Here is a 57,671-nt window from a genome sequence, read left to right as displayed (position 1 = left end):
CGGACGTCCGATCGGCCGCGACGTGTGAAAGTGGCGGACCTGGCCGGCGATCCCGATCAGCAGATCGGCCAGGTCGATGCCCAGCGCACCGGTGACCGCGGCGATCATCTCGCTCGACGGCTCCTTGCGGCCGCGCTCGATCTCGGACAGGTACTGCACCGAGATGCCGGCCCGTTCGGCCACGTCGACCAGGCGGTCGCCGCGCTCCTCTCTGGCCTCGCGCAGCTTCCGGCCCAGAGCCTCGCGCCACAACGGCTCGGGAGCGCGGTTGAAGTCCAGGATCTCCGCCATGACGTCATGGTGACAGCAGCCGGGTGGCCCGCGGCAGCCGTTCTGCTGTGGGCGGAACACGAACTGTGTTCGAGATGTGCACGGTGCGTGTGGTGGCGGGCGGAAGGGTGTTCCACGACCTCCGGGTCATTCGCATTTGTCAGTTGAAAGGAACACCCGTGTCCCAGCAGACCTACCAGCCGCCCGTGCCGCCGCACAACGCCGTGCAGCAGCAGCCCCGCAACGGCTTGGGCATCACCGGGTTCGTGCTCGGCTTGACAGGTCTGGTGTTTTCGCCGATCCCGTTCGTCGGGATGATCGCCTGGCCGTTGGTCGTCCTCGGCCTGATCTTCTCCATCGTCGGTGTCGTCCGCGTGAAGAAGGGCAAGGCCACCAACAAGTGGCTTTCGATCATCGGCATCATCACCTCAGTCGTGGGCCTCGTCGTCTGCGTCGTGTGGGTCGCCGTGATCGGCTCCGCGGTCAACGAGGTCAACGAGGAGGTCAACAAGGTCGCCAAGGTGAAGTACGAGGTGACCGGTGACGCCAAGAACGTCGACGTGACCTACGGCGAGACACTCAACCCCAAGGAAGAGACCGCGGCGACGCTGCCGTGGTCGAAGGAGACCGAGAACAAGGGTCTGGTCAAGGGCGGCATGCTCACCGTGACCGCGGGCGAGGACGGTGGCACGGTGACGTGCAAGATCACCGTCGACGGCCAGGTCGTGTCGACGAAGACGGACAAGGGTCCGTTCGCGTCGGTGGTCTGCACCGGAGTCTGACGCTCAGTCCTCAGTGGACAGTGCGAGCAGTGCGCCCAGCTTGACGCTCGTGACGAGGTCCGGCCGGTCAGCCAACCGGTCGGCCTCGGCGCGTGCGCCGGCACCGCAAGAACCGGTGGCGTCGAGCGCGTCGGCGAGGAGGTGCAACGTGATGGTCTGCTCCGAGTCGACGGCCAGCTCCCGGAACACCTCGAGGCTGTCCCGCAACGCGGAAACCGCCTCCTGGGTGCCGATCCGGGCGGCGGCGAGGCCGCGGGCGGTCGCCGCCACCAGTGGCCGCTCGTCGATGTCGCTGGCGAGCTGCCCGCTCTCCTCGAAGCACCGCACGGCGCCGTCGCGGTGCCCGAGCCTGGCTTCGACCAACCCGAGGTCGTACAACGTGTTGGCCAGCGCGGACCGTTCGCCGAGGGCGCGGAAGAGCGTCACCGCGTCCGTTCCCGCGGTGCGGGCGCCGGAGAGCTCACCGGTCAGCAGCCGGACCCAGGCCACCTCGCTCAGTGCGAGCGCGATCTGCCGGTCCTCGTTCAGCTCGCGTGCCAGCGCCAGTGCCCGCTCACTGTGTGCCAGCGCTTCGGTCAGCCGGCCGAGCCTGCCCAGCGTGATCGAGGCCGACCGGCGGGCGGCGGCTTCGCCGAAACCGTCACCCTCGGCGCGGAACAGCTCGATCGCGCGCTCGGCGTCGGGCAGTGACCGTTCAGCTTCTCCCGTCAGCGCGAGGAAGTGGGCGTAGTTGCTCAACGCGCAGGCCAGCGCGTGCAGGTCACCCAGCCGTTCGAACTCCTTGCAGCACCGCTCGAACCGGACGGCGACCTGGTCGTGGTGGCCGCGATGCGCGTCGATCAGGGTGAGCACGAACTCGGCCCTGGCAGCCGTGCGCTCGTCGGAGCCGCGCAGGACTTCGTGCAGCGTGCGCATTTCCGCCCACTCGCTCCTGCTCCACAGCTTCACGTCGAGGCGTTCGGCGAGCAGCGCGGCCTCGCGGTGCCAGCCGCGGGCGCAGGCCATCCGCACGAGGTGGATCAGGTTCGACTGCTCGGCGGTGAACCACGCGACCGGGTCGTCGATCAGGTCGTGCACCCCAACCGCCGGTGCGGCGACGACGTCGTTCAGCCTGGACAGCGTGAACGTCCGCGGCATCCGCCTGGCAGCCGCGTCGGCGAACGCCAGCGCGGCGTCGACCACGCGGCGGCAGGCGCCCAGCCGGTCGGACTCGGTGTCCTCGGTCTCGGCGCGCTCGGCGCCGAACACGCGCAGCAGGTCGTGCATGCGGTAGCGGGGCTCCCCGGCCGCGTCGGAGCCGGCCGGGTCGAGCAGGCTGGCTTCCACGAGCTCCTCGAGCACGCCGTCCGCGTCCGCGGCGTCCAGCAGGACTGCGACCACCCAGCCGGGCACGCTGTGCGGGCCCAGCAGGCTCATCCGGCGGAACGCCTTGCGCCCCAACGGGGTCAGCGCGTCGTAGCTTACCGCCAGGCTCGCCCTGACCTGCAGGTCGCTGATCGCGAGCTCGTCCAGCCGGTGCCGTTCGTCGCCCAGCCGCCTGGCCAGGTACCGCAGGCTGAGCTGCGGCCTGGTGGCGAGCCGGGTGGCCGCGATCCGCAACGCCAGGGGCAGGTTGCCGCACATCGCCGCCACCCGGCTCGCCGCGACCGGTTCCGCGCCGACGCGCGCGGGCCCGGCCACCCGTTCCAGGAAGTGCCGCGCTTCGTCGTCGGTGAACGGCAGCACCGCAAACCGCTGCACCCCGGCCAGGCCGCTCAGCCTGGTCCGGCTGCTCACCAGGACCGCGCAGCCGGGCGTGCCGGGCAGCAGCGGCCGCACCTGGTGCGGGCTCGCGGCGTCGTCGAGCACGACGAGCACCCGGCGGTCGGCCAGCCGGGCGCGGAACAGCGCGGCGCGTTCCTCCGGGTCGTCGGGGATCGACGCCCCGGACGCCCCGGTCGCGCGCAGCAGCCCGGCGAGCGTGTCGTGCGCCTGCTTGGGTTCGCGCGTGGCGCCGGTGAGACGGGTGAACAACTGCCCGTCGGGGAACTCGCTGCGCAGCTGGTGGGCGACGCGCATGGCGAGAGCGGTCTTCCCCACGCCCGGCTTGCCGGTCAGCACGACGACGGGAACGGTGGAAGTGCTGGCGCGCAAGACGTTCGTGAGTTCGTCGAGCATCGGTGCCCGGCCGGAGAAGTCGGCGACGTCCGGCGGCAGCTGGCAGATCGGGAACCCGGTGCGCAGCGCCGCCGAGAGGCGTGGTGGCTCACCGCGCAGGATCTTCTCGTGCAGCTGCCGCAGTTCGGGGCCCGGCTCGACGCCGAGCGCGTCGACCAGGGTGGCTCGTGCCGTCCGGTAGACCGCGAGCGCGTCGGCCTGCCTGCCCGCCTCGCACAGCGCGGTCATCAGCTGGCCGCACAACCGTTCCCTGGTCGGATGTTCGGCGACCGCCGCCTGCAGTTCGCCGACCAGCTCACCACCACGCCCGGTCGCGAGCTCGGCGGCGAAGCACTCCTCGACGAGGTTCAGCCTGGTCGCCTCCAGCTCGGTGATCTCCGCTTCCAGCCCCGGCACGCTGAGGTCGGGCAACGGCCGGTCCCGCCACTGCGCCAGCGCGGCGCGGAAGTGCTCGGCCGCCGCGGCCGGATCGCCGCCGCGGACGGCCAGCCTGCCTGCCTCCGCTTCACGGCGGAACCGCAGCAGGTCCAGCGCGTCCGGGGGCAGGTACAGGCAGAACTGGCCGTCGAAATGGTCGATTCGCACGCCGTCGAGCCGGTCCCGCAGCCGGGAGATGTAAGTGTGCAAATTGGACAGATGCGATTTCGGCGGTGCGCCGTCCCACACCGTGTCGACCAGGCGGCCGACCGAGATCGGGTTTCCGGCGTGGAAGAGCAGAACCGCGAGGAGGGTGCGTAGCCTGGCACCGCCGACCGTGATGGGCACACCGTCGCTGGTGGTCACGGTCAACGGGCCGAGCACTCCGAATTTCACCGCCGAGACCTTAGGGCAGGCCTCGGTGCCTGGTAACCATTTCCACGGTGTTCCAGAGATTAATTCACTTGATCTGATCTACACCAATGACTCGACCTTCTTCTGGCGCAACCGAACCACGACCGCCACCGCCAGCAACACGACGAGCACGCCGTAGGCGACCGCCGCGAACGGGCTCGTCACCAACGCGCTGAGCGAGCCTTCGCTGATCTGCAGCGTGCGCCGGACCTGTTCCTCCGCCATCGGCCCGAGAATCAGCCCGACCACGAGCGGCGCGACCGGATAACCGTGCCGCCGCATGAAGAACCCGGCCACACCGATCACCAGCAACACGATCAGGTCGTCCACGACGAAGTTCACGGCGTAGGTGCCCAGCGCCGCGAACAGCAGGATGCCCGCGTACAGGTACGGCCGCGGAATCTGCAGCACCTTCACCCACATCTTCACCAGCGGCAGGTTCAGCACGAGCAGCATCACGTTGCCGATGTAGAGCGACGCGATCAGCGCCCACACCATCGCCGAGTTGTTGGTGAACAGCAACGGTCCCGGCTGGATGCCGTAGCTCTGGAACGCCGCCACGATCACCGCGGCGGTCGCCGACGTCGGCAGGCCCAGCGTCAGCAACGGCACCAGAACGCCTGCCGCGGCAGCGTTGTTGGCCGCCTCAGGACCCGCCACGCCCTCGATGGCCCCGTGCCCGAACTCCTCCGGCCGCTTCGACAGCTTCTTCTCGGCCGCGTAGGACAGGAACGTCGACACGTCCGCGCCACCGGCCGGCACGGTGCCGATCGGGAACCCGATGAACGTGCCGCGCAGCCACGGTTTCCAAGAGCGCGCCCAGAACGAGCGGGTCATCCACCTGCCACCGACGGGGATCACCTCGATCGGCCCGTGCCGCAGCCGTGACGCCACGTACAGCGCCTCGCCGACCGCGAACACACCGACCGCCACCACGACCACGTCGATGCCGTCGGCCAGCGTGGAGACCCCGAGCGTGAACCGCTGCTGTCCCGACAGGGTGTCCGTGCCGATCAGGCCGATGAAGAGCCCGAGGCCCAACGAGGCCAAGCCGCGCACGGGCGACGACCCGAGCAGTGCCGCGACGGTCGTGAACGCGACCACCATCAGCGCCACGTAGTCGGCAGGACCCAGGGTCACGGCGATGTCGGCGATCGCCGGCGCCAGCAGCGTCAGCAACACGGTGGCGATCGTGCCCGCCACGAACGACCCGATCGCCGCCGTCGCGAGTGCCGCCGCGCCTCGTCCGGCGCGCGCCATCTTGTTGCCTTCCAAGGCTGTCACGATCGACGCCGACTCACCCGGCGTGTTCAGCAGGATCGACGTCGTCGACCCGCCGTACATGCCGCCGTAGTAGATGCCCGCGAAGATGATCAGCGCCGCCGTGGGATCGAGCGAGTACGTCAACGGCAGCAGCAACGCCACCGTCATCGCCGGTCCGATGCCCGGCAGCACGCCGACGGCCGTGCCGAGCGTGACGCCCAGCAGCGCGTACAGCAGGTAGGCGGGCTGCGCGGCGGTGGCGAAACCCTCCAGCAGAGCGGTGATGCTATCCATCGAGGAACGGCACCCCTTCGAAGATCCCGGCGGGCAGCGACAGGCCCAGACCCCACGCGAACACCACCTGCACGACCAGCGCCAGCACCACCGCGATCGGCAGCGCACGCCACCACACCGCGCCGAGCGTCCACGCCGCCCCGAAGAACAGCACGGCCGCCGCGACCGGCCAGCCGACCAGGCCGATCAGCACCAGGTGTGCCACCAGCACGGCCACCAGCTTGCCCACGGTGACCCAGTCGGTGCGGACGCCGGAGTCGACGTCCTCGCCCTCCTCCGCCTGGCCGAGCCTGCCGCGGGCGGTGGCGACGATCGCCGCCACCCCCGTCACGACGAGCAGAGCCCCTACGGCGTAAGGAAAAGCACGCGGCCCGACCGCGTTGTCCGCACGCGCGGCGATCGTGGTCGCGTCGACGAGGGTGAAGATCCCGATCGCCGCGACCAGACCGCCGAACGCGTACTCTTCGACCTTCTCGGAGGTTTTTCCCGAGATCACTTCACGAGCCCGATGTTCTGCAGCGCGGGACGGATGCGGCCGATCTCCTTGTTGAGGAACGTGGAGAACTCGCTGCCGGTCAGGAACGTGTCGGTCCAGCCCTTCTTCGTGAGCTCGGCCTTCCACTGCTCGCTCGCGTGCATGTCGGTCACGAGCTTGGTGAGCCGGTTCTTGGCCTCCGGCGAGATCCCGCCCGGTGCCACGACCCCGCGCCAGTTCGTGAGCTCGACACCGAGGTTCTGCTCCTTGAAGGTCGGCACCTTCAGCGTCTGGTCCTGGTTGGGCCCGGACGTGCCGAGCGCGCGCAGCTTGCCCGCCTTGATCTGCTCGCGGTACTCGCCGATGCCGGAGATGCCTGCGTCGACCTTCTTGCCCAGCAACGCGGCCAGCGACTCGCCACCGCCCGAGTACGGCACGTAGTTCAGCTTGGCCGGGTCGATGTCCTTCGCCTTCAGCAACATCCCGGCGAGGATGTGGTCGGTGCCGCCGGCCGAGCCGCCGGTGATCGACACGCCCTTGCCCTTCTCCTGCACGGCGGCCAGGAGTTCTTCCGTCGTCTTGTACGGCGAGTCCGCCGGCACGACGAGCACCTCGTCCTCGGCGGTCAGCCGGGCGATGGGCGTCGTCTCCTCCAGCCGTGCCTTCGAGGAGTTCGTCTCGACCGCGCCGACCATGACCAGGCCGGTGATCATCAGGTACGAGTCGGACTTCTCGTTGGACAGCTTCTGCAGGCCGACCGTGCCTCCCGCGCCGCCGACGTTGCTGACCTGGACGGATCCGGCCAGCTTCGCTCCGGACACCGCCGCCTGCATGGCGCGCGCGGTCTGGTCCCAGCCGCCGCCGGGGTCGGCAGGAGCCATGATCTCCAGCTTGCCGATGGTGTCACCACCGCCGGAGCTCTTCGCCGCCTGACCGCATCCCGCGAGCACCAGTCCGACCGCGGCGACCGCTGCCGCACGTCTCCAGCCTGCACTCATCGAGCCCACTCCTCAGCTTCGTTGCCGGTGTTGGGCGGGAACGGTAGGTAGCGGCGCGGTGAGAAGCCGAGCATCGGTCGTAAAAGACGTATTGGTCGTTTTGTTCGTGACCTGTTTCACAGGGATTGAGCAAGAATGCACTCCATGTTTCGCCGGTCCGTCTCGCTGGGCGTGTCGCTGCTGGTGTTGCAGGTGGTCATCGTGCTGATGACGACCTGTGCCGCCGGGCTGCTCGCGGCCAAGTTGCAGAGCGATCGGATCCGCGAGGCGTACAAGGACCGGATGCTGTCGGTCGCGGAGAGCGTGGCCCAGCTGCCCACGGTCGTGCAGGCCTTCGACTCGCCGGACCCGGCCGCGATCATCCAGCCGTTGGCGGAACTCATCCGCAAGGCGTCACAGGTGACGTACGTCGTCGTCACCGACCGCAACGGCGTCCGGTACGCGCACCCCGATCCCAGCCGCATCGGCGAGCGCGTCTCGACCGACCCGACCGCCGCGCTGTCCGGCGAGGTGTTCGTCGGCACCGAGACCGGCACGCTCGGCACGTCGTTGCGGGCGAAGGTGCCGGTGCGGGCGGCCGACGGGCGGATCATCGGCATGGCCTCGGTGGGCATCCTGGAGAGCCAGCTGTCCGACGACCTGGCGGAGGACCTGCCGGAGCTGATCGGCTGGCTGGCCGCCGCCGCGCTGGTCGGGGTGCTCGGGGCGGCCCTGATCACGCAACTGGTCCGGCGCCGCACGTTCCGGCTCGAACCCGCCGAGATCGCGCAGCTGCTGGAAACCAGGGACGCCATGCTGCACGGCATCCGCGAAGGCGTGGTCGCCGTTGACGATCAGGAGAAGCTGGCGCTGGTCAACGACGAGGCGATGCGCCTGCTGGGGTTGACCGGCGATCCGAGCGGACAGCCGGCGGCGGAGGTTCTCGACGACGGACTGCTGGGCCTGGCGCGCGGCGACGACGACGTGGCGGACCGGCTCGTCCTTGCGGGAGAACGGGTCCTGGTCGCGAACAGGATGACGGCGAAGACACACGGCCGTGCCGTCGGTGTCGTGCTGACGTTGCGCGACCGCACCGAACTGCACGACGCGTTGCGCGAGCTGGACGGCCAGCGCACCGTCACCGAGGTGTTGCGCGCGCAGGCCCACGAGTTCTCGAACCACCTGCACGTCATCGGCGGGTTGCTGGAGCTGGACCGGCCGGCCGACGCCGTCGCCTACATCGAACGCGTCGGCGGAGCGGGTTCGATCACCGCGGACATCATCGACGGCGCGAACGCGGACCCGGCGCTGGCGGCCTTGCTGCTCGCGAAGTCCTCGACCGCGCACGAGCGCGGTGTGGAGCTGCGGCTGGATCCGGAGAGCGCGGTCGACATCCGCGCGGGCGACGACGCGCTGACCGTGCTGGGCAACCTCGTGGACAACGCGGTGGACGCCGTGGAGACCGGTGGCATCGTGCGCGTGCTGGTCCGCTCGTCCGATCGAGGCGTGCGGATGGTCGTGGACGACGACGGGCCGGGAGTGGCGGAGTCGCAACGCGGCCGGATCTTCGACCTGGGCGTCAGTTCCAAGGACGCCGACCGGGGGATAGGACTCGCATTGGTGTCGAGGGTGGTCACCCGGCGCAGCGGCCGGGTGGCGATCACCGACTCGGAGCTCGGCGGCGCGTCGTTCGACGTGTGGCTGCCGGAAACGGGGAACCGATGAGCGTGCGGACCCTGGTCGTCGACGACGACTTCGCCGTGGCGGCGATCCACCGCGGCTTCCTGGAGGCCCTGCCCGAGTTCGAGGTCGTCGGGGAGGCGCACCGCGGCGGCGAGGCGTTGCGGGCGGTGGAGGCGTTGCGGCCCGATCTCGTGCTGCTCGACATCCACCTCCCGGACATGTCGGGACTGGAGGTGCTCGCCCGGTTGCGCGCTCGCAGCGGCCCGCCGGTCGACGTCATCGCGGTCACGGCCGCGCGGGAACGGGAAACCGTGCGGCAGGCCATGTCCAGGGGAGTGGACAACTACCTCGTGAAACCGTTCACCCGCACGGCCTTCCTCGACCGGATGCGGGAGTACCTCGCCCAGCGCATCGAGGTGCAGCGGCTCGGGCAGGTGCTGGACCAGGACGAGGTCGACCAGCTGCTGCACAACCGCCCGCGCACGCCGTCGATGCCCAAGGGGCTGTCGGCGGTGACGCTGCGCCTCGTCACGGATGCGTTGCGGGACAGCGAGAACGACCTCTCGGCGCAGGAGGTCGGCGAACGGGCCGGGTTGTCGCGCGTGAGTGCGCGCCGTTACCTGGAGCACCTCGTGACGATCGGCAAGGCCGAGGTCCAACCGAGGTACGGCATGGCGAACCGGCCCGCGCACGGCTACCGGCTGACCTGAGCGTCCCAGTCGATGCGGTAGTTCTGGTCCCTCGTGAACGCCCGCTGCCCCACCGTCTTCATCACCAACGGCATCAGCAGCCGGGTGATTGGGCCGATGCCGCGCTTGTTGCTGTTGGTGCGGGCCGCGCGGGCCGCGATCGCTTCCACCCGTGGGCGGCGCAGGCGCTCGTAGGTGGCGAAAGCCGTTGGGACGTCCCGGATGTCGCGCAGGCACCTGGCCAGTTGCACGGCGGACTCAGCCGCGAGTGAGGCGCCCTGGCCGGAGCTGGCGCTGGGCGCGTGGGCCGAGTCGCCGACGAGCACCATGCGGTCGCGGTGCCAGCGCGGGACGCTCGGCATGATCTCCAGCGGCAGGCCGCCGATCACCGTTTCGCTGTGCGCCAGCAGTTGTTTCGCCGGCATGTCGTCCCCGTAGGCCTCGCGCAGCCGTGCCATCCAGGTGCTGCTCGGGACGGCGGCGATCTCGGCAGCCGTCATCGGTTCCGCGACGGCGAGGTTGTTGAACCAGGCGATGGTGCCGTCCGGCTGGGCCCAGTAGCCGAGGAACGAGCTGCCGAAGACGAAGTACATCGTCTCCGGATCGCACCGCACGCCGCTGTTCACGGCGTGCGAACCGAATCCCAGCAGGCCGACGTACTCGGGGCCGGGCGCGGCCGGGTCGATGATCGTGCGGACCGTCGAGCGGATGCCGTCGGCACCCACCAGCAGATCGCCCGATTCGGTGCTGCCGTCGGAAAACGTCGCGACGACACCGTCCTCGCGGGTCTGCACGTCCACCAGGCGCTTGCCGTGCTCGACCTTGATCTGTTGTGCCGTCGCGAGATCACGCAGGCGGCGGTACAGATCGGCCCGCCACACCACCCGGCTTGGCTCACCCTCGACGCTGCCGAGCACACGGCCTCTGTTGTCCGCCATGACCATGCGGCGAACCGGCTCGCCGAAATCGGAGTCCAACCCGACGATCCGCAACGCCGCCAGGCCGTTGGGCGCCACGCTGAGGACCCCGCCGACGTCGTCCGCGGTGCCGTCGTACGCCTCGAACACGACCGAGTCGATGCCCGCCTTGCGCAGAGCGAGTGCCGTCGCAGGTCCCGCGATCCCGCCCCCGATGACCAACGCCTTCATCGTTCCCTCCCGAAGATCTCGTGCCACTTGTCCTGGTACTCGGTTTTCGCCAGTTCCCCCGTGAGCTTCTCGACCAGCCGGAGTTCGGCCTCCAGCAACGAGATCCGGTACTCCTCCTCGACGAGGAAGATCCACTCGACCCCGTCGCCGGTCGCCTGACCGACCATCGCGCGCGTGTTCTCGATGTCCTTCGCGAGTGCTGCGGAGCGGGCGCGGAGCAACTCCACGGCCTCCGCCGGATCCAGCACCGAGATCAACGACAGCGCCACGCCGAACTGCGGGTACTCGTGCACCGGGTCGCGGACGAGCTCGCGCATCCAGTCGTACAGCTCGGCACGGCCTTCGTCGGTCAGCGCGTAGATCGTGCGTTCGGGCCGCTGGGTGTCCTTGACGGTCTCCTGCTCGGCGACGAATCCGGCCTTCCGCAGCTGCTCGACGACCATGTAGAGCGAGCCGCGGTTGAACTTGATGTTGCGGTCCTTGCCCGTCTCCTTGAGCTGTTTGCCCAGTTCGTACGGGTGCTGCGGACCCAGCACGAGGTGGGCCAGCACGGCCAGGGCCAGCGGGTTCGACACCTTGCGGCGCAACTCGACCTCCTTGGTTGAAGTCAACTATCCGACTCTGACTAGTCGATGTCAACTATAAGCTTGATTGGTCTATACCTCGTATTGACCGGGACGTGTCCCGGTTCCATGCTTGATGCCACAGGCCGCCTCCCTGCAGGAGGTTCGGCATGCGCAGATTCTCCGGAAAGATCCTCCCCCTGCTGGCGGCCCTCGTGACCATCGCGGGCCTCGTCGCGCTCGTCGATCCGGCACCGTCGCAGGCCGCCGGGCACGAGGACTGCCGCCCGGACGGCCTCTACCGCACGCCCGGCGTCGACACCCCGTACTGCACCGCCTACGACACCGCCGGCCGTGAACTGCTGGGGGCCGGTCACTCCCGCCGGGTGATCGGGTACTTCACCAGCTGGCGCACGGGGAAGAACGGCGCGCCCGCGTACCTCGCGAGCAACATCCCGTGGAGCAAGGTCACGCACCTCAACTACGCGTTCGCGCACATCGGTACGGACAATCGGATCTCCGTCGGGCCCGCGGGCGCGAACAACGCGTCGACCGGCATGGAGTGGCCGGGGGTGCCGGGTGCGGAGATGGATCCGTCGTTGTCCTACAAGGGACACTTCAACCTGCTGACCAAGTACAAGAAGCAGAACCCGGCCGTGAAGACGCTGATCTCGATCGGTGGCTGGGCCGAGTCGGGCGGGATCCTCAACCCGGACGGGTCGCGCACCGCCACTGGTGGGTTCTACAAGCTCGCCCAGTCGCAGGCGTCGATCGACACGTTCGCCGACTCGGTCGTGGCCTTCCTGCGGCAGTACGGGTTCAACGGCGCGGACATCGACTACGAGTACGCGACCTCGAACAACTACGCCGGAAACCCCGACGACTTCTGGATCTCCAACGCCAACCGCGGCACGTTGTGGACCGGCTACGAGAACCTGATGCGGACGTTGCGCGACAAGCTCGACCGGGCCGGTGCCGCCGACGGCAGGCACTACCTGCTCACGGCAGCGGTTCCGGCGTCCGGATGGTTGTTGCGCGGCCAGGAGGTCTACGGCGTCACGCGATACCTCGACTACGTGAACATCATGAGCTACGACCTGCACGGCGCGTGGAACCACTTCGTGGGCCCGAACGCCGCGTTGTACGACAACGGCCAGGACGCCGAGCTGGCGCACTGGCAGGTGTACACGACACCGCAGTACGACGGGCAGGGCTACCTCAACACCGACTGGGCCTACCACTACTTCCGCGGCGCGATGCCGCCCGGCCGCATCAACATCGGCGTCGGCTTCTACACCCGCGGCTGGCGAGGCGTCACCGGTGGCACGAACGGGTTGTGGGGCCGCGCGGCCCTGCCGGACCAGGCGAAGTGCCCGCCCGGCACCGGCTCGTCCGTCGGCTCGACCGTCCCTTGTGGAAACGGTGCGATCGGGATCGACAACCTGTGGCACGACGAGCTGAACGGCATGGAGGTGCCGTCGGGCGTGAACCCCATGTGGCACGCCATGAACCTGCAGAACGGCATCACACCGGACTACCTCACCAAGTACGGCCTCGACCCGGTCAACGACCCGGACGACCGGCTCACCGGAACCTACACCCGCAACTACAACAGCACGATGGTGACACCGTGGCTGTGGAACAGCTCCAAGGGCGTGTTCCTGTCCACTGAGGACGATGTGTCGATCGCGGCCAAGGCGAGCTACGTGGCGAGCAAGGGCATCGGCGGCATCATGATCTGGGAGCTGGCGGGTGACTACGCCTACGACAGCGCCAAGAGCCAGTATTACATCGGCGACACGCTGCTGTCGAAGATCAATGACGGTTTGCGAGGCGCGGCACCTTACGGCGCGTCGAAGGCTGGTCGCACGATGCCGTCCACCGTTCTGAACGTCAGCGTGAGCGTGAGCGGGTTCGCGTTGGGCGACAACAACTACCCGATCAACCCGACGATGCGCATCACCAACGGCTCCACCACGACGATCCCCGGTGGCACGCGCATCGAGTTCGACTACGGCACCAGCGCGCCGGGCAGCATGACCGACCAGTCCGGCTTCGGGCTCTCCGTCGCGACGAGAGGCCACAGCGGCTCCAACGCCGGTGGCCTGCGCGGCGACTTCCAGCACGTCGTCGTGACGTTGCCGAGCTGGCAGACCATCGCGCCGAACGCGTCGGTCGATCTCCGGCTGAACTACTACATGCCGATCGCCTCGCCATCGAACTTCACGTTCACCTTCGGCGGCACCAGTTACGTCATCGCCGGAGACCTCCCACGTGGTGGTGGCACTCCGCCGACGACGACTACTTCGACCACAACCACTACAACCACAACTACTACGTCCAACCCAGGTGGCAGTGCCTGGGCGCCCAACACCTACTACGCCACGGGCGCGCAGGTGACGTACGGCGGAGCGACCTACCGCTGCCGTCAGGCGCACACCTCGCTGACCGGCTGGGAACCGCCGAACGTCCCGGCGCTGTGGGAACGCGTCTGATCCGTTCCGTTCTTCGGGTTGTCTGCACGGCTCAACCCGTCGCAGGGAGCGCCCCCTTGTCAGCCTCGGCCGGCAAGGGGGCGTTGTGCGTGAATCAACTTGGCCTGCGCACGGCATCGGCCGCACCGGTGCGCGTGACACAACGCGTTCGCCGTACTTGGCTTTCCCGCTCGTGATCGGCTCGCCAGTCTCAAGTTTGGTCGAGGTTGTGCCTGCCGCCGGACCGGACATCTCGTTCATTCCCAGAGGCGGGAATCCGCGCCTGTGGCATGATCGATCGCATGAGAACTGGGGGCAGGATTCTCGTGGTGCTGGCCGCGCTCGCCGGTCTGGCCGGGTGCGGCGCGCGTCCTGACGTGCGGCCGTTGCCGGAACCGGCCGGAGCACAGCCGGTCTCGCTGGCCACGCCGACGTCGGGCGAGCCGTCGTGTGCCACGGGGCTGCGGTTCATTTCGGGCTACACCGACGCGGCGATGGGCCTGCGCGTGATGTCCGTCGAGGTGGTCAACTGCGGCACGCAACCGGTCGAGCTGAACGGCTACCCGCAGGTCAAGCTGCTCGACGAGCACTGGCAGCCGCTGGCCGTCGAGATCATCAACGGCTCGGGCGGCATCGCCGTCGTCGGCGGGTTCGACGACGCGCCGCAGCCGATCGTGGTGCAGCCGGGGGAGAGCGCGAAGAGCGCGTTCATGTGGCGCAACACCTACACGTCGGACGAGCCGCCGCAGGTGGGCAGCCACGTCGACATCGCGGCCGCGCCGGGCGGTGCGGTGCAGTCGTTGCTGCCGGTTTCCCCGCAGAGGGACATCCACATCGACCTCGGCAGCACCGGCCGGATGGGCGTCAGGGCCTGGTACCGGTGATGGTGGAGCTGCGGCGCGCGACCCCGGCGGACGCTCCGGCGATCGCCGGGATCTGGTATTCCGGCTGGTGCGACGCGCACCTCGGCAACGTGCCGCAGCAGCTCGTCGACGCGCGGCCGGAGGAGTCGTTCGAGCCACGGGCGTTGGAGCACGTCCGGCACACCACCGTCGCGACCGTGAACGGTGAGGTGGCCGGGTTCGTGATGGTCGTCGGAGACGAGGTCGAGCAGGTCTACGTCTCCGCCTCCCACCGCGGATCCGGTGTCGCGTCCGCGCTTCTGCGGGCCGCCGAACAGGACGTCGCCGCTGGTGGGCACGCCGTCGCGTGGCTGGCGGTGGTGGCGGGGAACACGCGCGCCCGGCGGTTCTACGAACGCCAGGGCTGGACCGACGAGGGCCTGTTCGACCACCAGGCACCCCATCCGGACGGTCCCATCCCGGTGCCTGCCCACCGCTACACCAAGCCGGTGTGATCGTGTCCGCCGCGTTAATTCTTCCGGCGACGCGGCTTCGGCGTGTTCTCATGACGTCATGTCGACCACCGCGCTCCTGAGCTTCACGTTCGTCGCGCTGCTCACCGTCGTCACCCCGGGCCTGGAAACGCTGCTGGTGCTGCGGACGGCCCTGCTGGTGGGCCGCCGTGCCGCCATGGGCGTCGTGGTCGGCAGCACGCTGGGCTGCCTGGTGTGGGCAACCGCGGGCCTGGTCGGCCTGACCGCGCTCCTGCAGGCCTCCGAACTGGCCTACAACATCGTCCGCTGGCTCGGTGCCGCCTACCTGATCTACCTGGGCGTGAAGGCGTTGTGGAACTCCCGCCGCCCGGCCGAGCTCGACGAACCCGCCCCGGTGCCGTCCGTGCGCGCGGCCGTCCGGGTCGGGCTTCTCACGAACCTGCTCAACCCCAAGCCGGGCGTCTTCTACATCTCGTTGCTGCCGCAGTTCCTCCCGGTCGGGCAGCCGGCGTGGGGCGGGGTCCTGGTGGCGATCCACCTGGGCATCGGCCTGTTGTGGTTCCCGATCCTCATCACCGCCGCCGGTCGCGCCCGCGCTTTCCTGCTGCGCCAGCGAAATCTGCTCGACCGCCTCTCCGCCTCCGCCCTCATCGCGTTCGGCGTGAAGACGGCCGCGGACGCCCGCTGACCGGTCAGGTGCCGGTGGCCGAGCGGTGCCAGGCGGCGAGCGACATCCGGTTCGGCAGCCCCAGCTTCACGCGGATGTTGACCACGTGCCGGTCCGCCGTGCGCGGTGAGATGAACAGGCGCGCGCCGATCTGCTTCGACGTGAGACCCTCCGCGACCAGGCCGGCGATCGTGAACTCCTGCCTGGTCAGCCCGCCGGGCAACGCGGGCTTGGCCGGGCGTCGCTCGGAGTCCGGCACCGGTTCGAGCGCGAACGCCATCGCCTGCTCGTACCGCAGGTCGGCGCCCAGTGTCGTGATCACCGGGTAGTCGTCGCCGAGCGCGCGGCGGACGGCGCGATCGGTGCGTTCGAGCAGCTTGTGGAACGGGCTCATGTTCGCGAACGAGATCCGCGAGATCCGTTCCTGCGTGCGCAGCGCACCGAGCAGCCGTGCCGCACGGTCGTACGCCCCCAGTTCGGCGCACGCGCAGGCGAGCAGCCACAGGTTGAACGCGGGACCCCAGGTGTCGCCGAGCGTCAGCTGGATCCGCAACGACTCCACCGCCAGCGGATGCACCTGGGCAGGGTCGCCGTGCAGCAGCTCGTAGAGGGGCTGGTGCCACCGTCCCCAGGCCTGCGACCAGTCGCTCTCCGCCAGCCTGAGCAGACCGGTCGTGGCCTTCTCCGCGGCCTCGGCGTCCAGCAGGAAGCACGACGCCATCGCGTGCATCAGCTCGGTGATGTACGCATCGCCCGGTGATGCGTATTGACGGCACAACTCGACGACGTGCGCGTACAACGGCACACAGTCCGGTGAGCCCTCCACGAAGAAGAGATGCGTGGCCTCGACGATCACCAGGTGTATGTCGGTCACCGGCCGTCGGGGCAACGCGCGGGCCTCGTTCATCAACGGAAGTGCCGCCGCCATGTCGCCCTGCACCTGCGCGAGGTACGCGGAATGCGCCAGCAACGAGGTGCGCAGCGGCGGTGTGGTGATCACCTCACGTGCCGCCGCGAGCAGGTCGCGTGCCTGGCCGAGCATGCCGGTGAACGTCGTGAAACGGGTGCGCTGCACGTTCATCGCCATGACAGCGCCGGCTTCGGCCAGGTCCGGGGTCTTGAGCGCGTGCCAGATCGCGGCGCGGACGTTCGGCCACTCCTCCCGCAGCCGTGCCATCCACAGCGCCTCGTCAGGCGAGAACCACGACCGTGTCGCCTCGTCCACGAACGCGCTGTAGTGCAACGCGTGCCGTCGCAACAGCTCGTCGGCGTCCGTGAGCTGACGCGCGCCGAACCGCGCCACCGTGGTGAGCAACCGGTAGCGCGTGCGCTGGGTCGCCGGACTGGTCGTCGCCACCACGATCGACTTGCGGACCAGTGCTGACAACGGTTCCAGCACCTTCCCGCCGGCCACCGCCTCGGCCGCGGCTTCGTCGAAGTCCGCCGGGAACACCGACAGCGCCGCCCACAGCTGCCGTTCCTCGTCCGTGCAGTGGCGCGCCGACCATTCGAGCACCTGCTCCAGGGTCGCGTCGCCCGTGAGCTGCTCGCGGACCTCGGCAGGCCACGCGGCCGCCAGTTCGATCGAGAGCGGCAGTCCGTCCAGTGCTGGGACGGGCGAGCCGTCGGCCGCCGCCCGTTCCAGGAACAACTCGACGGCGTCGTCGTCCATCGGCGGCACCCGCAGCACGTGTTCGCCGTAGACGCCGAGCGGCTCGCGCGAGGTCGTGAGGATTGTGAGTCCCTCGCAGTCCCGCAACAGGTGGTGCACGAGATGCCGCACCGGCTCCAGCAGGTGCTCGCAGTTGTCGAGGACGAGCATCAAGTGCTTGTCGTACAACGACTCCACGAGCCGCCCGAGACCCGCGTCCGGCGAGTTGTCGACGATCCGCAGCTCGGCGGCGACCGCGCGCGCCAGCAACGCGGGCTCCTCGAGATCCCCGAGCGGCACGACCCAGACCCCGTGCTGGAACACCTCGGCCCGTGCCACGGCACGGCCGATCTCCAGGGCAACACGCGTCTTGCCGACACCGCCGGTGCCCGCCAGCGTGACCAGCCGGGCCCGGCCGAGCAGTGCCCCGGTTTCGGCGAGCACCGCCCGTCGGCCGATGAACGTCGTGGTCTGGGCAGGCAGATTGCCCCGCACGGTCATCGGCGCATCTTCGCTCAGTGGCGCGCGGACGTGACCACGAGGATCACCTCACCACCCTTTCGGACTAGCCGGTTCGACCATGCGTGGTCACGCGTCCACGGGGACGGATGATCATCTTGGTCGCGAGACGAAGTCCTTGGCGTGCGTTGAGGTGCGGGAGGTAGGCGCGGCTGACCGCGTTCGCGATGCGGGGCAGTGCCGCCGAGTCCGGGTAGGCCATGAACATCGGACGGTAGGACGGCTGGAACTTCGCCTTGAACGCGAACAGCGAGCGGAACCCGTACACCGGCTCGAGCACCTGCCCGGTGAAGTCGAGGACGCGCTGCAGCGCCCTGGGTCGCTCACCGCGATCCAGGCGGGCCAGCGGCGCGCCGGACAGGCTCAGGAACCGGGCGCCCTCTGTCTGAAGTTGTTGTGCGGCAGAAGCGATCAGGAACTCCATCGAGCCGCGGAAGCCGTGCGTGCGGCGGCGCATGAAGTCGAGCGTGTAGCCGACGACCTCGCCGTTCTGGTACACCGGCAGCCAGCTCGTGATGCCGTGCACCGTGCGGTCAGCATCGACCGCCAGCAGGCAGCGGACACCCTCGCCGGTCAGCTCCTCCAGCCCGCCCAGCGTGAAGCCCATCTCCGGCAGACCCTTGTCCGCCACCCACTCCGCCGAGATCGACCGGATCTGGTCGGTGATCGCGAACGGCGCGTCGGCGTAGGTGCACCACTCGGCGGTGATGCCGGCCTTCGCGGCCTTGTTGAACGCCGTGCGGATGTCCTGCCACTTCTTGCCGGTGAAGCTCAGCTCGTCCAGCTCGATCACGGTGTCCTCGGCGACCTGCACCGCCGACCACCCGAGACCCTCCACCGCCTCTCTCGTCTCCGCTCCCACGCTGTACAGGCACGGCGTCCAGCCGTTGCGGGCGCAGAACTCCGCGAACCCGCGCACGGCCTCGACCCGTGCCGGACCGATCGGATCGCCGACCGTCAGCGCGATCGTCGCCACGATCCGGTACGCGATGGCCGTCTCGCCGTCGGGCGTGAACCAGTACTGGTTGCCGCGCCACGTCGTCATGTACGACAACGACGAACCGCCGTAGCGTCGCATCAGCTCACGGGCGTGCTCCGCCTCCTTCTCGCACGACGACGGCCACGCCTGCCACGACGCCATCAGCAGACCCGCCAGCACGATCAGCCAGAACACCACGCCGGTGTACTCGTACAGCAGCGAGCCGGCGAACCCCTCCGCGGAGTACTGCAGCGGCACCAGGTCGAGGTACCCCGGCGGCAGGAACCGCGTCGGCAGGTCCGCGAGCAGCTCGACGAAGCCCGGCTCCGGCGTGAACTGGTCGCGGACCAGATACCCGCCGAAGACGTACAGCGCCGACAGCAACGCCACGCTGCCGAGCGTGAACCGCCAGAACTTCCTGACGGCGTGCCGAGGCAGCCGCACGGCGAAGTGCTTGCGCGTCAGCAACAACACGACGGCGATCGCGAGCGGCGCCAGCATCGTGATGCCGAAGGAGAACGTCATCTCCAAGGCGCCGGCGTCCGGAATCCGCGCCGTGTCCACGACGTACCACCCGATGAACGCGGCGTACGCCACGTTGCACACCAGCGCCGACCACCACGCGAACCGCCGTCCGCGCCGCAGCCCTTCCGCCAGCACGAGCAGCAGCAACGCGGGCAGCAGCGACATCACGAGTGCGGGGAACCGGCCGTACGACAACTGGATCAGCATCGTCCGGCACTGCTCGACCGCGTCCGAGGCGCACACCTCGTCGACGTAGTCCTGCGACGGCTGAGTGACCGCCACGACATCCGTGAACCACGCCAGCGGACCGTTGGGGTACGGCGACATCATCGCCACCACCGGCCCGAGCGCCGACGCCGCGAGCAGCAGCGCCACCAGCACCCGCGTCTCCTGGAACGAGCGCGGCCTGTGCACCGCCCTGCTCTTCAGGAACACAGCCCCGATCACCAGCCCGGCCACGCCACCGGACAGCCGGAGCAGATCTTCCAGCCAACCTGAGTACAGGGTAAGCACCAGCACCGACAAGATCGTCAGCAGGCGCACCCGACGCCTCCACAGGGGAGGCATCCGGAACGTCAGCGCGAGCGCGAGCCCCACCCCGCCGATCGACGGCCCCGCCGCGGCACCGCCCACCAGCGAGTCGAGCCAGGACCAGTGGACGTCCCGGCCGATCAGCACCACCCCGAGCCCCAGGAACGAGCCGATCACGTGCGAGGAAAGGAAGATCGCCGCCGTGCGCAACCCTCCGAGCGAACGCTCGGCCAACGGACCGAAGACCAGCAACAGAACCGTGGTGGCCACGTACCCCAGCAGGTCCATGGCCCACAGGGCCGAGCTGAAGACGGTCCACAACGGACTGTCGGTGCCGAACCCGACCAGCGCGAGCAGCTCGTCGTCAATGCCGGCGATCGCACCGGTGAGTGCCCCGACGGTCCAGAAGACGACCAGGAAGACGCACGTCAGGGGCGCTGTGCGAAAGAGCAGGGCGATCATCTGGCCAGCCCTGTCCGCCCAGCGAGCCAGGGGAGCGACCCGAAGAAGCCCTCTCGCGCCATGTTCCAGTCGTGTCCGTTCGGCAGTTCTTTCCACAGCACGTCCATCCCGGCTTTGCGGCAGGCCTCGAACACCTCTGCGTCCGCCGTGCGGTACGTGGCGTCGTCGCGGCCCGCGACGATGGTGCCCGCGGTCTGCGGGAAACGCTGGCGCGCGAGGACGTCCATCGGGTTGACCCGGAGGAACGCCGCCTCGTCGCCGCCGAACGCCGCCTTCACCGTCTCCTGCCGCGTGCCGAGCGTGGGCTCGCGTTGAGGAGCGAGGGCGACGAAGTTTCCGTACACGTCCGGCGCGCGCACGGCGAGCTGCACCGCGCACGTGCCTCCTTGGGAGAAGCCCGCGATGGTCCACGCCTCGCGGCGCTCGTCGACGGTCAGCCGTTGCTTGATCCACGCGGGCACGTCGTGGGCCAGGTAGGTCTCCGACTGGCCCAGCTTCGAATCCAGGCACAGCGGGTTCGCCGTCGGTGCGCCGAGCTGGTCGGCCACCACGACGATCGGCGCGAGCCCGTCGTGCGCGCGGGCGAACGCGTCGAGGTTGTCGGCGACCCTGCCGCCGTCGAACCAGTCGCGCGGGTGGCCGGGCTGACCTGCCAGCAGCACGACGACCGGCAGCTTCGGGCGTGGCGTCGTCGCGTAGGCGGGCGGGAGGTAGATCCACGCCGGCCGTGCGGGGAACGCGCCGGGGATCGGTGCCTCGGTGACGGTGCCCTTGTCCGGCAGGTCGGCAGGCCTCGTCCAGACGTCGGCGAGCTTCTTGCCCGCGGGCACCTCGACCACCGTGGACGGGGGAGGAGCGGCCTCATCGATGTCGACGCGGTTGTTCCGGAAGACGTCCAGCACCGAGCGCATGTTGGGGTACTGGCCGAAGTGCGCGTTCGTCGCGACCATCGCGCTCGTGGCGACGCCCAGCGCCAGCAAGACGTTCAGCACACGGACGTACCATCGCCCCGTGCGCAGCCGTACGGCCGCTAGCGACAGCGCCGCCAGCGCGGCTCCCGCCCAGATCGTCAGGATCAGCGGCAACGGCTCCGGCCAGGGTTTCCACACGTGGTCGACCACGTAGGTCAGCCCGGACACGACCACCGCGCACGCCAGCACGACGATCGGAAGCACCCTGGTCCACCAGGTCCGGGTCTTCCTGATCGCGAGGTAGGTCAGGGCGACGGCGGCAGCGACCGTAGCGGCGGTGGGGATCGGCCCGTTTACCAGGGACAGATCCAGAGGGCTGAGCACGCCTCAAGTTCATCAGCAGATCTTCAGGTTCACATCGGAGATTGGTCTTGATTCAGAGGTGTGAACATCAGCCTTAAGAATGACAACGCATCAGTCACCTGGTGCGTCGCGCCAGGCGTTGGTCAGCACCCGCAGTGCGTCGGGGTGTTCGGAAATCTCCGCAGCACTGGACAAATCGGACTCCGCCATGCCCAGTTCCCGCAGCGACGTCGCCGCGCCGAACCTGGTGGCCGTGTCGCGTATCCGTTTGGCCAGATCCGCGGGCGCCGTGTGGCTGAGCAGGGCCGTGTGCGTCGCGGCGTGCGGCAAACCGAACGAACCGCCTAGAACGTGCGCCAGCTTGTGGTGCAGCCCCATGGGAACGCTGGCGAGACACGTGCCCGCGAGCCACGCCGAGTGCAGCAGCTCCGTCCGGGCATCCACAGTGGAGGGATTTCCGCCCAAAGCGTGCAAAATGCCCTCGATCGCCTTCGTGGCGATGGCGTCGATCAACGGGTTTTCGTTGCCACGCGCGGCGACGGCGTGCGCGAGAGCGTTGAGCGCGCTTGTCACCGTGACGTCCAACGGCAGGTCCAGCGTCAGATCGACGTCGTAGATCACCGTGTCGGGCTGGATCGCCGGGTCGCGCCGCGTCTTCTTGAGCCCTGACGCCGTCTCCCCGAGCACCGGCGTGACCTCGGACCCCGCGTAGGTGGTCGGGATGATGATCTGCGGCACGCCCGCGCGCACCGAGAGCGCCTTCGACAGCCCCGTGCTCGATCCGCCGCCGACCGACACCACGCCATCAGCACCGTGTTCGTGCAACAACGCGAGCGCGCGCTCAGTGACCTCGACCGGCGTGTGCATCGTCGCGCCGGTGAACCGCGCCGCGAGCAACGAACCGAGCTCGGCCGCCACCCTGTCGCCGCCGTGCCGGGCGATCAGCAGAACCCTCGTCACGCCGAGACGCTCGGCCTCGGCGCGCACGGAGGCGGCGGTACCGCGGCCGAAGACGACGCGCGTCCGCGCCGGGTCGAAGGTGAAGCCCACGAAGGTCGAATATTCGCCACCGGGCGTAGTTGACGCAACCGCGAAGGATCAATCCTTTCGGCTCTGACGGGTGACAACGTCACTCCATAGCGTGAATATCCATGAACCGTGTTCGTGTTGTAGTGGCGTTAGCAGGAGCCCTGACCCTGACGCCAATCCCTGCCACAGCGGCGACACCGGCGTTCTCCCTGTCCGGCGGCGTGTCCGCGCCGATCCACTCGATGGCCGACGCGGTCCGCGAGACCGTCTACGTCGACTCCGGCCTCGACCTGGACGGCGACGGCACCAGAGACCGGGTGACCGCGGACATCATCAGGCCGTCCACGACCGGGCGCGTGCCCGTGATCATGGAGGCCAGCCCGTACTACCAGAGCGCGGGCCGCGGGAACGAGAGCGAGGTCAAGACCTACGACTCCGCCGGCGTGCCGGTGAAGTTCCCGCTCTTCTACGACAACTACTTCGTGCCGCGCGGCTACGCCGTCGTGCTGGTCGACTTCCTCGGCACGAACCGGTCGCGCGGCTGCGTCGACGTGGGCGGCCAGTCGGAGATCGCGTCCGGCACCGCCGTGATCGACTGGCTGAACGGCCGCCGCACCGGGTACACCACGCTGACCGGCACCGCGACGAAGACGGCCTCGTGGTCGACCGGCGCCGTAGGCATGATCGGCAAGTCGTGGGACGGCTCGATCGCGAACGGCGTGGCGGCCACCGGCATCGACGGGTTGAAGACCATCGTGCCGATCGCGGCGATCAGCTCCTGGTACGACTGGTTCCGCTCGGACGGCGTTGCGTACCCCGGTTACAGCTCGCCGACCGGGCTGGGTTCGCAGTTCGAGAACTCCAACGCCCGCTCGCGATGCGGTGCGGTGCGCACGCAGATGACGAACGGCTCTCCTGCCAACGGCGACTACACGGCGATGTGGCAGGCACGTGACTTCGTGCGCAACGCCTCGCGCGTGAAGGCCTCCATCTTCGCGATCCACGGGCAGAACGACCTGAACGTGAAGACGCTGCAGTTCGGCCAGTTCTGGGACGCGGTGCCCGCGACCGTGCCGAAGAAGCTCTGGTTCTCGCAGACCGCGCACGTCGACCCGTTCGACTTCCGGCGCGGCGAGTGGGTCGCGACGCTGCACCGCTGGTTCGACCGCTGGCTGCTGAACGTGCCAAACGGCATCGAGAACGAACCGCAGGTGTCGGCAGAGCGCGCTCCGGACCAGTGGGCGGACGACCAGAAGTGGCCACCCGCAGGCACCGCCAGCACCGTGCTGCGTCCTTCTTCTTCGGGCCTCGGCACGGCACCTGGCACCGGCACGGCGGCGTTCACCGACAACGGCAGCGCCACGCCGTCCACCTGGCTCTCCGGCTCGAACACCGGCAGGGTGATCTACTCGACGGCGCCGTTGACGTCGGACCTGCGCGTCGCGGGCACGTCGTCGATCACGGTGGGCGTGTCATCATCGACGCCGACCGCGCACCTGACGGCGTACCTCGTCGACTACGGCCCGGCGCGGGTGCGGACCGGCGAGGGCATCCGGACCCTGACCACCGAGTCGTGCTGGGGCGAGAGCCGCACGGGCGATGACGCCTGCTACCGCGACACGGAAGCGACGTCGGGCAACGTCGACGCGCAGATCATCGCGCGCGGCTGGGCGGACCTCGCGAACTACGCGTCGCTCTCCACCCCGCGCACGATCACGCCGGGAACCAGGTACAGCATGACGTTCCGACTGTCCACAACGGACCACGTCATCCCCGCGGGCCACCGGCTGGGCCTGCTGATCGGCGGAACCGACTCGAGCGCGATCGTCCGGCCGAGCCAGCTGCCCAGACTGACCGTCGACCTGGCGAGCACCTCGGTGCGCGTCCCGCTGCTCGGCTCGGTGCCGTCGGCGTCGGCGGACCAGCTGACCGCCACCAGCGTTTCCGCTGGTACGACGGGCAAGTTGGGCTAGCGGCCCGGACTGTCGGTGCTGCTCGCTAGCATCGGCGGCATGGCTTCAACCGACGGTGTCGACCTCGGAGACGCGCTGCAGGTCCTGCAGCGCGTCTTCGGGTATCCGGAGTTCCGCGGCGACCAGGCCGACATCGTCGAGCACGTGATCGCGGGCGGCGACGCGCTCGTGCTCATGCCGACGGGCGGCGGCAAGTCGTTGTGCTACCAGGTCCCCGCCCTGGTCCGGCCGGGCACCGGCGTGGTGATCTCGCCGCTCATCGCCCTGATGCAGGACCAGGTCGACGCCCTGCGCGCCCTGGGCGTGCGCGCGGGCTTCCTGAACTCGTCGCTGTCCTACGACGAGCGCCGGATGGTGGAAGCCGAGTTCGTCCACGGCGAGCTCGACCTGCTCTACCTGGCCCCGGAACGCTTCACCTCCGAGGCCACCCTCCGCCTGCTCGACCAGGGCGAGATCTCCCTGTTCGCCATCGACGAGGCGCACTGCGTCTCCCAGTGGGGCCACGACTTCCGCCCCGACTACCTCTCCCTGGCCCAGCTGCACGAACGCTGGCCCAAGGTCCCGCGCATCGCCCTCACCGCCACCGCCACCGAGGTCACGCGCAAGGAGATCCTCACGCGCCTCGACCTGGGCGAGGGCCGCCAGTTCGTCTCGAGCTTCGACCGCCCGAACATCCAGTACCGCATCGTTCCGAAGAAGGAGCCGAAGAAGCAGCTCCTCGACCTCCTGCGCACCGAGCACCCCGGCGACGCGGGCATCGTCTACTGCCTCTCGCGCGCCTCGGTGGAGAAGATCGCGGAGTTCCTGGTGGCCAACGGCATCCAGGCCCTCCCGTACCACGCGGGCCTCGACGCCCAGACCCGCCAGCGCAACCAGGCCCGCTTCCTCCGCGAGGACGGCCTCGTCATGGTCGCCACGATCGCCTTCGGCATGGGCATCGACAAGCCGGACGTCCGCTTCGTGGCCCACCTCGACCTCCCCAAGTCGGTCGAGGGCTACTACCAGGAAACGGGCAGGGCTGGCCGCGACGGCCTGCCGTCCACCGCCTGGCTGGCCTACGGCCTGAGCGACGTGGTCCAGCAACGCAAGATGATCGAGTCCTCAGAAGGCGACCTGGCCTTCCGCCGCCGCGCCCAGACCCACCTGGACGCGATGCTGGCCCTGTGCGAGACCATCACGTGCCGCCGCACCATGCTGCTCGACTACTTCGGCCAGTCCAGCGTCCCCTGCAACAACTGCGACACCTGCCTGACCCCGCCGGAGTCCTGGGACGGCACGGTGGCGGCCCAGAAACTCCTCTCCACGGTCTGGCGCCTGCGCAACGAACGAGGCCAGAAGTTCGGCGCGGGCCAAGCCATCGACATCCTCCTGGGCCGCAAGACCGCCAAGGTCATCCAGTTCGACCACGACCAGCTGAGCACCTTCGGCATCGGCGAGGACCTGAACGAAAGCGAGTGGCGAGGCGTGGTCCGCCAGCTGCTGGCCCAAGGCCTCCTGGCGGTGGAAGGCGAATACTCCACCCTGGTCCTCACCGAAACCAGCACCGAGGTCCTGTCCCGCAAACGCCAGGTCCTCATGCGCAAGGACCCGACCCCGCCGCGCGCCTCCACGAGGACGGCCGCCTCCCCGACGTCCACCAAGGCCAAGCAGACGATCGACCTGCCCCCAGAGGCCGCTCCGCTCTTCGAAACCCTGCGGGACTGGCGAGCCCAACAGGCCCGCGAGCAGGGCGTCCCTGCCTACGTGATCTTCCACGACGCCACGCTGAAATCCATCGCGGCCTCCCGCCCCACCACCCTGGCGGCCCTGGGCGCCCTGAGCGGCGTGGGTCAGGCCAAACTGGCGAAGTACGGCGAGCAAATCCTCGAAGTGGTGGCCGCCGCCCCCACCACGGCCGCCGCACCCACCCCAGACCCCGCACCAAGGCCAAAATCCAAGCCGACACCCAAGGGCGGCGCAGCCTGGGGCTCAGGCACGGACGACGACGAGTGGCCAGAACCAGAAGAGCCGGACGAGCCGATGGACTGGTAGCCCACACCCGCGCCGGCACGCGACCCGAACCCGCCCCTCACACCACCTTCTCGATCTGAGCCCGAGGGATCGAGTTCTTCCCAGCTTCCCCCACAACCTCAAACCCCGCACTGTTCAACACCAAACACCCAGTCCCAACCCCGACAACCCGAACGGTGACTTGCCTCCGGTTGTCCAAATTGGTCACCCGGACCAACGTTCCGACAGGCAACGAGGACGAAAACGCCCCAGGCGCCCCACCAACAGCCGACAACCCGACGACGGCCCCATCACAAACCACCGCCCCCACCACCCCGGCCCCTCGAACCCGAGGTGCGGAAGTGGAGACCCGGACCGGCGCAGGAGCATTCCCCACGATCTCGACCCGAACGCGCCGGAGAACGCTTTCCTCCCCACCCCGCCCGGCCCCAGGCGACCGCAACAGCTCGAACGCGGCGGTGTTGATCGCAGCACACCCGGTCGGCACTCCAGCAGCCGCACCGTTGCGATCCCCGGCAAGCGCACGGGCAGAGCTTTCGGCGACCGCGGCCGTCACAGCCCGTCCGTTGGCCAGGTTGGTGATGCGCAACGAAGTCCCCACCGGAAACGAATCCGACAGGACCCCGGCCGCTCCACCAACATCCACCACCCTCACCGGCTGTCCAGCACAAACCTCTTTCCCGGCCACCCCGGACCGCGAAGCAGGAGTTCCAGATCCCGCAAGGGCGAAGGCCGCACCCCCGACCGCCGCGACGGCGGTGATCACCCCGGCAACCGCTATCCAGCCCTTCGACCAGCGCACGTACAACCACCCGACCTTCCTGCCAGGCCGTACGGCCCGCAGATCGGGAAGGTTCAACGACGGGTGGCGCGAACCAGCGCGGTCGGGTCACACGAGGCGAGGTGATCTCGCAGTGCCACGTGCGCGAACCGGTACTCCCCGTCGACACGGGTGAGCAGCAAACGGTCCTGCGCGAGATGCAGCAAAGCCTTGCGGCGGAACGACAACTCGCCCAGCGACAGCGGCCGGGTGAGCCCCTCGGCGGCCACTTCGGCGAGCGCGTCGAACGGCCAGATGTAGTCACGGGCTGCGGTCGGCGTCACCAGCAGCCCGAGCGCCACGCCCAGCGCGCTGCCCCACGATCCCAGCGTCCCCAGCCCGCCGAGCACGCCGACCAAGCCGAGAAGCGGGACAGCCGGCTGAATCCACCACGGCCGCCCGAGCCTCATGCGTTGCTGTTGTCCCGGACGCACCGTGCGCCACACACGTCCCACAGCTGCGGCGAACACCCCGCCCGCCACACCCGCGGAGAAGCCGATGCCCATCCCGGCCAGCACCACGTACGGGCCGGTCCAGATCATCGACACCCCCGGCGCGGCGGCGATCAGCACGGACCACGGCACGGGCGCGTCACCCGGCACGAAGCCCAACGTCAGGAAGAAGACGGCCACCACGACGAACACATACGCCACGGCATAGGGCCACGGCGCCCCGATGCCGCCGAGCCACAAACCGACGAGCCCGACCAGCAGACCGGCGACCACGCCGGCCAGGAATCCCAGCGCGGCGGTCAACAGGCCGTGCGCGCGCCCCGGCGGATGGAAGACATGCGGCAGCTTGTTCACCAGAACGAGCAACGCAGAGGCCGCCACCACGAACACCAACGCGGGCCACAGCCCGAGCTGCAGTCCCGTCAGAAACGCCACGGCACACATACCACCGGCGTATGCGGCCGGCACGGCGCGGATGAACAACAACCACAACGGACGCGTTGGCAGCAGCGGAAGCCACGCACGGCGGTGAGGCATGTGCACGGGTGCACCGAGGTCCGGTCTGTCCAACCTCGCTAGGAACTTCAACGCACGGATGGTCGGGCCCGCAGCGCGTTGCGCGGAAAGCCGTTCCACGACGAACGAGCCGACGAAGTCGGTGCCGATCGTCTCGACCTGACGATCGAGGTGCGTCAGTGCCAACAGGTTCAGCGCCAGTGGCGAGTCCAGCCGCTCCCAGATTTCCGGGGTCAGGGCGGATTCCAGGCTGTCGAGACGAGGGCTGACCGAAGCGATGTACTCGAGCACCTGCCCACGCGACAACGGCTCGACGTACACCGACGGCAGGTTCTCGATCGGCTCGGTCGAGCACACCACCGATGCGAACGGCGCGAGCTCGGACTCGCAGTGCGCACGGTCGAAGTGCGGCACCTCGTCAAGGCCGTCGATGAGCACGGCCACCCGTTCACGGCGTAGCCAGATCGTGCCCGCTGAGCGGCTGATGCCGTAGCGGCGGTTCATCTCGCGCAGCAGCCACGCGGTGAACTCCGTCGGTTTGCGTGTGCCGTAGGCGCGCCACGTCGCCAAGTCCACGACGACGGGAATGGGTGCCTGCGGGTCGTTGCGCGCGCGCTCGACCAACGCCAGGCAAAGTTCGCGCAGCAACGTGGACCGTCCGCTGCCGACAGGTCCCACGAGGACCATGGTGTGGCCGAGCCGGTCGTAAACGGCTTCCAGATCCGGCGAGGAGATTGCCTCGCCCTCGACGCGCACGGAGAGCTTCGGTTGCTTCAGCACACCCAGTTTGATCTGCGTCTGCGCTGCCAACGATGAGGCGAGCAACGTCTTCACCCGTGCCTCGACGCGGTCGAGAGCAGCGGTGCGGTTGCTCGTCTCGTGACCGCGCACACGTTCCCAGATCGCGAGACCGATCGCGACCAGCACCATCACGCCGACAGCCGGCCAGAGCCACCGGCCGAACTCGCCGAGGAACCCCGGCACGGCCCCGCCGGTGCTCACACTGATGGCCGCCGGAAGCAGTAAAACGACGGTGACCAGGCACAACGCGGCTAACGCAGTCAGCCGTGCCGCTCTTGTCACCCCGCTCGGATCCACCTTCACCTCCGCGATCCCGGCGAACGACGGTAACCGGGCCGCCGGGATCGCGGAAGTGACTCAGCGGCGCTCCCAGAGGGATGCCGCGTTCGGCGGTTCCCCACCCGCGATCGACGTGTGCGCCTGAAGGCACTGATAGTCCAATCCGACGTAACTCACACGCGAACCAACCGCATAAGCAGTCCCAGATGCCCACGCTGGGTAGGTGCCACCACCAGGAGGTTCCGTCGTTGTGGTGGTTCCGCAGGCGCCGGACACCTCGAACTCCGAGAACAACCTTCGTCGCCGAGTACCTGCGTCCGCGTTGGTCGGCTGAACGACAGCGACCAGCGCACTCTCGGTGAGCACGCCGGCCGCTGTCAGGACGATGGATGTTCGTTGTCGAGTGAGCCTCGCGGCAGGTCTCAACGGTGAGGAGGCATCACTTCCTGTGGTGCCGGTTTCGTGCGATCACTGCTGCTCGCCGAAATTGCGGAGACCTTCCTTGAGCTTGTCCTCACCCTTGTCGATGTGCTCACTGTGCTTGCCGCCGGTCTTCTCGTCGGCGAACTGCCCGGCACGCTCGACCCCCTGGTCGACCTTGTCCCCGTGCTGGCCGATCAGGTCCTTCGCCTTGTTCTTCATCTCGTCGAAGCCCATGACTGCATCACCTCCCAATGCAGTGCGGGTACCCGGTCTCGTATCCGGCACACGTCACTGGATCGAGTGAAGTGCGGCCACCGGGCTCACTCGCGCCGCACGACGGGCAGGCAGCAACCCCGCGCCTGCTGTGAGCGCGGTCAAGACGAGCACCACCACGCCGATCGGGAAAACGGGCACCTGCAGCGGCCAGTCGATGCCGAGCGAGATGATCGCGAGCCACGCGTAGGGAACCCCGATGGCGAGGCCGAGCAACGCGCCCACGACGCCGTACAGGCCAGCCTCGGTCGTGACCAGGCGTGCGAGTTCCTTGCGGGTCAACCCGATCGCGCGCAGCAACCCGGACTCCCGGGTCCGTTCGAGCACCGACAACGCCGTGGTCGATCCCACTCCCACCACGGAGATCAACATCGTCAGGAACAGCAGTCCCACCGCGATTGCCACCAATGTGGTGAACCAGTTCTCCTGCGCGAGGCGGTGATCCGTGAGCGACTCGACCTCGAACCCGGCCGGCACGCGTTCCTTCGCGCCGTTGGCGAGCGCGCCGACCGGCTCACCCTCCACATCGGACGCGTGCAGCAGTGCGCTGCCGAGCGGAACGTTTCCGAACACCGTTGCCGCGACCGTCATCTTCTTGCCGTTGACCTCGACCTCCGTGCCCGCCGTGAGACCGAGCCTGCTCGCGACGTGGGTCGACACGACGATCCTGTTCGGTCCCAGGTCGTGGAGAGCGCCGGTGTCGACCTTGAAGTCCGTGAGGTCGCGGAGCTTGGTCATGTCCAGGTCGGTGGCCTGCATGGTGAGCCGCCCGTTGATGTTGATCTCGGTGCGCCGGTAGGGGATCACCTCGGTGAGTCCCGCCGCCTGCAGGGCCCGCACGTCGACCGGACCGGTGATCTCCAGGTCGGCGGGGTAGGCGCCCGCCATCTCGGCCTTCCCCAAGCCCCGCAACGTGTTCGCTCCGGTGAGCGTCGCGATGACGAGGCTCACCCCGAGCGCCACGATCGCGGTGACCGACGCCGCCCGGCGTGGTGCCCCGCCGACTCCGCTCACCGCCAGCGTGCCGATCGTGCTGCGCCGCAACGGAATGCTGATCAGCCGGAGCACGGGGGAGATCAGCGCGGGACCGAGGACGATCAGCGCGCCGAACGCCAGCGTGCCGCTGATCGTGGTGCGCAGCAACAGGTCCTCGGTCATCCCGGCCGGCCGTTGCGTCGTCGCCAGCCCTTCGATCGCGACGTCGACCAGCAGCACACCCGCCCCCGAAGCCATCAGGACACCGAGCACCCAGCGCGCACCGCCGATCTGGCTCTTGGTGTCCTGGACCGCTGACGTCCGCAGGGCCTCCAACGGCGAGACCTTGGCCGCGGACCACGCGGGCGCCAGCACGGCCAGCGTCGTCAGCGCGAACGATCCGAAGACCACGACCAGCGCGGGAGTCAGCGGGAATCCTGGGGCGACGAGTCCGGACAACGGCACGAGCCGCCCGGTCCCCACCGCGAGGGCGACCCCGGCGATGGAGGCCAGCAGTCCGGTCATCGCTCCCTCCGCGACCAGTCCTCGCGCCAGGCGCGCACGGGAAGCACCGATGGCTCGCAGCAGGGCGAGCTCCCGCAGCCGTTGCGCGAACACGATCCGGAACGTCGAGGTCGACACCAGCGCCGCCACGATCATCGCGACCGTCACGAACGCGCCGAGCAACGCGAACACCTCGACCAGCTGAGCGGCCTTGACCGCGAACGCACGTTCGGTGATGTCCTTCGCGAGCACGGTCGAGTAGGCGAAGAACGCCGCGATCATGATCGACAGGACGGGCAGGAACTTCCTCATGCCGCGACCGCCTGCACAACCCGTCCGTCAGCCATCCGCACGACGTTGTCGGCGTACGAGGCGGCACGGTCGTCGTGCGTCACCATCACGATCGTCTGCCCGAACTCCCGCACGGCCTGTCGCAGCAGGTTCAGCACGTCCGCGGACGACGTCGAATCCAGGTTGCCGGTGGGTTCGTCGGCGAAGACGACATCCGGCCGTGTGATCAGCGCGCGCGCCAACGCCACGCGCTGCTGCTGCCCGCCGGACATCTCCGAAGGCCGGTGCTTGAGCCTGGAGACCAAGCCCAGCACCTCGACGAGCCTCCGGTACCAGCCGCGGTCCGGCGTCCGCCCGGCGAGGTTCAGCGGCAGCAGGATGTTCTGCTCGGCCGTCAGCGCGGGCAGCAGGTTGAACGCCTGGAAGACGAACCCGATCCGGTCCCGCCGCACTTTGGTCAGCGCGTTGTCCGAAAGCCTGGTCAGGTCCTTCCCGCCCAGCAGTGCCGCGCCGGACGTGGCCGTGTCCAGCCCGGCCAGGCAGTGCATCAGGGTCGACTTGCCGGACCCGGACGGCCCCATGATCGCGCTGAAGGCGGCGGGCGGGAACCCGAGGGTCACCCCGTCGAGTGCTCGAACCGCGGTGTCGCCGGAGCCGTACACCTTCACGAGGTCGACCGCGGCGGAAGCGAAGTTGTTCACGTGAACCAGAAAACGGCAAACGACGTGGCCGGGCCTCCCTCTCCGGCACGGCCCGCCTCTGTCTTTCGGCCGATCTGCGAGGCATGCGCGAATGCATAAGGTCATGGCCATGCTCTGGAGGTACGGCGCGATCGCCGCCCTGGTCGCCGCCGCGTTCGTGGACTGGTACTACGGCCTGTTCCGCTCACCCGGCCTTCACCCGTGGACCGGCTGGGCGGCGCTGGCGTGCGTCCTGCTGCCCGCGTTCGCCTGGCTGCGCCCCCACCGGGTGACGGCTGCCGCGGCTGCCACCGCGTGCCTGACGTTCACGCTGGTCAACCCGCTGGAGAAGGAGTTCGGGCTGGCCGAGGCCCTGGCGCTCACCGGCGTGCTGGCGGTCACCGCGCACCGCGCGAGGTCGTGGTGGGACGCGCCGCTGATCGGCTGGATCGTGATCGCGCTGGTCACCCAGCCGGTGCGATACCCGCTCGGCCCCACGGAGCTGACCCTGGCGATGGGCCTGCTCGTCGTCGCCACCGGCGTGCTCGCGCTCATCGGCTACCTCCGCCTGCTGGGCAACGCGCGCGAGAAGCAGGTCGCGGCCGTCAAGGCCGAGCAGAAGGCGGAGTTCGCCAGGGACCTGCACGACTTCGTCGGCCACCACATCACCGGGATGGTCGTGCTCGCCCAGGGCGCTGGCCGGATCGTCGAACGCAATCCTGAGCAGGCGAAACAGGCTCTGGAACGAATCGAGGAAGCCGGTGGCGAGGCCATGGCCGCGATGCGCCGCATGGTCGGCATGCTCCGCGACGACGCCCCCGTCGCACCGGTCGCGGGCCTCGTCGACATCGAGCCGCTCGTGGAGGCCGAACCGCGGGCGACCCTCGAAATCCACGGCGACACCGCAACCCTGCCGCTCGAGGTCGCGAGCTCCGTGCACCGCGTGGTCATGGAGTCGTTGACCAACATCCGCAAACACGCGCAGGAAGCGACCACAGTGGACGTTCAGATCCAGGCCACCCCGGACTGGGTCACCGTGCGGGTCGTCGACGACGGCAAGCCCGCACGGCAGGGCAACGGCTTCGGTCTCGTCGGACTCACCGAACGCGTGCAGGCGCTCGGTGGCAGGATCAAGGCAGGGCCGGGCATCGACGGCGGCTGGGTCGTCGACGCCGCGCTCCCGACAGGAAAGGCGACCGCGTGATCAGGGTTCTCGTCGCGGACGACCAGGCGATGGTGCGCACGGGGTTCGGCATGATTCTGGGAGCCGAGCCCGACATCGAGGTCGTGGCCGAGGCGCAGGACGGTGTCGAAGCCGTCGCCGAGGCCCGCCGCACCAAGCCGGACGTCGCGTTGATGGACATCCGCATGCCGCGCATGGACGGCCTCGAAGCGCTCAAACAGATCGCGAACGACGTCCACGTGGTCGTGTGCACCACGTTCGACCACGACGAGTACGTGCACACGGCGCTGAATAACGGCGCGTGCGGGTTCCTGCTGAAGGACGCCGGTCCCAACCTGCTCATCGAAGCGGTCCGTGCGGCCGTCACAGGTGATGCGCTCATCAGCCCGTCCATCACCGTCAGGCTGTTGCAACACATGAACACGCCGACACCTCAACAGCCGCACAACCTGTCCGCGCGCGAGCTCGATGTCGTCAAGCTCGCGGCCATTGGCCGGACAAACGCCGAGATCGCTCAGGAACTCTTCATCTCAGTGGGCACGGTCAAAACGCACCTGGCCAGCGTTCAGACCAAATTGGACGCGCGCAACCGCGTCGAGATCGCCGCCTGGGCGTGGGAATCCCGGCTGGTCGGCCAAAAGTAGGACCCACAACCCGTCCGCAGACAGAAGTGACACCGCGAGCCGATCACCAGAATTCGAGCCATGAACAAACTCCTCCTGCTGGTTCCCGTTTTGGCACTCACGGCGTGTGGCCCGAAGAGCTACACCTACGAGGCGTTCTACGACGTCGAAGGCACCGGCAAGGCCGAGGTCTCGGTCAGCGTTCCCGGCGGCAACTCGTACACCGAAACCGTCGACCTGCCGGTGCGGAACCGCGGAATGCTGGCCAACGCGCTCGGCAAGATCACGGTGAAGGTCAAGTCGGACAACCAGGTCACGTGCAAGCTGCGCGTCGAGAAGGAGAAGGAGATCGCCCGCTCCGGTGAGGAAACGACCTGCGAGTACGAGATCACCGAGGACACCGACAACTGAGTGATCCGTTAAACCTTGCCCGGCCGCGGCCCACTCCACTAGGAAACGCGCATGAGGCGAATCGCAGCTGGTCTGGCAGTGGCGGCACTGGCCGTTGGATTCATCACCACCGGAACCGCTTCCGCGCAGCCACAGGCACGGCCCGACTGCGGCTACACCGCGACGCCGGAGGAACCTCCCGCTCGTCCGGTGTCGATTCCGCGCAACCCGTGGTTCACCAAGGGCAAGGTCCTGGTGAAGGTGAAGACGAACCAGGGCGACATCCCGCTGCTGCTCGACCGCGCCAAGGCCCCGTGCACGGTGCACAGCTTCATCCACCTCGCGGAGCACCGCTTCTACGACAAGACCGAGTGCCACCGCCTCACCGCGTACCCGACGCTGAAGGTGCTGCAGTGCGGCGACCCGTCCAACACCGGTGAGGGTGGCCCCGGCTACAAGTACAAGGACGAGCTGCCCACCGACCTGCAGCCCGCGCCGAACGACCCGACCGGCCAGCGCCGCATCTACCCGCGCGGCACGCTCGCGATGGCCAACGCCGGCCCGGACACGAACGGCAGCCAGTTCTTCCTGGTGCAGACCGACTCGATCCTGCGCCCGAACTACACAGTGTTCGGCACGATCCTGCCGGAGGGCCTGAAGACCCTCGACAAGATCGCGGCGGGCGGCATCGCGGGGGAGAACCCGCTGGACGGCCGGCCGAACCTCAAGGCGGAGCTCCAGCGCGTCAGGGTGTGCTGAGCCTCAGGGGTTTCACGCTCCCGAGTTCGCCCATCCGCGCAGCGCTCCGTAGAACGCGTCCGAGAGCCGCCGGACCACCTGCTCGTCGGGTAGTCCGGCGGTCTTCGTCAGATCGATGATCTCCCGCGGGTCGAACAGCGCGTTGTGCAGGAACCGCGCGACGGACAGCAAGGCGTCCGGCAGCGCCAGCTCGATCAGCACTCCGCGCAGCGCCCTGTCCCACGCCTTGCCCGACAGCGTGGTGAGGACGTCCGCGGACTGCAGCCGCTCCAGGAACCCGCGCTGGGACCAGAACCGCACGATCACCGGACCGTGCACGTTCTGCAGCTTCACCCAGCGCGTGGCCTGGTGCTCGAACAGCTCCTTGCCGGTCTTGCGGGACCGTTCGCCGTGTTCGGCCAACGACGTGATGACGTCCTCGTGATACGCCGAAACGAGCGCTTCCACGGACGGGAAGTGGCGGTACGCCGTCGCTTGCGAAAGCGCCGCCCTGCGCGCGATGGACTGCATCGTCGCCGTTGCTGGTTCAGCCCGCAGAACGTGCGTGGCCGCCTCCAGCAAACGCTTGCGGTTGCGGCGCGCGTCGCTGCGGCTGCTCATCTCCTCCGGCAGAACGTCCTCCCACCCCACGATCCCGTTGCGGGTTGCAGGATAGGGCGAAGGATCATCGGAATGAGGCGATTCCGGTCAACGCGTGGCCGATGGATAGCAGGTGGATGTCGGAGGTTCCCTCATAGGTCAGCACGGATTCCAGGTTGTTCGCGTGACGCAACGGCGAGTACTCCAGCGAGATGCCGTTGGCCCCGAGGACCGTCCTGCTCTCCCGCGCGATCGCGATGGCCGCCTCGACGTTGTTGTACTTGCCCATGCTGATCTGCTCCGGCTTCAGCGTGCCGGCCTCCTTGAGCCTCGCGAGGTGCAGTGCGAGCAGCATCGCGTTGTTGACCTGCACGGACATGCTCGCGAGCTTGCGCTGCGTCAGCTGGAACGCGGCGATCGGCTTGTCGAACTGGATGCGCGTGCCGGAGTAGTCGAGCGCCGCCTGCAACGAGTCCCGCGCGGCGCCGACGGCACCGAACACGATCCCGAACCGCGCCTCGTTCAGGCACGACAGGGGAGCGCGCAGCGAAGTCGCGAGCGGCAGCCGCGCGCTGTCCGGCAACCGCACGTCCTCGAGGATCAGCTCGGACGTGACGGACGCTCGCATCGACAGCTTGTGCTTGATGTCCCTGGTCGAGAATCCCGGCGTGCCGCGGGGCACGAGAAATCCTCGGATTCCCTCCTCGGTCTGCGCCCACACGGTTGCCACGTCCGCGAGGCCACCGTTGGTGATCCACATCTTGGTGCCGTTCAGCACCCAGTCCCCACCGTCGCGCACGGCCCGCGTGCGCATCCCCGACGGGTTCGAGCCGAAGTCCGGCTCGGTCAGCCCGAAGCACCCGATCGCGTCGCCGGCCGCGAGCCGCGGCAACCACTCCTGCTTCTGCTCCTCCGACCCGTACTTCCAGATCGAGAACATCGACAGCGACCCCTGCACCGACACGAAGCTCCGGATCCCGCTGTCCACGGCCTCCAGCTCCAGGCACGCGAGCCCGTACGCCAACGCCGACGTGCCCGCGCACCCGTACCCCTCGAGGTGCATGCCCAGCACCCCGAGCTTGCCGAGTTCGCGGGCCAGCTCCCGCGGCAACACGCCTTCCTCGAACCAGGTGGCGATGTGCGGCCGCACGTGATCGGACAGGTACGCCGCGACGGTGGCCTGGATGTCGCGCTCCTCGTCGCTCAGCAACGACGGGATGTCCAGCAACTGCAACGGGTCCTGCACTTCACTGCTCCAGCTTCGGCGGGCGCAGCCGGTAGGTGACCGGCGTGCGCGACAGGCGGATGGGGTTCGCGACGAGCGTCATGTCGCCGATCGTCGCGGTGGGGTTGAGGTCCAGCGACTCCGCCAGCGCGAACGCGTGCGCGATGTCGTTCACCGGACCGCACGGAACGCCCAGCGGCGTCAGGGTTTCGAACCAGTGCTGCGCCGGCCGCGTCCGCAGCCGCGCCGACAACACCTCGAACAGCTCGTCGACGTGCTCGACCCTCGCCGAGTTCGTCACGAACCGCTCGTCCGTGGCCAGCTCCGGCACGTCCAGCACCGAGCACAGCCGCCGGAACTGCCGGTCGTTCCCGACCGCGAGCACCATCGGCTGATCGGCCGTCGGGAACACCTCGTACGGCGCGATCGACGGGTGCCGGTTGCCCATCGGCTTCGGGATCGAGCCGGCCAGCGTGAACCCCGCGCTCTGGTTCACCATGCTGGACAACAACACCGACAGCAGGTCCAGCTCGACCAGCTGCCCCTGCCCGGTCGCCTCCCGGTGCCGCAACGCCGCCAGAATGCCGACGCACGCGTGCAACCCGGTGAGCACGTCGACCAGTGCCACACCGGTTTTCACCGGCTCGTACGGCCCGGGCCCGGTCATGCTCATCAGCCCGCCCACGGCCTGCACGAGCAGGTCGTAGCCGGGCAGGTCCGCGCCCTTGCCAGAACCGAACCCGGAGATCGAGCAGTAGACCAGGTCGTCACGCCCCAACGACTCGTAGTCCAGCCCGAACTTCTTCATGGTGCCCGGTTTGAAGTTCTCCACCACCACGTCCGCCCGCGCGATCAGCTCGCGCGCCTGCTCCCGGCCCGCCCGCGTGGACAGGTCGATCTGCACGGACATCTTGTTCCTGTTGACGGACAGGAAGTACGTCGCCTCGCCCTCGAAGTGCGGCGGACCCCACGTGCGGGTCTCGTCGCCGCGGCCGGGTTGTTCGACCTTGACCACCTCGGCGCCGAGGTCGCCCAGCACCATCGTCGCGTACGGGGCGGCCAGCACCCGGCTGAAGTCCGCGATCACGATGCCTTCGAGCGCGCTCGCACGACTCGGCCCGGGCTGTTGCGCCGTGCCTGTCACGCCTTCCTGTGCCGACGCCCTTTCTTCTGCGTGGGTTGTGACGGCTTCGGCCTCGGTTCCGGCCGCTTGGTTCGCGGCAGCGTCGGGCGCGCTCGCACGACTCGGCTCGGACTGTTGCGTCGCGCCTGTCACGCCTTCTTGTGCCGTGTCCGTCTCGTTCGCGGCACCGTCGGGCGAGCTTGCGCGGCCGGGCACAGGCTGTTCCGCCTCGCCCGGCACGCCTTCCCGTGCCGGGTGCGTCCCGTTCGCGGCAGCGTCGGGCGCGCTCATGCGACCCGCCCCCGCAGCTTCATCGCGGCCAGCACACGTTCCTGCGCGAGCTCCCGCGCAGCCACATGTGTTGTGGTGCCGCGATTCCGGGCTTCCGCGACGATGTGGGCCGCGTTCGCCCTCAGCTTCTGCGACACCGCGTCCAGCACCGTCGCGGGGTTCACCGGGAACGGTGAGTACCGCGCGTCCATGCCGAACGCCGCCGCGACCACGCCGCCGGCGTTCGCGATGAAGTCCGGCACGACCGTGATGCCGCGCGCGGCCAGGACCTCCTGTGCCGCAACGGAGGTCGGCAGGTTCGCGCCCTCGACCACCAGGGTGGTGTCGAGCTCGCCTGCCAGGTCCGCGTCGATCACGTCCTGCAACGCGGCCGGCACCAGCACGTCGCACGGCACCCGGAGTTCGGCGCCCAGTGCCTGAACCGGGCCGTACTCCTTGACCGCGAGATCACCGGACGACGCCCGCAGGTCGAGCAGGCGCGCCACGTCCAGGCCGTCGGGGTCCACCAACGCGCCGTGCACCGACGACACGGCAACGACGACAGCGCCCAGTTCGGCGAAGCGCCGAGCCGCCGCGGCACCAACCGCGCCGAAACCCTGGATCGCCACCCGCTTGCCGGACAACGACATCAGTTCGTCCGCCACCTCGGCCACGCCGAACCCGGTGACGCCCAGCTCGTCGTACGGAAGACCGCCGAGTTGAGCCGGTGCGCCCATCATAGCGCCGCGGTCCGACAGTTCGTCCTGGACGATCGCGGCGTCCCGTTCGGTGAGGCCCATGTCGAGGCCGAGCACGTATTCGCGCGGCACCTCGTTGGAGAGCTTGCGCGCGAACGCCCGCAGCGCGGCTTCCTTGTCAGGCGAGGCAGGATCGAACACGATGCCCGCCTTCGCCCCGCCGAAGAACAGGTCGGCCCCCGCCCACTTCCACGTCATCACGCGCGCGAGGCGGGCGATCTCGGCGACGGTCACGCCGGGGCTCATCCGCGTGCCGCCCTTGCCCATGCCGCGCGCGGTGTTGTCGATGACGAGCACACCTTTCATGCCGGTGCGCCGGTCGGACACGCAGACGACCTTCTCAGGCCCCCACTCGTCCATGAGCTGGAGAACGTCCATCAGCATCCCTCACACGCAGTTGAGTTCCGGCCGCGCCCGGTCGGCGGCGAACCGGGAGGCGTCCAAACTGGACACGTCGACGAAGGGCTCGCGGCCGAGCACGAGGTCGCGCACGACCTCGCCGACCGCGGGGCCCTGCAGGAAACCGTGTCCGGAGAATCCCGTGGCGTAGAAGAAACGTCCGGCTGAGCCGATCAGCGCGTTGTGGTCGGGCGTCACCTCGTACAGCCCGGCCCACCCGTTGCGCACGCCCACGTCGAGCAGTCGCGGTGCGCGCCGTTCGATCGCCTCGGTGAGGCGCGGCAGCCACGCGTCGGACATGTCCAGCTTGAAGCCCGGCGTCTCGTCCGGGTCGGACATGCCGAACAGCAGCCCGCGGCCCTCGCGGTGGAAGTAGAAGGTGCTGGCGAAGTCGATGGTGAAGGGCGTCACCCGATCGTGTAGCTCTGGCATGGGCTCGGTGAACATGATCTGCCGTCGCAGAGGGGAAACCGGCAGGTCAACGCCCACCATCTCGCCGATCGAGCGCGACCACGCGCCCGCTGCGCAGACCACATTCCCCGTCGAAACCTCGCCGCGGTCGGTCTGCACGCGAAAAGTGTCGGACCCCGTCCCTACGATCGATCTCACGGTGGTTCTGGTGTGGAAACGGACACCGAGCCGGCGGGCCGCGGTGGCGTAACCGAGGACAACGGACTCAGGCGTGCAGTGTCCGTCGTCCGGCGAGTAGGTCGCCGCGAGCAGGCCGTCCGTTTCGATCAACGGCGACATCCGTCGTGCTTCCTCGACAGTCAGCATCCGACTGCGCACGCCGAGGGAGTTCTGGAGGTCGACGTTGCGCTCGAACGCCGTGACGTGTTCGGCAGAAGAAAGGAGGAACAGGTAGCCGACCTGGTGCAGATCGATCTCCTGCCCGGGCCGCTGCGGAAAGCGCTGGAACGCTTCGAGTGATCGGGCGCCGAGCCTGATGTTCAGTTCGTCGGAGAACTGGGCGCGCACTCCACCCGCTGCCTTGCAGGTGGAGCCGGACCCCAGCTCATCCCGCTCCACGACGACGACGTCCCGGACGCCTGCCTCGGCGAGGTGAAAGGCAACGGATGTGCCGATCACCCCGCCGCCGATGACGACGACCTCGGCCTGAGAAGGCAGCTCAGCCGAGTCGGAAGTCAAGGTTCGCCTCGATCGCGAGCGTGTCCATCTGCGCCTTCTGCAGCTTCCCCGAGTAGTCCCAGTTCATGGACTGCCAGCGGGTGAACTGGTCGAGCACCCACACGCCCGACTGCCGGGAGCCGTTGCCGCTCTTGCCGTTTCCGCCGAACGGCAGGTGCGCTTCGGCCCCGGACGTCGAGTTGTTGACGCTCACCATGCCGGCGGAGATGCCGGCGCGGAACCGGAAGGCCTTGTTCGGGTCCGTGGTGTAGATCGAGCACGACAGGCCGTAGCCCGGCTTGTTGCCGAGCTCGATCGCCTCGTCCAGGTCCGAGTACTTCATGACGCCGACGATCGGTCCGAACGTCTCCTGGAGGAACAGTTCGTCGTCGGCACGCACACCGGAAACGATTGCGGGGTGGTAGAAGAAGCCGTTCTCACCAGTGAAGCCGTTGCGGGGGCTGGCAGCCGTGATGCGGCCGGTCGGGCCGTGCACCGTGTGGTGCTCGCCGATCCAGCCGAGGTACTTCTCGTACGCCAGTGCGAACTTCTCGTCCAGCAACGGTCCATAGAGGACATCGCCAGTCGGGTCGCCCACGGTGGCGGCGGACACGGCCTCGACGAACCGGGACAGGAACTCGTCGTACACCGACTCGTGCACGATCGCCGTGCCGAGCGAGGTGCACCGCTGGCCCGCGGAGCCGAAGCCGGCGAACAGCGCCCCCTGCACGGCCAGGTCCAGATCGGCGTCCTCGGTGACGACCATCGGGTTCTTGCCGCCCAGCTCCAGGCACGGCGTCTGGAGGTGGCGTCCGCAGAGCTCGCCGATCCGCACACCGACCTCGCTGGAGCCGGTGAAGCCGACCTTGTCGACCAGACCTCGCTGCAGCGCCTGCTCCAGGCCGTTGAACGTCTCCGACCCCTCGGCGAAGACGATCTCGAACACGCCGTCGGGGAGGCCCGCGGCCTGGAACACGTCGTAGAAGGCCTGGGCGGACGCGGCGGAGTACTCGGCGGGCTTCCACACGACCGAGTTGCCGCACAGCAGCGCGGGCACGATGTACCAGGACGGCACGGCGACGGGGAAGTTGCCGGCGGTGATGATGGCCGCGACGCCGACCGGGTTGCGGAAGGTGAAGAGCTGCTTGTCGGTCATCTCCGACGGCACGGTGTGCCCGTAGAGGCGCCGGCCCTCGCCGAGGAAGAAGTTGCAGGTGTCCACGATCTCCTGCACCTCGCCGCGTGCCTCCGCGATCGGCTTGCCGATCTCGCGGGTCACCAGCTGGGCGAGTGGCTCGAAGTTCGCCTCGACGAGCCGGCCGATGTTGCCGATGACCTGCCCACGCACGGGCGCGGGCACACGCGCCCACGCGCGCTGTGCCGCCTTCGCCCGCTCTGCTGCGTCGACGAAGGTGCGGCTGGTCCCGAGCTCGATCTCGGTGACCACGTCGGAGGTGTTCGACGGGTTCGTGGAGACATAGGGCATGCCCCCACCCTGGTAGTTGCCCGGTCGTTCCGCCAGGGGTTGCAGAATGAAACCTCGCGACGTCGAGCATAAGCTGTCCTGGTGCTCAACCCGGTCCATCTCCGCACGCTCGTCGAGGTCGTGAAGACGGGGTCGTTCGCCGAGGCGGCTCGCCGTCTCGGCTACACGTCGTCGGCCGTCTCGCAGCAGATCTCGGCGTTCGAACGTGCCGTCGGCGTGACGCTCTTCGAACGCGAGGCGCACTCGATCAGGCCTGCCAGCGCGGCCCTGCTGATCGCTGACCGCGGTGGCGAGCTGCTCGCCGCGTTCGACGGGTTCGAGCACGAGGTCAAGGCGATGGTGCAGGGCCTGCGCGGGCGCCTGCGCATCGGCACGTTCCCCACGGCCAGCTCGAGGCTCGTGCCGAAGGCGCTGGCCAAGCTCTCCGCCGACCTGCCCGACGCCGAGATCCGCCTCGACGAGGCCGAGCCGGAGGACGTGCTGCCGCTCGTGCTGACCGGTGAGCTGGACCTCGCGCTGGTGTACGCCTACGACCTCGTCCCGCAGACCTGGCCGGACGAACTCACGGTGCTGCCGTTGCTGGACGAGGCACTCCTGGTGATGGTTCCGGTCGATCACCCGGCGGCGAAGAACAACGTCAAGATCGAAGATCTCAAAGACGAGCGCTGGATCGCCTCGCGTGACGGCACGTCCGGTGCCACCTGTCTCACCCGGCTGTGCGCGGCGTCGGGTTTCACCCCGAGAATCGCCTTCCGGAGCAACGACTACGAGGTCGTCCAGTCGCTCGTGGCGGCCGGTGTCGGCGTCGCGTTGGTGCCCGCGCTCGGCTACAAGGCGATACCGGGTACGCACGCGATGCCGTTGCGCCACAAGCCGTTGCGCAGGCACGTGCACGTGGTGCACCGCACCGCGAACACGAACCCGTTGCTGCGCGACGCGGTCAACGCTCTGCAGGAGGTGTGCCAGAACGCCGTGGGTGGCTACATAAGTCAGCCATGACGGCGAAGTGAGCTATTCGCCGGTCTGCCCGTCCGCGAGCTCGCGCAGCAGATCCAGATGGCCGACGTGCCGCGCGGTCTCCTGCGCCACGTGGGCGAGGATCCAGCGCACGGTGTAGCTCTCGTCCGCCGCGCTGTCGTCGGGATCGCGGTGCTTCAACGCCTCGGCGTTGGCCCACTCGGCGCGGTAGGCCTCGATCAACGACTCAGGCGTGTCGTCGTCGGTGAGGTCCCACGACGGGTCCGGGTCTCCCTTCCACAACGACGGCAGGTCCAGCCCGGCGCCCGCGATGCACAGCCAGTAGCGCTCCACCGCGACGAGATGCTTGAGCACGCCGAGCGCGGTCAGCTTCGGCGACGTCGGAATCGGCGCCGCCGCGGCCAGGTCGCGGGTCAGCCCGTCGACCTTCATCACTGCGGTCTTGCGGAGGAAGTCGAGGAACTCCCAGGCGAGTACGCGTTCGTCGGTAGCGCGGTTCGCGGGCCAGGTTCGGGTCACCGGGCGATTCTGTCAGCCCTCAGTAGTAGTGGCGCAGCTTCGGCCAGATGTCGTCCCATGGTTCCGCGGGTGCCGTGCACGCCCACATCTCCGTGCCGTCTTCTTCGTTTTCCACGACGTTGTGGTGCTGGGCAACGCGCTTGCAGCCCGTGAACAACGGATTGTTGAACCCGACCAGGAGCACCTTCTTGCTGGTGGTCGCAGGAGGTCCCCAGTCGTAGTAGGACATGTGTCCGGAGTAGACGTGAATCCGGGTGTAGGTCTCGATCGCGCCGGCCTGGCCGTAGTTGCTGGTGATCACGACGGGTCGGTCGTTCTCCTGCCACGCGTGCTGGACCGTGGCGGCGAACTCGCGCCAGCCGATCTGCTCGCCCTGTTCGGGGTTGATCGCGAGGACGGGGCCGAGCGCGCTGGGCGGCAGGACCGGCAGTGATCCGATCACCGCGGGCACCACGCTCAGCACCGCCAGCACACCGCCGATCACCTTGCGGCGCAACAACCATTCCTGGGCCTGACGCGCGCCCGCGGCCACCAGCACCAACAGCAGCGGGATGGCGTAGTAGGGCTTGCCGCCGGTGATGAGCGCCAGCACGCAGAGGATCGGGTAGGCCACCGCGAGCGAACGGAACGTCCTGTCGCGCCACAGGTTCCGGAAACCGATCACCCACACCGGCAACAGGAACGGCGACAGCATAAGGATCTGCATGGGAACGAACATGATGCGGTTCTCGGCGCCGTCGTCCTCGCTGATGCCGCGCGCGACGGTGAGCAGGGGGAAGTCGTGCAGCACCTGCCACGCGACGACCGGGGCGGCGATCACCGCGCACACCGCCAGTCCGGCCGGCAGCCACCAGGTGCGGAACACCTCCCGCGGGCCGGTGACGAGCAACGCGATCGCCAGCGCGGCCACCAGCAGGAGCACCAGCCACTTGTTGGCGAGCCCGACCCCCGCGGTCGCGCCGAGCGCGAGCCACCAGCGTCCGTCGCGCGTCTTCAGCAGCCTGACCGCGAAGTACCCGAAGAGCACCCAGATCAACAGGTCGACGGTGGCCGTGGACACCATGTGGCTCACCGCGAGCACGAACGTCGACGTCGCCGACGCCGCGGCGGCGAACACCGCGCCACCGCCCAGTTCCTTCGCGATCAGCGCGACCACGACCGTGATGGCGAGCGCGAGCAGCGTGGCGATCACCCGAAGCCCGACCGGCGTCTCGCCGAAGATCTCCGTGCTGACGCGGGCGAGGATCGGTGTGATCGGCGGCTGGTCCACATAACCCCAGTCGGGCCGCTTCCCCGCCGCGATGAAGTACAGCTCGTCGCGGTGGAACCCGTACCGTCCCGACAACGCGGTCAGCACCACTGCCTGCACAGCGAGCACGATCCCCAGCCCACGTCTCATGGGCGGACGGTACCCAGCAGGTGTGTGATCAAGTGGCGGTTTTGCGGTACCAGCGAGGCGAGGTGTTGACCGGTGGCCGCAAGCTCGCGTTGACCACGATCATGGTGGGTCCCACCGCGGAGGCCAGCGCCTCCTTCAACCCGTCGAAGCCGTCGAGCGTGACAGCGGGAACGCCGAAGCTCTCCGCCAGCTTCGCGAAGTCGGGCCTCGTGAGATCCACCCCGCTGATGGCGTGACCGGCGATCTGCTGGTCGTACCGCAGCATCCCGTACCCGCCGTCGTCAACGAGCACGATCGTCAGCGGCAGGTTCTCCTGCCGCAACGTCGCCAGGTCTCCGCACGCGAACAGGAATCCGCCGTCGCCGACCACCGCGATCGTCCGGCCCTGCACCGCGGCCCCGATCGCCGCCGGGAAGCCGAACCCGAGCGTTCCCCATCCGACGGGGTACGCCAGCCCGCGCGGCCTGGTGACGTGGTGGAAACCGCCGATCCAGTAGCCGGGGATGCACATGTCCGCGACGATCGTGGCCGTCTCACCCTCGAGCGCCTGCAACAGCCGCACTGCCTCGGGCGAGTCCGCCTCGGCCAACGCCCGCACCTCGGCGTTGACCGCCTCGACGTCGACGACGGCTTCCTTGCCGGTCACGCCGGCCGCGAGTGCGGCGGTGACGGCGGCCGCGTCGCCTTCCATCGTGACGTCCGCCGGGTAGTTCTTGTTCGCCTCGGCCTTGTCGATGTTGATCGCGAGCAACGCGGGTGGCCTGGGCTGCAACCAGTTCTGCGTCATCATGCCGTCGAAGTCGGTGCCGATCGCGATGACGAGATCGGCCTCGTCCCACATCCTCCCGACCGGCGGTGCGTGGACGGGTCCCTTCACGACGTACCGGCTGTCCGTCAGCCCCCGAGCCCCGTACGTGGTGACGATCGGCGCACCGAGCTTGTCCGCCAACGCCCCGACCGCGGCACCCGCCCCCGACCGCGCCGCGCCGCCGCCCGCCCAGATCAACGGCCGCTCCGCCGAAGCGATGAGCCCCAGAGCCTCGGTGAGGTCGGGAACGAGGTGGGGCTGCTCGACCTTCGCCGGCGTGTGGTGCGGCACCTCGGCGGACAGGAAATCCGTTGGCACACCGAGATAAACCGGTCCGTGCGGGCTCCGCGTGGCCGCCTGAACCGCCTTGTCGGTGCACGCGCCCAGCTCGGGCGCGCTCGGTACGTCGAACGCGGCCTTGGTGACCGGTCCGAACATGGCCTTCTGGTCCCGCGTCTCGTGCAGCACACCCCGGTACACCCCTGGCTGCCGCAGCGTCGACGGGATGTCCGTCGCGATGACGAGCACGGGACTGCCCGACGCCCACGCCTCACCGGTCGCCCCGAGCGTGTTCGCCGCACCCGGCCCGGTGGTCACGACCGCCACGCCCAGCTTGCCCGTCGCCCTTGCGTAGCCGTCGGCCGCGTAGACCGCCGTCTGCTCGTGCCGTACACCGATCATGCGGATGCCCTTGTGCTTCTCGAGCGCCTCCCAGATGGCGAGGTTGTGCACACCGGGCAGGCCGAACACGACCTCGACCTCGTGCGCGGCCAGCACTTCCAGCAAGCTCTCGGCACCCTTGGGCATGCGGCCGACGCTAAGGCCTGCTTATCGCTGCGGCAACGGGCGTGCAGCAGGTCTGGTGCTCAGCGTCAGAACACGTCGCCGCGGTCGTTTGTTCGGCCGGGCGGACAAGTTGCGAATTCCGCAACCCGGTGCGGATACCGGTTCTGCACACGAGACAACGAGCCCGAGGTGTGGTGCCGGAGTGTGCGGGAAAGCGCGCGCGGAATCGACCTGAACGGAATCCGGGCGAGGCTCCGCGGCGTTCGAGAAATTCGGCCGCGCAGGCGTATCGCTTCACCCTGGAGAGTGATTTCGTTGCCCAGGTCGGACCACCGCGCTGGACCTGTCGGCCGAGCGGGTGTCCGGTCGCCGGGTGTGCTGTGCTGGGGGTTTCCAGGTGGCCTGTGCGCCAGGCCCGACCAGGTCGGATGGTGTAGACCACGTCCGTCTCAAATGGTGGAAATGCGGCCTGGCCGACGCGAAGTCGCGGGTTTTGTTTCGGCGATGTTCACCACTGCCGGAATGGGGCGGGGTTGATTGAGGAACCAACCATGTTCACGGAGTGGCCCCTTGTGCCACCATGTGCGCGACCGCACGACCTGGGGGGTTGGAGATGTTGTACTTCGGTGGGCTGTTCGGAGTGGTGACGTTGCTGCTGACGATCTTCGCTGTCGTGGATGTCATCACGACCGACGAAGGTTCAGTTCGCAATCTGCCGAAGATCCTCTGGCTTCTCCTGGTCCTGCTGTTCCCGTTGGTGGGTTCGATCGCGTGGCTCGTGGCCGGCCGTCCGGTGGTGGGGACCGGGCGTGCGCGGCTCGGGGCGTACGAGCGCGATGCCGCCGATTTTCCCGAGTACAACCGGCCGGGGCGGTTCGCGGCCACCAATCCTGACGACGACGAGGAGTTCCTGCGCCGCTGCCGTGAGCGCGCGGAGGAACAACGACGCAAGGGACGCGAGAACCAGTGAGGAAAGTCCTGCTGTTCTTAGTTGTTCTGCTCGCCGGTTGCGGCGGCAACGCGCAGATGGCAGCCCCACAGACAGCACCGCAGACGTCCACATCGGACAAGCTGACGCCCGGTGAGTTCCAGGCGCGCTGGTGGACGTGGGCTTCCCAGCCCGCCAACAGCAACCCCGTGTCCGACACCTCCGGCCGGTTCTGCATGCGCGACCAGCCCGTCGAGGTCTGGCTGCTCGCCGGGTCGCTCGGTGAGGGACCGGTCGAACGGCAGTGCCGGGTGCCTGCCTCCAAGCCGTTGCTCGCGCCCGCCGTGAACCTCGCGAGTGACGTCGCCGAGTGCGAGAGGTTCATGAAGGGCGCCCAGGGCGAGGTGCTGCTGGACGGCTCCACCCAGGCGTTGACGAGGGTGTCCGCGACGCCCTTCACCTACGAGGCGCGCGCGGGCAACCCGTTCGGCACCCAGGCGGGCAGGATCAACTCGGTCGGCTGCGGCCTGTACGCGTGGATCAACCCGCCCGCGTCCGGCGAGCACGAGCTGATCATCCGCGGCTCGGCCGGCGGCAAAGAGGTCGACGTGAAGTACAAGCTGATCGTGGGCGCCGACTAGAAAACCGGGTGCGCCGGTCCGGTAACGTGGTGGGTGGCGTCCGAGCAGACGTGAGGCTGGAGCCGCTCCCCGGCAGTGAGCGGCGAACTCCGCCGCAGTGTTCAGCAACTCCTGCTCACCGAAGCGAACCGACCACGTAGACGCGTGACACATGCGTCCTTGTCGTGCCGAGCCGGGCGGCGGAAACGAGGACTGCTGTCATGGCACGTCTGTCCATCACGGACCAGCTCGCCGATCTGCGGCGCACCTACACGGGCGAGAACCTCTCCCAGGCGGTGCCCGCCGTGCGCGACGGCGAGCTGCTGCCCGACGCGACCACCGAGGCCCAGCGGCAGCTGGAGGCCAAGGTGCTGCTCGCGGGATGCACCGCGGCCAGCACGCTCCAGCTGATGCCGCCGGCGAGCATCCTCCGGCCCACGCACGCGTTCCGGGCGGTGGAGCCGGGGGAGACCCTGCGGCTGCACCTCGATGACCGCGCTCTGGGGCCGCTGCTGTTCGAGCTGCTGCCGCGGACCGAGGCCGGTTACGGCATGGGCGTCGCGGGTCTGACGCACCGGCAGTACCGGCGGTCGGCCGAACTGGCCACTCCGGACGCGGCAGTCGTGCTCGCCGGTGTGGACGAGCGGGCCTGGGACCTCGGCATGCGGTACGTGCGCTGGATGCACGAGTTCCGCGGTGTCGAGTACACCGACGGCGGCGGCAATGATGAGGAGATCGCCGAAGCGGCCACTGGGAGCGCTCTCCTGCGCCGGGTACACCTGTGGCATGACGCGAGTTGGTTGCGAGCACTTCCCATGGGCGCGGGGTGGTTCGTCGAGTGGCCGGGCGGACCGGCCGAGGACGAGATCAGGGCGAAGCTCGCCCACCCGCAGTTCGGTACGACGTGCGACATCACGCTGCGCCGCACCGAACCTCCCGCTCAGGACGTCGACTCGGCCATGCGGACCTACCCGTGGCCGGAGGAGTTCGTGTCTGCCGTCACGGCTGGTGAGCCTGATCAGGGGCCTGCACGCCGGTAGACTGCGCTTTCGCCCGCAGGAACGATCGTCAGGAGGACCCCGGTGACCCAGCAGGCTGCCGAGGCCCAGTCCGAAGCCACGCGCAAGGCCCCTCGCGTACTGGTCGCCGAGGACGAGGCGCTGATCCGTCTCGACCTCGTCGAGATGCTGCGCGAAGAGGGCTACGAGGTGGCGGGTGAGGCCGCTGATGGTGAAGAGGCCATCAAGCTCGCGACCGAGCTCAACCCCGACCTGGTGATCCTGGACGTCAAGATGCCCAAGGTCGACGGGATCGAGGCGGCGCAGCACATCGCGGGCCACCGGATCGCGCCGGTCGTGATCCTCACCGCGTTCAGCCAGCGCGACCTGGTCGAACGGGCGAGGGACGCCGGTGCGATGGCCTACCTGGTCAAGCCGTTCGCGAAGCGGGACCTCGTGCCCGCGATCGAGCTCGCGATGAGCCGGTTCAGCGAGCTCGCCGCCCTCGAGCAGGAGGTCGCCGGACTGACCGAGCGCCTCGAGACGCGCAAGGTCGTGGAACGGGCCAAGGGCATTCTCATGACCAAGCAGGGTCTGAGCGAGCCGGAGGCGTTCCGGTGGGTGCAGCGCACCGCCATGGACCGCCGCACCACGATGAAGGCCGTCGCCGAGGCCGTCATCGAGAACTTCGGCTGAGTTCGAGCCACACGGAGTCCGTCTGCGCGTCCGGGTTCTCGGGCCGCAGGCGGACTTCGACGGTGTGGTTGCCCTTCAGCGAGAGCTGGAGCTCGTGCCGGCCCCCGATCCCGCCCGGCATGGGCATGGTCGCGATGCGACCGCTGTCGAGATAGACCTCGAAGCCCGCTATCGGCGCCACTGATCGCGCGGTGGTGGCGTCGAGCGTGACCACCAGTGTCGCCTCGGCCGGGGTCACGGCGACGAACTCGGCGGTCATCACGGGCAGAACCGGCGCCGGCTCGTCGAGCACGTTCGGCAGCTTCTCCTGCGACTCACCCGGCACCTCCAGGTAGCTCTCCAGCACCTGGGCCTGCGACGCGCCGGGCATGCGCAGCACGAACGGCGTCAGCGAGTCAGGTCCCTCCCCGCCCAGCAACGACGCCGGCAGGTCCCCGGCGACGGTCAGCTCGCTGTCCTGCGCTCCGGACCAGCCGCTCACCACCGGTCGCAGCGGCACCCGCTCCGAGCCGAGCTGGGCGACCAGGCCGTTCACGTCGCCGCCGTCGCCCAGTCGCACCGTGGCCCGCAGTCGCGCTGATGCAGCTCCACGCAACGGTGCGCGCGCCACGCCGATGCCCGGCGCCTCCTCGTTGGGCTCCAGCACGCGCAACGTTCCCGCCACGAGCGGTGTCTCGGTCACGGCAGTCGACGGCGGCACTGACGCGCTCAGGCCGACCGTGTCGAGCTCCACCCGGCCCGGATAGCTGGGCGGAGGAGTGAGGCCGATCAGCACGCTCGCCTCGCGCCACCGCGGTACGGCGGGTGAGGTCGCGATTTGCGTGCCGTCCTGCAGAACGCGCACGCCCGATCGTGTCAGCACCACTTCGAATCGATGCAGAACGCCCGCACCGCGGGTACGAGGTGCGACGGAGTCGTCCACCACAACGCGAATCGCATCTGCGGGAGGGATGGGTCCGACCCGGTCGGGAGTTCCTGGCACGAGGTCGAGCACGAGCTTTCCCCGTGGCCCGGCGGCGTCCGTCACCACGGCCACCCGGCCGAGTTCGTCCGAGTCGGTCAGCTGCAGCAGCGACCGTGCGCGCAAGACGGCCGTGTCGTTCCCGCAGGGCATGTCGATCACCAGCCGGCCGTTCGACCCGGAGCCGGGGTTCACGCAGCCGGGCCGGCCGCTCAGGTGGTAGCGCCGTTGCAGGAACGTGTCGTCGAAATCGTCCATCCACCCGCTGACGGCCCGGCGCCACGTGTCGTCACGAGGGCGTTCCTCGGCTCGGGCGGGTAGGGAGCGCTGGCCGAACGCGTCCACGGCCCGCACGTCGGCACGCCCGGACCCGCTGGTCTCTGGCGACGCCACAAGCCGGCCGGACACCTCGTACCCGGACGCGCCGTCCACGGGCATCCATTGGAGTCTGCCGTCACTGCTCCAGACGGAGGACGGCGCGTGAGGTGCTGCCGGTTGGGCCGGTAACGTGACGGACTCCGCCGCGTAACGTGTCAGTCGAACCGGCTCTGAGCTGGGCTTCTTGGCCGCGTCATCGGTCTGGCGCAGTGCCAGGACCGCTGCGACGAGGACGGCGGCCACACCTAGCGAAGCGATCACCCGATGACGCGGAGTCATACGTCCACGCTATGACAGGCGTCCAAAGAGTGAACGAAGGTTACGCTATGTAAGATCCCTTAAGGAAAACATAACGCCGCGTTGCGTTATGGTCACGAGCCCATTGGCGTTGATGACTGGGGTCACAGTCATCGCCTAGGTTCCGGCCATCCCTCAGGAGAGGGTCGTGGAGCGGTGCGCGGAGAACTCGCGTCGCCGGGAGCAGGGATAGAGGAGGGACATCACGTGCGTAAGCACTCTGTGAAGTCCGCAGCGATTGTCGGCGCAGCGCTGCTTGTTCTTGCAGCCTGTGGCTCGAACAAGGATGAGGCAGGCGGCAACAACGGGGGCAGCTGCGACACGTCGAAGGGCACTCTGACCGTCGGTGTTGTCGCCCCGCTGTCCGGGAACCTGTCCGCTCTCGGCATCGGCATCAAGCAGTCCGCCGAGCTCGCGGTGGAAGAGGCCAACAAGAAGTGCACGGTCAAGGGCTACAAGTTGACCGTGTCGGCCCAGGACGACGAGGCCAACCCCGCCAAGGGTGCCCAGGCCGCCACCAAGCTGTCGACCGACCCGAACGTCGTCGGCGTCGTCGGCACGCTGAACTCGTCGGTCGCCCAGACGGTCCAGCCGATCCTGCGGGACAAGAAGATCCCCCAGGTGTCGCCCGCGAACACCAACCCGACGCTCACCAGGGGCAACGACTTCCTGACCGCCCCGAAGCGCCAGTTCGACAACTACTTCCGCGTCTGCACCACCGACGACCTGCAGGGCCCGTACGCGGCCAACTACCTCGTCGAGAAGGCCGGCAAGAAGAACATCGCCATCATCACCGACGGCAAGACCTACGGTGAGGGCCTCGCCGCCGAGCTGTCGAAGCAGGTCGCCAAGAAGGGCGGCAAGATCGTCGGCTCCGAGAAGGTCGGCGAGAAGGACACCGACTTCTCCGGCGTCATCTCCAAGATCAAGGCGCTGAACCCGGAAGCCGTCTACTACGGCGGTGAGTACCCGGTCGCCGGCCCGCTGTCGAAGCAGATGGCGAGCGCGGGTCTGAACGTTCCGCTGATGGGCGGCGACGGCATCTTCGACCCGAAGTTCATCGAGCTCGGCGGCAAGGAAGGCGACCTCGCCACCTCCGTCGGCGCCCCGACCGAGTCCCTGGCCACCGCCAAGGCCTTCGTCGACGCGTACAAGGCGAAGTTCGGCAAGGAGGACTACGCCGCGTACGGTGCGTTCTCCTACGACGCCGCGAACGCGATCATCGGTGCCCTGGCCGCCACCCTCTCCAGCGGTGACTGGTCCGACGCCAAGCGCGACGACATGCTGACCAACGTCGGCAAGTACAGCGGCTCCGGCGCCACCGGTGAGGTCAAGTTCGACCAGTACGGCGACAGCACGAACAAGGTGCTGACCGTGTACCAGGTCACCTCTGGCAAGTGGAAGGACGTTCAGACCGGGACGTTCTCCGGCTGACGACTACTGATCACTGATTGAAGCTACGGCGGGGGCGGGCGTTGTTTGCTCGCCCCCGCCGTCTACGGAGGTAGTCGTGTCAGTCCTGCTTCAACAGCTGGCCAACGGGGTCGTGCAGGGTGCGTTGATCGCCCTGATCGCCCTCGGGTACACCATGGTGTACGGCATCATCCAGCTGATCAACTTCGCCCACGGCGAGGTTTTCATGGTGTCCTCGTACGGAGGACTCGCCACGTTCACGCTTCTTCCTGACGACCTCAAGAAGTCGCCTGCCGTGGCTCTGCCGCTCATGTTCGTCGGCGGCATCGTCATCGCGGTCATCGTCGCCGTGATCATGGAACGGTTCGCCTACCGGCCGCTGCGCAACGCACCCCGGCTCGCGCCGCTCATCACGGCGCTCGGCGTGTCCGTGTTCCTGCAGGAAGCCGTGCGCGTCTGGTACCCGAACGCGAAGTCGAACCTGCCGTACCCGAAGGTCTTCCCCGAAGGAAGCCTCACGCTCGGCACGATCAACGTCCCGTGGACCGGCGTGCTGCTCGTGGTGCTCTCGGTGGGTCTGTCGGTCATCCTGCAGACCTACGTCAACAAGTCGCGGATGGGCCGGGCGATGCGCGCTACCGCGCAGGACCCCGACACCGCGAAGCTCATGGGCGTCAACCCCGACCGCGTGATCGTCCTGACGTTCGTCTTCGGTGCCGTGCTCGCCGGCGTCGCGGGCATCATGTTCGGCGGGTACCTGAACAACATCAACATCGACATGGGCTTCCAGAACGGCATCTTCGCCTTCACGGCGGCCGTCCTGGGCGGCGTCGGCAGCATCCGCGGTGCGGTCATCGGCGCGTTCATCATCGGTCTGATCAAGACCCTGGCCGGTCAGTACATGCCGGGCGGCACCCAGTACGACTACGTGTGGATCTTCGTCGTGCTGATCCTCGTGCTCGTCTTCCGCCCGCAGGGTCTGTTCGGTGAGCCGGAAAGGGTGCGCGCATGAGCACGAGCACTGTGTCCACTCCCGCTGCCGCCCCGCCCGTGGAGCAGCGTTCCGCCCTCGCACCGCTGGGCAAGCCGTTCGCGGCCGTCGGTGGCGTCCTCGGCATCGTCGCGGCTCTCCTGCCGTGGGTCACGTTCGGCCTCAAGGACGGCAACTGGCCGGACAAGTCCACGCTGCAGTTCTTCGACGCGCCGTTCGCCGTCACCGGCTTCCGCTGGCACGTCCTGCTGCTCGGTGTGCTCATCCTGGTCGCGGCCTTCGCGCCGGTCCCGTCCAAGGGCCGCGTCGTGCGGGCTCTCGGCTGGGGTCTTGCCGTCGTGTCGTTCATCAACGGCGCGTACATCACGGTCAAGGGCGGTGGCCTCGGTGCCATCACGGCCCTCGACGGCGACGTCGCGTTCGGCAGCATCGTGGGCCTCGTCGGCGGTGTGCTGGCGATCCTCGCCGGCTACGGCATCGGCATCGAGCTGCCCGGCCAGTGGAAGGTCAAGCTCTCCACGCCGGTCGCGTACCTGGTGCTGCTGGTGTCGTTCGCGGCGGTGCTGTACGCCGTCGCCGCGATGCTCACCACCGGCGGTGTCGGCACGTCCAACCCGTACGCGGGCGCGATCTTCCTGTCGTTCCTCGGGTTCGCCGGTGGTGTGCTCGCCGCCCTGAGCGGTGTCGGGTTCATCCGCTGGCTCTCGGTCCTGTCCGAGGAACACCGCGTGTTCAGCGTGATCGTGCTGGCGGCGTGCGCGCTGCTGCTGCCGTTCACCGAGGCGGGCAACGAGTACTGGATGACCGTCGCGGCGAACATCGGCATCTACGCCGCCACCGCGATCGGCCTGAACATCGTCGTCGGTCTCGCGGGTCTGCTCGACCTCGGGTACGTGGCGTTCATGGGTATCGGCGCGCTCGTCGCGGCGAACTTCTCCGGTGCCGCCACCGCGCACTTCGGCATCACCCTGCCGTTCCCGGTCGCGGCGGTGATCGCGGGCGTCGTGGCCGGCATCTTCGGCGCGATCGTCGGTTCGCCGACGCTGCGGGTTCGCGGTGACTACCTGGCCATCGTGACGCTGGCGTTCGGTGAGATCTTCACCAGGTCCGCGCAGAACGACATCGGTGGCATCACCAACGGCTCGAACGCGATCCCCGGCATCCCGCCGCTGTCGCTGTTCGGCGCGGAGTTCAACAAGTCGTTCTCGATCGGCGCGGTGAAGCTGCCCGCCGGCGTCCTCTACTACATCCTCATCGTGCTGCTCGTGGCGGCGACGATGGCGGTGTTCGCGAACCTCAAGTTCAGCCGCATCGGCCGGGCCTGGATCGCGATCCGCGAGGACGAGGACGCTGCCCGCGCGATGGGCATCCAGACCGGCAAGAAGAAGATCCTCGCGTTCCTCATCGGCGCCACGCTCGCGGGTCTCGCGGGTGCGGTGTTCGCGCACAAGAACGGCACGGTGTCGTACGAGTCGTTCAAGTTCATGGAGTCGGTCACGCTGCTCGCGGCGGTCATCCTCGGCGGCATGGGCTCGATCCCCGGCGCCGTCCTCGGTGCCGCGCTGCTGTTCGTGCTGCCCGAGAAGCTGCGCGAGTTCGAGGAGTACCGCCTGATGATCTTCGGCCTCGCGCTGATCGTCATCATGCGGTTCCGTCCGCAGGGTCTGATCCCCGACCGGCACCGGCGAGCCGAGCTGGCTGACGAGGACGTTGGTGGTGTGCCGGTGGACGAGGTCCACGAGGTGCCGAAGGAGGCGAAGGCGTGAGCACGCCGGTGTTGGAAGCGCGCGACGTCTCGATGGTCTTCGGTGGCCTCAAGGCGTTGAAGGGCGTCACCCTGACGCTCGACGAAGGCAAGATCGTCGGCCTGATCGGCCCCAACGGCGCGGGGAAGACGACGTTCTTCAACTGCCTCACGGGCCTGTACCAGCCGACCACGGGCCAGGTGCTGCTGAAGGGCAAGGAGCTGCCCGGCGACCCGGCGCACGTGACGAAGGCGGGCGTGGCGCGGACGTTCCAGAACATCCGCCTGTTCCCCAGCATGACCGTGCTCGAGAACGTGCTCGTCGGCAGGCACTCGCGGATGAAGCAGGGCCCGCTGGCCTCGCTGTTCCACGGCCCCGCCTACCAGCGCGGTGAGCGGGCGGCCCGTGAGCGGTCGCGGGAGCTGCTCGCGTTCGTCGGCCTGAACAACCTCGACGACGAGCTGTCGCGCAACCTCCCGTACGGCGACCAGCGCCGTCTCGAGATCGCGCGCGCGTTGGCGACGGACCCGGCGGTGCTGCTGCTGGACGAGCCCACCGCGGGCATGAACCCGCAGGAGACGGAAGCGACGCAGCAGCTGATCTTCCGCATCCGCGAGACGGGCGTGTCCGTCGTCGTCATCGAGCACGACATCAAGTTCATCTTCGGGCTGTGCGACTCGGTTTCCGTGCTCGTGCAGGGCGAGCTGCTCGTCGAAGGCAGCCCCGAAACCGTGCGGGCGGACCCGCGGGTCGTCGAGGCCTACCTCGGCAAGCCGCCGGAGGAAGTCCAGCACGACGTCGAGGCCGCCGCTGCTTCTGCTGAGGAGGAGCAGGCATGACCGCGCTGCTCGAAGTCCGCAACCTCTCGGTCTCCTACGGCGCGATCGAGGCCGTCCGCGACATCTCGTTCACCGTCGAGGCCGGCCAGATCGTGTCGCTCATCGGCTCGAACGGTGCGGGCAAGACCACGACCCTGCGCACCATCTCGGGTCTGCTGCGGCCGTCGTCCGGCGAGATCCTGTTCCAGGGCAAGCCGATCCACAACGACCCGGCGCACGCGATCCTCGGCGAGGGCATCGCCCACTGCCCCGAGGGCAGGCGGCTCTTCCCGCGGATGACCGTGGAGGAGAACCTCCAGCTCGGCGCCTACGTCCGCAAGGACGACGGCGTGCAGGCCGACATGGACCGGGTCTACGAGCTGTTCCCCGTCCTGGGGGAGCGGCGGCACAACAAGGCCGGGCTCTTCTCCGGTGGTGAGCAGCAGATGCTCGCCATCGGACGCGCCATGATGTCCAAGCCCCGCCTGCTGATGCTCGACGAGCCCTCGATGGGTCTCTCGCCGATCATGACGCAGCGGATCTTCGACACCATCAAGGAACTGCAGTCGCTCGGCACCACCATTCTCCTGGTGGAGCAGAACGCTCTGGCGGCTCTGGCGTTGTCGGACTACGGCTACGTGATCGACCTCGGTCGCACCACCCTGTCGGACACGGGTCAGGCGCTGCTGGCTGACCAGCGCGTGCGTGACGCGTACCTGGGTGAGGCGCACTAGCCTCCTGTTTGATCGATGAAGGGCTCCTTCATCCACCTGACGTGTGAACTGGTCCCGGAAAGTTGGACTGGCTAAGTAAAGGTTAGGCCGCGAGGGTCTGGGC

General features: G+C 68.7%; 49 protein-coding genes (1 of these 49 running past the window's edge). 23 read left to right on the top strand and 26 right to left on the bottom strand.

The annotated features are described in order from the left end of the window. On the bottom strand, positions 1-291 hold the 5' portion of the coding sequence (locus IEZ09_RS14655) for a helix-turn-helix domain-containing protein (RefSeq protein WP_189254228.1). It extends 30 nt beyond the left edge of the window; 291 of the gene's 321 nt are visible here — the first part of the coding sequence; it begins with the start codon at positions 289-291; its stop codon lies beyond the left edge, outside the window. A gap of 158 nt (positions 292-449) precedes the next feature. On the opposite strand from IEZ09_RS14655, the gene IEZ09_RS14650 reads away from it, so the two are divergent. Next, positions 450-1,052 (top strand): MmpS family transport accessory protein, encoded by a 603-nt coding sequence (locus IEZ09_RS14650; protein ID WP_229812561.1) that lies wholly within the window; start codon positions 450-452, stop codon positions 1,050-1,052. A gap of 3 nt (positions 1,053-1,055) precedes the next feature. Here the strand turns inward: IEZ09_RS14650 and IEZ09_RS14645 are convergent, their stop codons facing one another. The 4 genes from IEZ09_RS14645 to IEZ09_RS14630 form a co-directional block, all read right to left on the bottom strand. Then, positions 1,056-4,022, bottom strand: a complete 2,967-nt coding sequence (locus tag IEZ09_RS14645) for an AfsR/SARP family transcriptional regulator (protein WP_189254226.1) — start codon at positions 4,020-4,022, stop codon at positions 1,056-1,058. Positions 4,023-4,100: 78 nt separating this feature from the next. Further along, on the bottom strand, positions 4,101-5,597 hold the full coding sequence (locus IEZ09_RS14640) for a tripartite tricarboxylate transporter permease (RefSeq protein ID WP_189254225.1): 1,497 nt from the start codon (positions 5,595-5,597) through the stop codon (positions 4,101-4,103). Continuing rightward, complete coding sequence (locus tag IEZ09_RS14635) at positions 5,590-6,093, bottom strand: tripartite tricarboxylate transporter TctB family protein (RefSeq protein ID WP_189254224.1); 504 nt, start codon at positions 6,091-6,093, stop codon at positions 5,590-5,592. Before IEZ09_RS14635 ends, IEZ09_RS14640 begins: the two co-directional genes overlap by 8 nt. Next, entirely contained in the window at positions 6,090-7,070 is a 981-nt protein-coding gene (locus IEZ09_RS14630) for a Bug family tripartite tricarboxylate transporter substrate binding protein (protein ID WP_189254223.1), read from the bottom strand. Before IEZ09_RS14630 ends, IEZ09_RS14635 begins: the two co-directional genes overlap by 4 nt. A 144-nt stretch (positions 7,071-7,214) precedes the next feature. Between IEZ09_RS14630 and IEZ09_RS14625 the strand changes: the two genes are divergently transcribed. Together IEZ09_RS14625 and IEZ09_RS14620 are read left to right on the top strand one after the other, a co-directional pair. Further along, positions 7,215-8,774, top strand: a complete 1,560-nt coding sequence (locus tag IEZ09_RS14625) for an ATP-binding protein (protein ID WP_229812560.1) — start codon at positions 7,215-7,217, stop codon at positions 8,772-8,774. Next, positions 8,771-9,442 carry a response regulator gene (locus IEZ09_RS14620; protein ID WP_189254221.1) on the top strand — a complete coding sequence of 224 codons (672 nt, stop codon included), beginning with the start codon at positions 8,771-8,773 and terminating at the stop codon, positions 9,440-9,442. The genes IEZ09_RS14625 and IEZ09_RS14620 overlap by 4 nt, the downstream gene beginning before the upstream one ends. Here IEZ09_RS14620 and IEZ09_RS14615 read toward each other — a convergent pair. Beyond that, positions 9,427-10,569: an FAD-dependent oxidoreductase gene (locus IEZ09_RS14615; protein WP_189254220.1), complete on the bottom strand. Its 1,143-nt coding sequence runs from the start codon at positions 10,567-10,569 to the stop codon at positions 9,427-9,429. The genes IEZ09_RS14620 and IEZ09_RS14615 overlap by 16 nt on opposite strands. Further along, a complete protein-coding gene (locus tag IEZ09_RS14610; protein WP_189254219.1) occupies positions 10,566-11,180 on the bottom strand; it encodes a PadR family transcriptional regulator in 615 nt (204 codons plus the stop codon). The genes IEZ09_RS14615 and IEZ09_RS14610 overlap by 4 nt, the downstream gene beginning before the upstream one ends. Positions 11,181-11,302: 122 nt before the next feature. Between IEZ09_RS14610 and IEZ09_RS14605 the strand changes: the two genes are divergently transcribed. The 4 genes from IEZ09_RS14605 (at position 11,303) to IEZ09_RS14590 (ending at position 15,630) form a co-directional block, all read left to right on the top strand. Beyond that, positions 11,303-13,627 carry a chitinase C-terminal domain-containing protein gene (locus tag IEZ09_RS14605; RefSeq protein WP_189254218.1) on the top strand — a complete coding sequence of 775 codons (2,325 nt, stop codon included), beginning with the start codon at positions 11,303-11,305 and terminating at the stop codon, positions 13,625-13,627. Between the two features lie 281 nt (positions 13,628-13,908). Continuing rightward, complete coding sequence (locus IEZ09_RS14600; protein ID WP_189254217.1) at positions 13,909-14,490, top strand: DUF4232 domain-containing protein; 582 nt, start codon at positions 13,909-13,911, stop codon at positions 14,488-14,490. Then, positions 14,490-14,963, top strand: coding sequence for a GNAT family N-acetyltransferase (locus tag IEZ09_RS14595; RefSeq protein ID WP_189254216.1), 474 nt, complete (start codon positions 14,490-14,492; stop codon positions 14,961-14,963). The genes IEZ09_RS14600 and IEZ09_RS14595 overlap by 1 nt, the downstream gene beginning before the upstream one ends. A gap of 58 nt (positions 14,964-15,021) precedes the next feature. Next, positions 15,022-15,630 carry a LysE family translocator gene (locus IEZ09_RS14590; RefSeq protein WP_189254215.1) on the top strand — a complete coding sequence of 203 codons (609 nt, stop codon included), beginning with the start codon at positions 15,022-15,024 and terminating at the stop codon, positions 15,628-15,630. Between the two features lie 4 nt (positions 15,631-15,634). On the opposite strand, the gene IEZ09_RS14585 is transcribed toward IEZ09_RS14590, so the two are convergent. The 4 genes from IEZ09_RS14585 to IEZ09_RS14570 all read right to left on the bottom strand — a co-directional run bounded on the left by IEZ09_RS14585 (position 15,635) and on the right by IEZ09_RS14570 (position 22,600). Beyond that, entirely contained in the window at positions 15,635-17,761 is a 2,127-nt protein-coding gene (locus IEZ09_RS14585) for an ATP-binding protein (RefSeq protein ID WP_189254214.1), read from the bottom strand. 64 nt (positions 17,762-17,825) lie between these two features. Further along, positions 17,826-20,276 (bottom strand): phosphatidylglycerol lysyltransferase domain-containing protein, encoded by a 2,451-nt coding sequence (locus tag IEZ09_RS14580; protein WP_189254213.1) that lies wholly within the window; start codon positions 20,274-20,276, stop codon positions 17,826-17,828. Continuing rightward, positions 20,273-21,571: an alpha/beta hydrolase gene (locus tag IEZ09_RS14575; protein WP_189254212.1), complete on the bottom strand. Its 1,299-nt coding sequence runs from the start codon at positions 21,569-21,571 to the stop codon at positions 20,273-20,275. The genes IEZ09_RS14580 and IEZ09_RS14575 overlap by 4 nt, the downstream gene beginning before the upstream one ends. Before the next feature lie 90 nt (positions 21,572-21,661). Next, the gene (locus IEZ09_RS14570; RefSeq protein ID WP_189254211.1) at positions 21,662-22,600 is read right to left on the bottom strand and encodes an iron-containing alcohol dehydrogenase; all 939 of its coding nucleotides are present in this window, start codon (positions 22,598-22,600) and stop codon (positions 21,662-21,664) included. A 101-nt stretch (positions 22,601-22,701) separates the two neighbouring features. Between IEZ09_RS14570 and IEZ09_RS14565 the strand changes: the two genes are divergently transcribed. Together IEZ09_RS14565 and recQ are read left to right on the top strand one after the other, a co-directional pair. Beyond that, a complete protein-coding gene (locus IEZ09_RS14565; RefSeq protein ID WP_189254210.1) occupies positions 22,702-24,552 on the top strand; it encodes a Xaa-Pro dipeptidyl-peptidase in 1,851 nt (616 codons plus the stop codon). Between the two features lie 39 nt (positions 24,553-24,591). After that, positions 24,592-26,583: a DNA helicase RecQ gene (recQ, locus tag IEZ09_RS14560; protein WP_189254209.1), complete on the top strand. Its 1,992-nt coding sequence runs from the start codon at positions 24,592-24,594 to the stop codon at positions 26,581-26,583. A gap of 834 nt (positions 26,584-27,417) precedes the next feature. On the opposite strand, the gene IEZ09_RS14555 is transcribed toward recQ, so the two are convergent. The 5 genes from IEZ09_RS14555 to IEZ09_RS14540 all read right to left on the bottom strand — a co-directional run bounded on the left by IEZ09_RS14555 (position 27,418) and on the right by IEZ09_RS14540 (position 32,597). Further along, positions 27,418-29,433, bottom strand: a complete 2,016-nt coding sequence (locus tag IEZ09_RS14555; RefSeq protein ID WP_229812559.1) for an NACHT domain-containing protein — start codon at positions 29,431-29,433, stop codon at positions 27,418-27,420. Positions 29,434-29,508: 75 nt separating this feature from the next. Beyond that, complete coding sequence (locus tag IEZ09_RS47865; protein ID WP_368856148.1) at positions 29,509-29,706, bottom strand: carbohydrate-binding protein; 198 nt, start codon at positions 29,704-29,706, stop codon at positions 29,509-29,511. Between the two features lie 192 nt (positions 29,707-29,898). Next, on the bottom strand, positions 29,899-30,087 hold the full coding sequence (locus IEZ09_RS14550; RefSeq protein WP_189254207.1) for an antitoxin: 189 nt from the start codon (positions 30,085-30,087) through the stop codon (positions 29,899-29,901). Positions 30,088-30,141: 54 nt separating this feature from the next. After that, positions 30,142-31,917 carry an FtsX-like permease family protein gene (locus IEZ09_RS14545; protein WP_189254206.1) on the bottom strand — a complete coding sequence of 592 codons (1,776 nt, stop codon included), beginning with the start codon at positions 31,915-31,917 and terminating at the stop codon, positions 30,142-30,144. Beyond that, on the bottom strand, positions 31,914-32,597 hold the full coding sequence (locus tag IEZ09_RS14540) for an ABC transporter ATP-binding protein (protein WP_229812558.1): 684 nt from the start codon (positions 32,595-32,597) through the stop codon (positions 31,914-31,916). The genes IEZ09_RS14545 and IEZ09_RS14540 overlap by 4 nt, the downstream gene beginning before the upstream one ends. Before the next feature lie 109 nt (positions 32,598-32,706). Between IEZ09_RS14540 and IEZ09_RS14535 the strand changes: the two genes are divergently transcribed. Genes IEZ09_RS14535 through IEZ09_RS14520 form a run of 4 tightly spaced genes read left to right on the top strand, consistent with a single transcriptional unit; the run spans position 32,707 to position 35,531 of the window. Beyond that, entirely contained in the window at positions 32,707-33,780 is a 1,074-nt protein-coding gene (locus IEZ09_RS14535) for a sensor histidine kinase (RefSeq protein WP_189254204.1), read from the top strand. After that, on the top strand, positions 33,777-34,403 hold the full coding sequence (locus IEZ09_RS14530; protein WP_189254203.1) for a response regulator: 627 nt from the start codon (positions 33,777-33,779) through the stop codon (positions 34,401-34,403). Before IEZ09_RS14535 ends, IEZ09_RS14530 begins: the two co-directional genes overlap by 4 nt. 60 nt (positions 34,404-34,463) lie before the next feature. Next, complete coding sequence (locus IEZ09_RS14525; protein WP_189254202.1) at positions 34,464-34,793, top strand: hypothetical protein; 330 nt, start codon at positions 34,464-34,466, stop codon at positions 34,791-34,793. 51 nt (positions 34,794-34,844) lie between these two features. After that, a complete protein-coding gene (locus IEZ09_RS14520) occupies positions 34,845-35,531 on the top strand; it encodes a peptidylprolyl isomerase (protein WP_189254201.1) in 687 nt (228 codons plus the stop codon). Positions 35,532-35,543: 12 nt separating this feature from the next. On the opposite strand, the gene IEZ09_RS14515 is transcribed toward IEZ09_RS14520, so the two are convergent. From IEZ09_RS14515 to IEZ09_RS14490, 6 genes are all read right to left on the bottom strand, one after another. Beyond that, a complete protein-coding gene (locus tag IEZ09_RS14515; RefSeq protein ID WP_189254200.1) occupies positions 35,544-36,131 on the bottom strand; it encodes a TetR/AcrR family transcriptional regulator in 588 nt (195 codons plus the stop codon). Positions 36,132-36,195: 64 nt separating this feature from the next. Next, positions 36,196-37,356, bottom strand: a complete 1,161-nt coding sequence (locus tag IEZ09_RS14510; protein ID WP_189254199.1) for an acyl-CoA dehydrogenase family protein — start codon at positions 37,354-37,356, stop codon at positions 36,196-36,198. Position 37,357: 1 nt separating this feature from the next. Beyond that, the gene (locus IEZ09_RS14505; RefSeq protein ID WP_229812557.1) at positions 37,358-38,479 is read right to left on the bottom strand and encodes a CaiB/BaiF CoA transferase family protein; all 1,122 of its coding nucleotides are present in this window, start codon (positions 38,477-38,479) and stop codon (positions 37,358-37,360) included. 266 nt (positions 38,480-38,745) lie between these two features. After that, entirely contained in the window at positions 38,746-39,864 is a 1,119-nt protein-coding gene (locus tag IEZ09_RS14500) for a Glu/Leu/Phe/Val family dehydrogenase (RefSeq protein ID WP_229812556.1), read from the bottom strand. Positions 39,865-39,873: 9 nt separating this feature from the next. Further along, positions 39,874-41,034, bottom strand: coding sequence for an NAD(P)/FAD-dependent oxidoreductase (locus IEZ09_RS14495; protein WP_229812555.1), 1,161 nt, complete (start codon positions 41,032-41,034; stop codon positions 39,874-39,876). After that, a complete protein-coding gene (locus tag IEZ09_RS14490; protein WP_189254197.1) occupies positions 41,015-42,499 on the bottom strand; it encodes an aldehyde dehydrogenase family protein in 1,485 nt (494 codons plus the stop codon). The genes IEZ09_RS14495 and IEZ09_RS14490 overlap by 20 nt, the downstream gene beginning before the upstream one ends. A gap of 81 nt (positions 42,500-42,580) precedes the next feature. On the opposite strand from IEZ09_RS14490, the gene IEZ09_RS14485 reads away from it, so the two are divergent. Next, a complete protein-coding gene (locus tag IEZ09_RS14485) occupies positions 42,581-43,498 on the top strand; it encodes a LysR family transcriptional regulator (protein WP_189254196.1) in 918 nt (305 codons plus the stop codon). A gap of 12 nt (positions 43,499-43,510) precedes the next feature. Here IEZ09_RS14485 and IEZ09_RS14480 read toward each other — a convergent pair whose 3' ends face one another. From IEZ09_RS14480 to IEZ09_RS14470, 3 genes are read right to left on the bottom strand one after another with little or no spacing between them, the layout of a single operon-like run. Continuing rightward, complete coding sequence (locus tag IEZ09_RS14480; RefSeq protein ID WP_229812554.1) at positions 43,511-43,996, bottom strand: DinB family protein; 486 nt, start codon at positions 43,994-43,996, stop codon at positions 43,511-43,513. A gap of 19 nt (positions 43,997-44,015) precedes the next feature. Further along, positions 44,016-45,395 (bottom strand): ArnT family glycosyltransferase, encoded by a 1,380-nt coding sequence (locus tag IEZ09_RS14475; protein ID WP_189254195.1) that lies wholly within the window; start codon positions 45,393-45,395, stop codon positions 44,016-44,018. A gap of 28 nt (positions 45,396-45,423) precedes the next feature. Continuing rightward, complete coding sequence (locus IEZ09_RS14470; protein WP_189254194.1) at positions 45,424-47,010, bottom strand: thiamine pyrophosphate-binding protein; 1,587 nt, start codon at positions 47,008-47,010, stop codon at positions 45,424-45,426. Between the two features lie 592 nt (positions 47,011-47,602). Here IEZ09_RS14470 and IEZ09_RS14465 point away from each other — a divergent pair. The 4 genes from IEZ09_RS14465 to IEZ09_RS14450 all read left to right on the top strand — a co-directional run bounded on the left by IEZ09_RS14465 (position 47,603) and on the right by IEZ09_RS14450 (position 50,231). Further along, positions 47,603-47,959, top strand: a complete 357-nt coding sequence (locus IEZ09_RS14465) for a PLDc N-terminal domain-containing protein (protein WP_189254193.1) — start codon at positions 47,603-47,605, stop codon at positions 47,957-47,959. Further along, positions 47,956-48,558, top strand: a complete 603-nt coding sequence (locus IEZ09_RS14460; protein ID WP_189254192.1) for a signal protein — start codon at positions 47,956-47,958, stop codon at positions 48,556-48,558. Before IEZ09_RS14465 ends, IEZ09_RS14460 begins: the two co-directional genes overlap by 4 nt. A gap of 200 nt (positions 48,559-48,758) precedes the next feature. Continuing rightward, a complete protein-coding gene (locus IEZ09_RS14455) occupies positions 48,759-49,577 on the top strand; it encodes a hypothetical protein (protein ID WP_189254191.1) in 819 nt (272 codons plus the stop codon). A gap of 42 nt (positions 49,578-49,619) precedes the next feature. Then, entirely contained in the window at positions 49,620-50,231 is a 612-nt protein-coding gene (locus tag IEZ09_RS14450) for an ANTAR domain-containing response regulator (protein WP_189254190.1), read from the top strand. Here the strand turns inward: IEZ09_RS14450 and IEZ09_RS14445 are convergent. Beyond that, complete coding sequence (locus tag IEZ09_RS14445) at positions 50,212-51,630, bottom strand: hypothetical protein (protein ID WP_189254189.1); 1,419 nt, start codon at positions 51,628-51,630, stop codon at positions 50,212-50,214. The genes IEZ09_RS14450 and IEZ09_RS14445 overlap by 20 nt on opposite strands. 444 nt (positions 51,631-52,074) lie before the next feature. Here IEZ09_RS14445 and IEZ09_RS14440 point away from each other — a divergent pair, with 444 nt between their 5' ends. The 5 genes from IEZ09_RS14440 to IEZ09_RS14420 all read left to right on the top strand — a co-directional run bounded on the left by IEZ09_RS14440 (position 52,075) and on the right by IEZ09_RS14420 (position 57,568). Further along, positions 52,075-53,301 (top strand): branched-chain amino acid ABC transporter substrate-binding protein, encoded by a 1,227-nt coding sequence (locus IEZ09_RS14440; RefSeq protein ID WP_229812553.1) that lies wholly within the window; start codon positions 52,075-52,077, stop codon positions 53,299-53,301. 76 nt (positions 53,302-53,377) lie between these two features. After that, entirely contained in the window at positions 53,378-54,292 is a 915-nt protein-coding gene (locus tag IEZ09_RS14435; protein ID WP_189254188.1) for a branched-chain amino acid ABC transporter permease, read from the top strand. Beyond that, the gene (locus IEZ09_RS14430; protein ID WP_189254187.1) at positions 54,289-56,037 is read left to right on the top strand and encodes a branched-chain amino acid ABC transporter permease; all 1,749 of its coding nucleotides are present in this window, start codon (positions 54,289-54,291) and stop codon (positions 56,035-56,037) included. Before IEZ09_RS14435 ends, IEZ09_RS14430 begins: the two co-directional genes overlap by 4 nt. Next, positions 56,034-56,855: an ABC transporter ATP-binding protein gene (locus IEZ09_RS14425; RefSeq protein ID WP_229812552.1), complete on the top strand. Its 822-nt coding sequence runs from the start codon at positions 56,034-56,036 to the stop codon at positions 56,853-56,855. The genes IEZ09_RS14430 and IEZ09_RS14425 overlap by 4 nt, the downstream gene beginning before the upstream one ends. Next, positions 56,852-57,568, top strand: coding sequence for an ABC transporter ATP-binding protein (locus tag IEZ09_RS14420; protein ID WP_189254186.1), 717 nt, complete (start codon positions 56,852-56,854; stop codon positions 57,566-57,568). The genes IEZ09_RS14425 and IEZ09_RS14420 overlap by 4 nt, the downstream gene beginning before the upstream one ends. Positions 57,569-57,671 lie beyond the last annotated feature (103 nt).

This window comes from Lentzea flava, assembly GCF_014648475.1.
Classification (GTDB): Bacteria; Actinomycetota; Actinomycetes; order Mycobacteriales; family Pseudonocardiaceae; genus Lentzea; species Lentzea flava.
The sequence above is the reverse complement of the archived record's forward strand: the minus strand, read 5'-3'. Positions and strand labels throughout refer to the sequence as shown.

What these genes read in the sequence shown, in the direction of transcription:
- IEZ09_RS14640 (WP_189254225.1), bottom strand. Translation starts at nt 5,597, where the DNA reads ATGGATAGCATCACCGCTCTGCTGGAGGGTTTCGCCACCGCCGCGCAG.
- IEZ09_RS14630 (WP_189254223.1), bottom strand. Translation starts at nt 7,070, where the DNA reads ATGAGTGCAGGCTGGAGACGTGCGGCAGCGGTCGCCGCGGTCGGACTG.
- IEZ09_RS14625 (WP_229812560.1), top strand. Translation starts at nt 7,215, where the DNA reads ATGTTTCGCCGGTCCGTCTCGCTGGGCGTGTCGCTGCTGGTGTTGCAG.
- IEZ09_RS14620 (WP_189254221.1), top strand. Translation starts at nt 8,771, where the DNA reads ATGAGCGTGCGGACCCTGGTCGTCGACGACGACTTCGCCGTGGCGGCG.
- IEZ09_RS14615 (WP_189254220.1), bottom strand. Translation starts at nt 10,569, where the DNA reads ATGAAGGCGTTGGTCATCGGGGGCGGGATCGCGGGACCTGCGACGGCA.
- IEZ09_RS14605 (WP_189254218.1), top strand. Translation starts at nt 11,303, where the DNA reads ATGCGCAGATTCTCCGGAAAGATCCTCCCCCTGCTGGCGGCCCTCGTG.
- IEZ09_RS14600 (WP_189254217.1), top strand. Translation starts at nt 13,909, where the DNA reads ATGAGAACTGGGGGCAGGATTCTCGTGGTGCTGGCCGCGCTCGCCGGT.
- IEZ09_RS14595 (WP_189254216.1), top strand. Translation starts at nt 14,490, where the DNA reads ATGGTGGAGCTGCGGCGCGCGACCCCGGCGGACGCTCCGGCGATCGCC.
- IEZ09_RS14590 (WP_189254215.1), top strand. Translation starts at nt 15,022, where the DNA reads ATGTCGACCACCGCGCTCCTGAGCTTCACGTTCGTCGCGCTGCTCACC.
- IEZ09_RS14585 (WP_189254214.1), bottom strand. Translation starts at nt 17,761, where the DNA reads ATGACCGTGCGGGGCAATCTGCCTGCCCAGACCACGACGTTCATCGGC.
- IEZ09_RS14580 (WP_189254213.1), bottom strand. Translation starts at nt 20,276, where the DNA reads ATGATCGCCCTGCTCTTTCGCACAGCGCCCCTGACGTGCGTCTTCCTG.
- IEZ09_RS14565 (WP_189254210.1), top strand. Translation starts at nt 22,702, where the DNA reads ATGAACCGTGTTCGTGTTGTAGTGGCGTTAGCAGGAGCCCTGACCCTG.
- recQ (WP_189254209.1), top strand. Translation starts at nt 24,592, where the DNA reads ATGGCTTCAACCGACGGTGTCGACCTCGGAGACGCGCTGCAGGTCCTG.
- IEZ09_RS14550 (WP_189254207.1), bottom strand. Translation starts at nt 30,087, where the DNA reads ATGGGCTTCGACGAGATGAAGAACAAGGCGAAGGACCTGATCGGCCAG.
- IEZ09_RS14545 (WP_189254206.1), bottom strand. Translation starts at nt 31,917, where the DNA reads ATGAGGAAGTTCCTGCCCGTCCTGTCGATCATGATCGCGGCGTTCTTC.
- IEZ09_RS14535 (WP_189254204.1), top strand. Translation starts at nt 32,707, where the DNA reads ATGCTCTGGAGGTACGGCGCGATCGCCGCCCTGGTCGCCGCCGCGTTC.
- IEZ09_RS14525 (WP_189254202.1), top strand. Translation starts at nt 34,464, where the DNA reads ATGAACAAACTCCTCCTGCTGGTTCCCGTTTTGGCACTCACGGCGTGT.
- IEZ09_RS14520 (WP_189254201.1), top strand. Translation starts at nt 34,845, where the DNA reads ATGAGGCGAATCGCAGCTGGTCTGGCAGTGGCGGCACTGGCCGTTGGA.
- IEZ09_RS14515 (WP_189254200.1), bottom strand. Translation starts at nt 36,131, where the DNA reads ATGAGCAGCCGCAGCGACGCGCGCCGCAACCGCAAGCGTTTGCTGGAG.
- IEZ09_RS14500 (WP_229812556.1), bottom strand. Translation starts at nt 39,864, where the DNA reads ATGGACGTTCTCCAGCTCATGGACGAGTGGGGGCCTGAGAAGGTCGTC.
- IEZ09_RS14490 (WP_189254197.1), bottom strand. Translation starts at nt 42,499, where the DNA reads ATGCCCTATGTCTCCACGAACCCGTCGAACACCTCCGACGTGGTCACC.
- IEZ09_RS14475 (WP_189254195.1), bottom strand. Translation starts at nt 45,395, where the DNA reads ATGAGACGTGGGCTGGGGATCGTGCTCGCTGTGCAGGCAGTGGTGCTG.
- IEZ09_RS14470 (WP_189254194.1), bottom strand. Translation starts at nt 47,010, where the DNA reads ATGCCCAAGGGTGCCGAGAGCTTGCTGGAAGTGCTGGCCGCGCACGAG.
- IEZ09_RS14465 (WP_189254193.1), top strand. Translation starts at nt 47,603, where the DNA reads ATGTTGTACTTCGGTGGGCTGTTCGGAGTGGTGACGTTGCTGCTGACG.
- IEZ09_RS14455 (WP_189254191.1), top strand. Translation starts at nt 48,759, where the DNA reads ATGGCACGTCTGTCCATCACGGACCAGCTCGCCGATCTGCGGCGCACC.
- IEZ09_RS14445 (WP_189254189.1), bottom strand. Translation starts at nt 51,630, where the DNA reads ATGCCCGTGGACGGCGCGTCCGGGTACGAGGTGTCCGGCCGGCTTGTG.
- IEZ09_RS14430 (WP_189254187.1), top strand. Translation starts at nt 54,289, where the DNA reads ATGAGCACGAGCACTGTGTCCACTCCCGCTGCCGCCCCGCCCGTGGAG.
- IEZ09_RS14420 (WP_189254186.1), top strand. Translation starts at nt 56,852, where the DNA reads ATGACCGCGCTGCTCGAAGTCCGCAACCTCTCGGTCTCCTACGGCGCG.